The sequence below is a fragment of the Micromonospora nigra genome (assembly GCF_900091585.1).
GTDB classification, from domain to species: domain Bacteria; phylum Actinomycetota; class Actinomycetes; order Mycobacteriales; family Micromonosporaceae; genus Micromonospora; species Micromonospora nigra.
Genome location: NZ_FMHT01000003.1, coordinates 3569208 through 3626149 on the forward strand (window position 1 = coordinate 3569208; position 56942 = coordinate 3626149).

The 56942-nt window shown below is 68.4% G+C and carries 50 protein-coding genes and 8 pseudogenes (1 of these 58 only partly in view); 33 read left to right on the forward strand and 25 right to left on the reverse strand.

The genetic code is table 11. From position 1 onward, the window contains the following. Positions 1-153: 153 nt before the first annotated feature. A complete protein-coding gene (locus GA0070616_RS15360) occupies positions 154-1062 on the reverse strand; it encodes an alpha/beta fold hydrolase (RefSeq protein WP_091082499.1) in 909 nt (302 codons plus the stop codon). Positions 1063-1387: 325 nt separating this feature from the next. Beyond that, complete coding sequence (locus GA0070616_RS15365) at positions 1388-1756, reverse strand: hypothetical protein (RefSeq protein ID WP_091082502.1); 369 nt, start codon at positions 1754-1756, stop codon at positions 1388-1390. 326 nt (positions 1757-2082) lie between these two features. Here GA0070616_RS15365 and GA0070616_RS15370 point away from each other — a divergent pair, with 326 nt between their 5' ends. Continuing rightward, a complete protein-coding gene (locus GA0070616_RS15370; protein ID WP_091082504.1) occupies positions 2083-3150 on the forward strand; it encodes a lytic polysaccharide monooxygenase auxiliary activity family 9 protein in 1068 nt (355 codons plus the stop codon). A 220-nt stretch (positions 3151-3370) separates the two neighbouring features. Here GA0070616_RS15370 and GA0070616_RS15375 read toward each other — a convergent pair whose 3' ends face one another. Then, positions 3371-4828, reverse strand: a complete 1458-nt coding sequence (locus GA0070616_RS15375) for a PepSY-associated TM helix domain-containing protein (protein WP_091082507.1) — start codon at positions 4826-4828, stop codon at positions 3371-3373. Positions 4829-5324: 496 nt separating this feature from the next. Here GA0070616_RS15375 and GA0070616_RS15380 point away from each other — a divergent pair, with 496 nt between their 5' ends. Continuing rightward, a complete protein-coding gene (locus GA0070616_RS15380) occupies positions 5325-6788 on the forward strand; it encodes a multicopper oxidase family protein (protein ID WP_091082510.1) in 1464 nt (487 codons plus the stop codon). Positions 6789-6993: 205 nt separating this feature from the next. On the opposite strand, the gene GA0070616_RS15385 is transcribed toward GA0070616_RS15380, so the two are convergent. Then, positions 6994-7602, reverse strand: coding sequence for a DUF6518 family protein (locus GA0070616_RS15385; RefSeq protein ID WP_245712779.1), 609 nt, complete (start codon positions 7600-7602; stop codon positions 6994-6996). Between the two features lie 84 nt (positions 7603-7686). Between GA0070616_RS15385 and GA0070616_RS15390 the strand changes: the two genes are divergently transcribed. Then, entirely contained in the window at positions 7687-8253 is a 567-nt protein-coding gene (locus tag GA0070616_RS15390) for a DUF1963 domain-containing protein (RefSeq protein ID WP_217628204.1), read from the forward strand. Between the two features lie 77 nt (positions 8254-8330). Here the strand turns inward: GA0070616_RS15390 and GA0070616_RS15395 are convergent, their stop codons facing one another. Continuing rightward, positions 8331-9593, reverse strand: a complete 1263-nt coding sequence (locus tag GA0070616_RS15395) for a glycosyltransferase (protein ID WP_175440089.1) — start codon at positions 9591-9593, stop codon at positions 8331-8333. 241 nt (positions 9594-9834) lie between these two features. On the opposite strand from GA0070616_RS15395, the gene GA0070616_RS15400 reads away from it, so the two are divergent. The 5 genes and pseudogenes from GA0070616_RS15400 (at position 9835) to GA0070616_RS15420 (ending at position 13618) form a co-directional block, all read left to right on the forward strand. Next, positions 9835-10230 (forward strand): GntR family transcriptional regulator, encoded by a 396-nt coding sequence (locus GA0070616_RS15400; protein ID WP_091082521.1) that lies wholly within the window; start codon positions 9835-9837, stop codon positions 10228-10230. Next, on the forward strand, positions 10227-11126 hold the full coding sequence (locus GA0070616_RS15405) for an ABC transporter ATP-binding protein (protein WP_091082524.1): 900 nt from the start codon (positions 10227-10229) through the stop codon (positions 11124-11126). Before GA0070616_RS15400 ends, GA0070616_RS15405 begins: the two co-directional genes overlap by 4 nt. After that, complete coding sequence (locus GA0070616_RS15410; protein ID WP_091082526.1) at positions 11123-12100, forward strand: ABC transporter permease subunit; 978 nt, start codon at positions 11123-11125, stop codon at positions 12098-12100. Before GA0070616_RS15405 ends, GA0070616_RS15410 begins: the two co-directional genes overlap by 4 nt. A gap of 2 nt (positions 12101-12102) precedes the next feature. After that, a pseudogene (locus tag GA0070616_RS29165) lies at positions 12103-12433 on the forward strand (transposase); the annotation flags it as partial. Between the two features lie 168 nt (positions 12434-12601). Further along, positions 12602-13618, forward strand: a complete 1017-nt coding sequence (locus GA0070616_RS15420; protein ID WP_091090860.1) for a methyltransferase — start codon at positions 12602-12604, stop codon at positions 13616-13618. A 143-nt stretch (positions 13619-13761) separates the two neighbouring features. Here GA0070616_RS15420 and GA0070616_RS15425 read toward each other — a convergent pair. Beyond that, positions 13762-13997, reverse strand: a pseudogene (locus GA0070616_RS15425) (transposase); the annotation flags it as partial. Positions 13998-14648: 651 nt separating this feature from the next. After that, on the reverse strand, positions 14649-16154 hold the full coding sequence (locus tag GA0070616_RS15430) for a helix-turn-helix domain-containing protein (RefSeq protein WP_091082529.1): 1506 nt from the start codon (positions 16152-16154) through the stop codon (positions 14649-14651). A gap of 214 nt (positions 16155-16368) precedes the next feature. On the opposite strand from GA0070616_RS15430, the gene GA0070616_RS27630 reads away from it, so the two are divergent. Next, positions 16369-17022, forward strand: a complete 654-nt coding sequence (locus tag GA0070616_RS27630) for a hypothetical protein (protein WP_139128903.1) — start codon at positions 16369-16371, stop codon at positions 17020-17022. 371 nt (positions 17023-17393) lie between these two features. Next, positions 17394-18788 carry a hypothetical protein gene (locus tag GA0070616_RS15440; protein WP_091082534.1) on the forward strand — a complete coding sequence of 465 codons (1395 nt, stop codon included), beginning with the start codon at positions 17394-17396 and terminating at the stop codon, positions 18786-18788. 451 nt (positions 18789-19239) lie between these two features. Here GA0070616_RS15440 and GA0070616_RS29455 read toward each other — a convergent pair whose 3' ends face one another. After that, positions 19240-21252 carry a S8 family peptidase gene (locus tag GA0070616_RS29455; RefSeq protein WP_425412951.1) on the reverse strand — a complete coding sequence of 671 codons (2013 nt, stop codon included), beginning with the start codon at positions 21250-21252 and terminating at the stop codon, positions 19240-19242. 214 nt (positions 21253-21466) lie between these two features. Between GA0070616_RS29455 and GA0070616_RS15455 the strand changes: the two are divergent. From GA0070616_RS15455 to GA0070616_RS15465, 4 genes and pseudogenes are all read left to right on the forward strand, one after another. Further along, positions 21467-21762: pseudogene (locus GA0070616_RS15455) on the forward strand (ISL3 family transposase); the annotation flags it as partial. Beyond that, a pseudogene (locus tag GA0070616_RS28835) lies at positions 21717-21934 on the forward strand (SitI3 family protein); the annotation flags it as partial. The pseudogenes GA0070616_RS15455 and GA0070616_RS28835, both read left to right, overlap by 46 nt. 505 nt (positions 21935-22439) lie before the next feature. Beyond that, positions 22440-23054, forward strand: coding sequence for a superoxide dismutase (locus tag GA0070616_RS15460; RefSeq protein ID WP_091090868.1), 615 nt, complete (start codon positions 22440-22442; stop codon positions 23052-23054). 5 nt (positions 23055-23059) lie between these two features. Beyond that, a complete protein-coding gene (locus GA0070616_RS15465; RefSeq protein WP_091082539.1) occupies positions 23060-23320 on the forward strand; it encodes a hypothetical protein in 261 nt (86 codons plus the stop codon). 138 nt (positions 23321-23458) lie between these two features. On the opposite strand, the pseudogene GA0070616_RS29325 reads toward GA0070616_RS15465, so the two are convergent. Beyond that, a pseudogene (locus GA0070616_RS29325) lies at positions 23459-23871 on the reverse strand (nucleotidyl transferase AbiEii/AbiGii toxin family protein); the annotation flags it as partial. Positions 23872-23873: 2 nt separating this feature from the next. Then, positions 23874-24143: pseudogene (locus GA0070616_RS15470) on the reverse strand (hypothetical protein); the annotation flags it as partial. 171 nt (positions 24144-24314) lie between these two features. On the opposite strand from GA0070616_RS15470, the gene GA0070616_RS28840 reads away from it, so the two are divergent. The 7 genes from GA0070616_RS28840 (at position 24315) to GA0070616_RS15510 (ending at position 29351) form a co-directional block, all read left to right on the forward strand. After that, the gene (locus GA0070616_RS28840) at positions 24315-24662 is read left to right on the forward strand and encodes a hypothetical protein (protein WP_245712781.1); all 348 of its coding nucleotides are present in this window, start codon (positions 24315-24317) and stop codon (positions 24660-24662) included. A 132-nt stretch (positions 24663-24794) separates the two neighbouring features. Beyond that, the gene (locus tag GA0070616_RS15485) at positions 24795-25946 is read left to right on the forward strand and encodes a hypothetical protein (RefSeq protein ID WP_091082541.1); all 1152 of its coding nucleotides are present in this window, start codon (positions 24795-24797) and stop codon (positions 25944-25946) included. Positions 25947-26075: 129 nt separating this feature from the next. Next, complete coding sequence (locus GA0070616_RS15490; protein WP_091082544.1) at positions 26076-26657, forward strand: RNA polymerase sigma factor; 582 nt, start codon at positions 26076-26078, stop codon at positions 26655-26657. Between the two features lie 122 nt (positions 26658-26779). Then, on the forward strand, positions 26780-27499 hold the full coding sequence (locus tag GA0070616_RS15495) for a hypothetical protein (protein ID WP_245712782.1): 720 nt from the start codon (positions 26780-26782) through the stop codon (positions 27497-27499). Positions 27500-27757: 258 nt separating this feature from the next. After that, positions 27758-28285, forward strand: coding sequence for a DUF6244 family protein (locus GA0070616_RS15500; protein ID WP_091082549.1), 528 nt, complete (start codon positions 27758-27760; stop codon positions 28283-28285). A gap of 185 nt (positions 28286-28470) precedes the next feature. Beyond that, entirely contained in the window at positions 28471-28881 is a 411-nt protein-coding gene (locus tag GA0070616_RS15505) for a CdiA C-terminal domain-containing protein (protein WP_091082552.1), read from the forward strand. Between the two features lie 14 nt (positions 28882-28895). Next, positions 28896-29351, forward strand: a complete 456-nt coding sequence (locus GA0070616_RS15510) for a SitI3 family protein (protein ID WP_091082555.1) — start codon at positions 28896-28898, stop codon at positions 29349-29351. Between the two features lie 766 nt (positions 29352-30117). On the opposite strand, the gene GA0070616_RS15515 is transcribed toward GA0070616_RS15510, so the two are convergent. Together GA0070616_RS15515 and GA0070616_RS15520 are read right to left on the reverse strand one after the other, a co-directional pair. After that, positions 30118-30765 carry a nucleotidyl transferase AbiEii/AbiGii toxin family protein gene (locus tag GA0070616_RS15515; protein WP_091082558.1) on the reverse strand — a complete coding sequence of 216 codons (648 nt, stop codon included), beginning with the start codon at positions 30763-30765 and terminating at the stop codon, positions 30118-30120. Positions 30766-30767: 2 nt separating this feature from the next. Then, entirely contained in the window at positions 30768-31334 is a 567-nt protein-coding gene (locus GA0070616_RS15520; protein ID WP_091082561.1) for a hypothetical protein, read from the reverse strand. Positions 31335-31972: 638 nt separating this feature from the next. Here GA0070616_RS15520 and GA0070616_RS15525 point away from each other — a divergent pair. After that, positions 31973-32464 (forward strand): hypothetical protein, encoded by a 492-nt coding sequence (locus tag GA0070616_RS15525; protein ID WP_091082564.1) that lies wholly within the window; start codon positions 31973-31975, stop codon positions 32462-32464. A 45-nt stretch (positions 32465-32509) separates the two neighbouring features. Here GA0070616_RS15525 and GA0070616_RS15530 read toward each other — a convergent pair whose 3' ends face one another. The 3 genes from GA0070616_RS15530 to GA0070616_RS15540 form a co-directional block, all read right to left on the reverse strand. After that, on the reverse strand, positions 32510-32941 hold the full coding sequence (locus GA0070616_RS15530; RefSeq protein ID WP_091082566.1) for an ASCH domain-containing protein: 432 nt from the start codon (positions 32939-32941) through the stop codon (positions 32510-32512). Next, positions 32938-35010 (reverse strand): GNAT family N-acetyltransferase, encoded by a 2073-nt coding sequence (locus tag GA0070616_RS15535; protein WP_091082568.1) that lies wholly within the window; start codon positions 35008-35010, stop codon positions 32938-32940. The genes GA0070616_RS15530 and GA0070616_RS15535 overlap by 4 nt, the downstream gene beginning before the upstream one ends. Before the next feature lie 251 nt (positions 35011-35261). Next, positions 35262-36125, reverse strand: a complete 864-nt coding sequence (locus GA0070616_RS15540; protein WP_091082570.1) for a hypothetical protein — start codon at positions 36123-36125, stop codon at positions 35262-35264. A 461-nt stretch (positions 36126-36586) separates the two neighbouring features. On the opposite strand from GA0070616_RS15540, the gene GA0070616_RS15545 reads away from it, so the two are divergent. Together GA0070616_RS15545 and GA0070616_RS15550 are read left to right on the forward strand one after the other, a co-directional pair. Then, positions 36587-38314, forward strand: a complete 1728-nt coding sequence (locus tag GA0070616_RS15545) for a hypothetical protein (protein WP_091082572.1) — start codon at positions 36587-36589, stop codon at positions 38312-38314. A 308-nt stretch (positions 38315-38622) separates the two neighbouring features. Next, positions 38623-40182: a tyrosine-type recombinase/integrase gene (locus GA0070616_RS15550; RefSeq protein ID WP_245712783.1), complete on the forward strand. Its 1560-nt coding sequence runs from the start codon at positions 38623-38625 to the stop codon at positions 40180-40182. A 353-nt stretch (positions 40183-40535) separates the two neighbouring features. Here GA0070616_RS15550 and GA0070616_RS28160 read toward each other — a convergent pair whose 3' ends face one another. Next, a complete protein-coding gene (locus tag GA0070616_RS28160) occupies positions 40536-40703 on the reverse strand; it encodes a hypothetical protein (protein ID WP_175440090.1) in 168 nt (55 codons plus the stop codon). 160 nt (positions 40704-40863) lie between these two features. On the opposite strand from GA0070616_RS28160, the gene GA0070616_RS15560 reads away from it, so the two are divergent. From GA0070616_RS15560 to GA0070616_RS15575, 4 genes are all read left to right on the forward strand, one after another. Then, positions 40864-41103: a hypothetical protein gene (locus GA0070616_RS15560; RefSeq protein WP_091082578.1), complete on the forward strand. Its 240-nt coding sequence runs from the start codon at positions 40864-40866 to the stop codon at positions 41101-41103. After that, positions 41096-41716 carry a sigma-70 family RNA polymerase sigma factor gene (locus GA0070616_RS15565; protein WP_091082581.1) on the forward strand — a complete coding sequence of 207 codons (621 nt, stop codon included), beginning with the start codon at positions 41096-41098 and terminating at the stop codon, positions 41714-41716. Before GA0070616_RS15560 ends, GA0070616_RS15565 begins: the two co-directional genes overlap by 8 nt. A gap of 11 nt (positions 41717-41727) precedes the next feature. Beyond that, positions 41728-42474: a hypothetical protein gene (locus GA0070616_RS15570; RefSeq protein WP_139128904.1), complete on the forward strand. Its 747-nt coding sequence runs from the start codon at positions 41728-41730 to the stop codon at positions 42472-42474. A gap of 205 nt (positions 42475-42679) precedes the next feature. Next, a complete protein-coding gene (locus tag GA0070616_RS15575; protein ID WP_091082587.1) occupies positions 42680-42898 on the forward strand; it encodes a hypothetical protein in 219 nt (72 codons plus the stop codon). Here GA0070616_RS15575 and GA0070616_RS15580 read toward each other — a convergent pair. From GA0070616_RS15580 to GA0070616_RS15595, 4 genes and pseudogenes are all read right to left on the reverse strand, one after another. Further along, a pseudogene (locus GA0070616_RS15580) lies at positions 42885-44125 on the reverse strand (IS701 family transposase). The gene GA0070616_RS15575 and the pseudogene GA0070616_RS15580 sit on opposite strands and share 14 nt — an antisense overlap. 190 nt (positions 44126-44315) lie before the next feature. Next, positions 44316-45193 (reverse strand): annotated as a pseudogene (locus tag GA0070616_RS15585) (IS5 family transposase). A 420-nt stretch (positions 45194-45613) separates the two neighbouring features. After that, positions 45614-46393, reverse strand: a complete 780-nt coding sequence (locus GA0070616_RS15590) for a transposase family protein (protein ID WP_091090874.1) — start codon at positions 46391-46393, stop codon at positions 45614-45616. A 33-nt stretch (positions 46394-46426) separates the two neighbouring features. Then, a complete protein-coding gene (locus GA0070616_RS15595; RefSeq protein ID WP_139128905.1) occupies positions 46427-46750 on the reverse strand; it encodes a CYTH domain-containing protein in 324 nt (107 codons plus the stop codon). A 188-nt stretch (positions 46751-46938) separates the two neighbouring features. Between GA0070616_RS15595 and GA0070616_RS15600 the strand changes: the two genes are divergently transcribed. Next, complete coding sequence (locus GA0070616_RS15600; RefSeq protein ID WP_091082592.1) at positions 46939-48207, forward strand: helix-turn-helix domain-containing protein; 1269 nt, start codon at positions 46939-46941, stop codon at positions 48205-48207. Here the strand turns inward: GA0070616_RS15600 and GA0070616_RS15605 are convergent. Together GA0070616_RS15605 and GA0070616_RS15610 are read right to left on the reverse strand one after the other, a co-directional pair. Next, positions 48204-48938, reverse strand: a complete 735-nt coding sequence (locus GA0070616_RS15605) for an HAD family hydrolase (RefSeq protein WP_091082594.1) — start codon at positions 48936-48938, stop codon at positions 48204-48206. The two genes, GA0070616_RS15600 and GA0070616_RS15605, sit on opposite strands and share 4 nt — an antisense overlap. A 28-nt stretch (positions 48939-48966) precedes the next feature. Further along, a complete protein-coding gene (locus GA0070616_RS15610) occupies positions 48967-49938 on the reverse strand; it encodes a hypothetical protein (protein ID WP_245712784.1) in 972 nt (323 codons plus the stop codon). 244 nt (positions 49939-50182) lie between these two features. Here GA0070616_RS15610 and GA0070616_RS15615 point away from each other — a divergent pair, with 244 nt between their 5' ends. The 3 genes from GA0070616_RS15615 (at position 50183) to GA0070616_RS15625 (ending at position 51769) form a co-directional block, all read left to right on the forward strand. Beyond that, entirely contained in the window at positions 50183-50710 is a 528-nt protein-coding gene (locus GA0070616_RS15615; protein WP_091082596.1) for a DUF6244 family protein, read from the forward strand. 209 nt (positions 50711-50919) lie between these two features. After that, a complete protein-coding gene (locus GA0070616_RS15620; RefSeq protein WP_175440270.1) occupies positions 50920-51306 on the forward strand; it encodes a CdiA C-terminal domain-containing protein in 387 nt (128 codons plus the stop codon). A gap of 13 nt (positions 51307-51319) precedes the next feature. Further along, positions 51320-51769: a SitI3 family protein gene (locus GA0070616_RS15625; protein WP_091090878.1), complete on the forward strand. Its 450-nt coding sequence runs from the start codon at positions 51320-51322 to the stop codon at positions 51767-51769. 505 nt (positions 51770-52274) lie between these two features. Here the strand turns inward: GA0070616_RS15625 and GA0070616_RS15635 are convergent. Together GA0070616_RS15635 and GA0070616_RS15640 are read right to left on the reverse strand one after the other, a co-directional pair. Beyond that, complete coding sequence (locus GA0070616_RS15635; protein WP_139128906.1) at positions 52275-53150, reverse strand: hypothetical protein; 876 nt, start codon at positions 53148-53150, stop codon at positions 52275-52277. 660 nt (positions 53151-53810) lie between these two features. Further along, positions 53811-55019 carry a DUF6907 domain-containing protein gene (locus tag GA0070616_RS15640; protein ID WP_483819052.1) on the reverse strand — a complete coding sequence of 403 codons (1209 nt, stop codon included), beginning with the start codon at positions 55017-55019 and terminating at the stop codon, positions 53811-53813. A gap of 821 nt (positions 55020-55840) precedes the next feature. Here GA0070616_RS15640 and GA0070616_RS15645 point away from each other — a divergent pair. Next, positions 55841-56245 (forward strand): hypothetical protein, encoded by a 405-nt coding sequence (locus tag GA0070616_RS15645; RefSeq protein WP_091082608.1) that lies wholly within the window; start codon positions 55841-55843, stop codon positions 56243-56245. A 59-nt stretch (positions 56246-56304) separates the two neighbouring features. On the opposite strand, the gene GA0070616_RS15650 is transcribed toward GA0070616_RS15645, so the two are convergent. Further along, a protein-coding gene (locus tag GA0070616_RS15650) for an Ltp family lipoprotein (RefSeq protein ID WP_139128908.1) crosses the window boundary here: on the reverse strand, positions 56305-56942 show its 3' end. The gene runs 775 nt beyond the window's last position; the window shows 638 of its 1413 coding nt (coding positions 776-1413); its start codon lies off the right edge, out of view; the stop codon is at positions 56305-56307.

The following is a 56942-nucleotide window of genomic DNA, read 5'->3' on the forward strand; positions in this document are numbered from 1 at the left end:
CCTGCTGGTGCACGTCATCGCCGACCACACGAACCGGCCGGTGCGGGAGGCGTCGCCGGGTCGGCGGGTGCACCGATGTCGTTCTCAGGGACCGGCACGCCCGGCCGGTGTCCACCCGGACGGGTGATGGCCGAGGGACCGGGGTGATCAGGGTCATCGGTCGCCGGCCACGAACCGGGTTATGTGCTCGGCGACGAGGCAGCCGTCGGTCATGGGCAGCATGTGGCCCCTGCCGGGCAGGGTGACGAGGTGCCCGTCGGGCAGCCGGTCGAGCAGCTTCCGCGTGTCGGCGGTGTCGGCCTCCTTGTCCTGATCCCCCCTGAGTGCCAGGGCGGGTACCGGGACCCGCCGCGCGGGGCGGGAGTGGTCCGCCCGGACGCTGGCGAGGCTGGTCCGCGCGAGAACGTCCGGATCGGTGCCGAGGAAGCTGTGCCGGGCCCTGTCGACCGCGGAGTCGGGGTCGTCGGGGGCGAAGAGCAGCCGTCGCCCGACGGCGTTGGTCACGGGTGCGGCATGACGCATCGGCCGGGCCAGTGCGGCCGTGGTCCGCAGGACGGCCAGCCACAGCCGGATCACCGCGCGCCGTGCGGGATCGGGCAGCCCGCGCGCGGGTAGGCCGGGCACGGTGACCACCGCGGCGGCCGATCCGACGAAGACGACGCCGGCGATCCCGTCGAGGGAGTGCTTCGTCCGGGCGAGGATGACGGCGCCGCCCAGGCTGTGGCCGACGAGCACGGTGGGCCGACCGTTGGTCATTGTCCGCAGCACGGCGGCGAGATCCGCCGCGTGGGCTTCCAGGCTGTAGTCGCGAGTGGGGGAGTGGCCGCTGCGGCCGTGCCCGCGCAGGTCGTAGGCGATCACCCGGTACTGGCCGGCCAGTTCGTCGATGACCTGCTGCCACGAGTCCAGGCTGAGGCCGAGCCCGTGCACGAGCACGAGCGTGGGCGCTGCGGGCGGCCCGTACGCGGTCGCGAACAGGGTCGTGCCGTCGGCCGACCGCAGGCGGACCTGTTCGTCGGGACGGGAGTGGGGACGTGTGGCGGTGTCGGGTGGGGGAGCCATGCAGACTGCCCTACCCACACCGTCAGCCGTGGCAACGTGTGTCCGCGCGATTGATCCCGGAGTCCGGGGCCGCGGACTACGGGACGGGTGATGAATCAGCTGCGCTGTGCGAGCGTGACGTCGTGGCGGCGCGTCCCGGTTGGTCGACCTCCCCCGCCGTCACGCCCCGTACCGATCCGGTGACGGCCTGATCGCCCGGCTCGAGGCGGTGAGTGATCTCGTACGTCATGCAGCACGTGCCGCTCCTGATCGAAGTGGATCCCGCCCAGGGGGGAGGGGAGGTCGGTGGTGGCCGCGGACGGTCCGCGGCCACCACCCTGCGGGCTCAGGACTCCTTGACCAGCGAGTGGCGATAGCTGGTGAGCTGGACGGTGCTGCCGCGTACCTCGGCGATCTCGTCGGCCGGCGCGTAGACGTCGCCCGTAAGGAACCCGGAGCAGTCGATCTTGAGATAGCCGCTGCGCAGCAGCCGGGCGGCGAACTGCCCCGGCACGTCCGGTTCGGTCCCGCCGACCAGACCGGCGATGGCGTCCGACAGTTCTCCGCCGCCACCCTGGCCTTCGGTGGTGACGGCCTGCTGGTCGCCCATGCGTACCAGCTTGACGACGCCGACAACCTCGCCGGCGCCGTCGATCACCTCCATGCCCTCGCTGACCCGGGCGATGGGCGGGGTACGGCGCTCAGGTGTATGCATGCTGTTCCCTTTCCGGCTCGTCATCGGTGCTCTGGAGCGTCCCCTACCCACGATTCGTCCAGACTCATCAGCCGCGCTCCGTCTCTTTCCGGTGTCGGCGCGCGCGACGGGGCGGAACCTCGACGTGGCGGATGCAGGTGGGCGGGGCGTCGGTATCGCTGTACATCGACAGTGGTCTCTACTACCATCGTCGCTGGGAGCCGCCATGCGCTGCTGGGCAGCAGCGCCGTCCACCTCTCGGACGGCTTAATCGATCGGCGTCTACCTTCTCCGGGGTGGGCACCCAGCGAGGGACACTGGGCGCCGGCGCATCAACTGGAGCATCGATGAAACTCTCACGGACAGGACGCCGTCTGGGACTAGGCGCGGTCGCAGTTCTCCTCGCCTCGTTCACGATGGTCGTCGTCAACCAGGCTGAACCGGCCTCGGCCCACGGATCGGTCACCAACCCGCCGACGCGCAACTACGGATGCTGGGAGCGCTGGGGTTCCGACCACCTCAATCCCACCATGGCTCAGACCGACCCGATGTGCTGGCAGGCGTGGCAGGCCAACCCGAACACCATGTGGAACTGGAACGGCCTCTTCCGCGAGAACGTCGGCGGCAACCACCAGGCCGCCGTGCCGGACGGGCAACTGTGCAGCGGCGGTCGCACCCAGGGCGGCCTGTACGCCTCGCTCGACGCGGTCGGCGCGTGGACCGCGAAGCCGATGCCGAACAACTTCACGCTGACGCTGACCGACGGCGCCCGGCACGGCGCCGACTACATGCTGATCTACATCACCAAGCAGGGTTTCGACCCGACCACCCAGCCCCTCACCTGGAACAACCTCGACCTGGTACTCCGCACCGGCAGCTACCCGACCACCGGGCTCTACGAGGCCCAGGTGAACGCGGGCAACCGCACCGGGCGGCACGTCGTCTACACGATCTGGCAGGCGTCCCACCTCGACCAGCCGTACTACCTCTGTAGTGACGTGATCTTCGGCGGCGGCAACAACCCGCCGCCGACGACTCCGCCGCCCACCACGCCGCCGCCGACGACCCCGCCCCCCACCACGCCGCCGCCGACGACCCCGCCGCCCACCGGAGACGGTGCCTGCACCGCCACCTACCGCAAGACGAACGAGTGGTCCGGTGGCTTCGGCGCCGAGGTCACCGTCCGGGCCGGCGACGCCGCCATCTCCGGATGGACGGTGGCATGGACCTGGCCCAACGGCCAGAGCATCACCAACTCCTGGAACGCGACGATCACCTCAAGCGGTTCGTCGGTCACCGCGTCGAACGCCGGTTACAACGGTTCCCTGAGCGCCAACGGCACCACCAGCTTCGGCTTCAACGCCTCCTGGAACGGCACCAACTCCACCCCCACCCTTACCTGCACCGCCAGGTAGAACACCCGTGACGGGGTGGCGCGGTACCGTGCCACCCCGTCACGAACCGAGTCAGGCTGCCTCGTCCCCGCCTGTCCACGGAACGCCGACGCCGGTACGCCTCACGTTCGACGGCATCGTTCACGCCGTCGGGTGACCTACGGCGTGCCCGTGCAGTCCGCACCGGCGGCCCCGCCGTCCGGCTGCCGCACCTTTCGTGGGCGGCCGGACGGCGGGTCGGTCACCTGCCGGCCGGAGCCGGGGAAACGGGGACCACGCGCCGTCGGCGGGCGACCGCGCCGAGGGTGACGTCGACGACGAGGAAGGCGAGCAGGGTGCCGCCGAACCAGGGCAGCGCCCAGCCGACGGCCACGGTGACCGGTACGCCGGCCAGCAACGCCCACCACGGCAGTCCCCGGACTCCGCCCCGGGTGGGCGCGGTGCCGAGCGGGGCGCGGTGGTCGGTCCGGGTGGGGCGGCGTTGCCACCACATGCGGTAGCCCCAGACGACGACGCAGAGCAGGCCGAGGGCGAGCGCGGCGAGCAGGATCTGGTTGACCGGACCGAAGAGCAGTCCCATGTGGGCCTGGATGCCGAGGCTGCTGAGCTGGGCGAGCAGAGGCCAGTCGGCGAAGTCGCTGCGGGCGGTGACCGTGCCGGCGGCCGGGTCGACGGCGATCCGGTCCTTGGCGACGGGCCAGGTGTTGTCGACCTGGGTGACGGTCCACGCCGTGCCAGGTTCCGCGGCGGGGCTGATCTCCACCGGCCCGGCCAGTCCGGCGCCGCGCGCGGTGGCCAGCACCGTGTCGTAGGTGCCCGGGTCGTCTACCGTGCCCCCGGGCGTGTCGCCGTGCTGGTGTTCGCCGCCGCCGGTGGCGGGGGGCGTCCCGTCGAGGGCGGTGGAGATCGCAGGGGTGCCGGCGCGTAGGGCGTCCAGACCTGCGCCGAAGTTCGCGCCCGCGTAGCGGGACCAGGTCAGACCGGTGGCGGACAGGAACAGCAGGCCGACAGCGAGCCAGACGCCGGTGGTGGCGTGCCAGCCCCGCGTGCGGCGGACGCCCTCGCGAACGGTCAGGTCCGGCACGAGCAGGTGCTTCGCCGTGGGGCGGGAGGTGGTGCGGCGGCGCCACCAGAGGATCAGGCCGCCGAGGACGAGCACCCACAGCCAGCTCGCGGCGATCTCGGAGTAGTGCCGGCCGACCTCGCCCAGGTGCAGGTTGCGGTGCAGGTCGTCCAGCCAGGTCGTGACCGGGGTGGATCCGAACCAGGTGGTCAGCTGCCCCGTGACCTCGCCGGTGTACGGGTCGACGTAGACCGTGTGCTGTCTGTCGCCCAGGTCCGGTTGGGAGAACACCACCTCGGTGGTGCGCTCGCCGATGCCGGGCGTGACGGCGGCGATGCTGCCGTCGGGGTGGGCGACCCGGGCGGCAGTCACCTGGTCAGCGAGGGGCCGGGGCTGTCCCCCGACGTCGGCGACGGTGAGCTGGTCACCGTAGAGTGCCCGGTCCAGTTGTGGGGTGATCGTGTACGCCAGGCCGGTGAGAGCGGCGACCAGCAGGAACGGGGCGACCAGGACGCCGGCGTAGAAGTGCAAGCGGGTCAGCAGCGCCGTGAACGGCGTGGGCCGGCGGGCCGGCCGCACGGTTGTGACGGCCTCGGTCACCGGCGGTTGATCGCCGGGCAGCTCGGTTACTGGCATCGACTTCTCCGATCGAAATTGAAGGTTTTGGGTCGAGTGGCTCGTGCCCGTCGAGCCATCGGCTGCCCGGTCGCCGACTCCCGGTGAGGTAGTCGGCCAGCGGCCTGAGAAAGTTCCCGACTGGTCAGGTCTGTCGCCCGGTTCGTCCTCCGGGGTCACCCTGCTGCTCTGCCGGTCTGGGCGAGAGCGTTCGGGGTACCGACCACCGGCGGTCAGGAAGCCCGGGTGGCCCGGCGGCGGGTCAGGACGACCGCTCCGGCAGCGATGATCATGAGCAGGAGGATCCCACCGCCGATCAGGATCGACGCCTGGGGGCCGTCGTCGGAGTCGCGGGTCGCGGCAGCTGCACGTAACCCTTAATCACGAAGGACCGGGCTGAGTGTGCGGTCAATAGGGGTCTTCTCCCGATGGGATTCCCGGCATCATCGCGTGTGACGACCGCGCGGTCCACCGGCGGTTGCCGGACTCCCGCGAACCTTTCGGGGAAGGAGCTGCCTTGTTCACTCGTCGTCAACTGCTGCGCTTCGGCGCGGCGTCGGGCATCGCCGGGGCGACCGGTGGCCTGGCCGGCCTGGCCGGACAGTTCGGCGCGGCACCCGCAACGGCACGGGTCGCCGCACCGGCAGCCACGCCCGTGACCCCGTTCACCGTCCCGATGACCGTGCCGCAGACCCTGCGCCCGGTGCTGCGGACCGCCACCACCGACTACTACTCGGTCACCATGCACCGGAGGCGATTGGAGATCGTGCCGGGCAGCCGCACCGAGGTGTACACCTACAACGGTGACCTGCCCGGCCCGACGATCCGCGCCTTCTCGGGCCGGCGGGTGGTGGTACGCCAGCGCAACCGGCTGCACATGCCCACGGCGGTGCACCTGCACGGCGGTGCCACCGCCCCCGAGGACGACGGCTCAGGCCAGGCCGTGATTCCACCCGGCGGCGAGCGGGTCTACACCTATCCGAACCGGCAGCCGCACGCGACGCTCTGGATGCACGACCACACCCACCACATGGAGGCCGAGCACCTCTACCGGGGCCTGTCCAGCCTCTATCTGCTCACCGACCGCACCGAGAGGGCACTTTCACTGCCCCGAGGTCGATTCGATGTCCCGCTGGTGCTCCGCGACGCGCATCTGGACGCCGACGCCCAGTTGGTCTGGAACATGGACGACGCCGACAACCGGACCACCCTGCTGGTCAACGGGCGGCCGTGGCCGCGCTTCGAGGTGCAGGCCCGCCGCTACCGCTTCCGCCTGGTCAACTCCAGCAACCTGCGGTTCTTCCTGCTGCGGCTCGCCGACGGCGGAGACCTCACGGTGATCGGCTCCGACGGCGGCCTGCTGGAGGCGCCGGTGACCATGCCATACCTGATGATCTCACCCGGCGAACGACTCGACGTGGTGGTCGACTTCGCCCGCTACCAGCCGGGCACCTCCGTGGTGCTGCAGAACCTGATGGGACCCGGTCCGGCCGAGATGGTCGGCCAGGTGATGCGCTTCGACGTCGTACCGGCGAAGAGGCCGGACCGCACGTCGGTGCCGCAGCGGCTACGTAGCCTGCCGCCGCTGCCCACACCGACCGTGCGCCGCAGCATCGAGTTGCGGATGGACGAGCCGGGCTCCGGTGGACACCAGGCGTACATCGACGGGAAGGTCTTCGATCCGGCCCGGATCGACACCACCATCGCCTGGGGCAGCACCGAGGAGTGGACGGTGACCAACGCCAACGTCTTCATGCCGCACAACTTCCACATGCACCTGGTGCAGTTCCGGGTGCTCGACCGTAACGGCGCACCGCCCGATCCCACCGAGTCCGGCCTGAAGGACACCGTGATCGTCTGGCCCGGACAGAGCGTGCGGCTGCAGGCCACCTTCGACACCTGGCGCGGCGTCTACCCGTATCACTGCCACATGGTCGACCACAGCGCGATGGGCATGATGGCCAATCTCAGGATCGTCTGATCCCACGCGCAGTCGCATCCTGGGCAGGCCAGAGCAGCACCGCCTGACAGGTGCGGCTGCGTGGGACGCCCGGCCCGCGCTGATGACGCCCCTACACCCTCGTGCAGGCCGAAGCCCGACACCGCGCCCACGCGAACGGTGGTGCTGCCGACCGGCCGGGCAGAGCCGGCAACGGTTGCCGACGTGACCGGTTGCGGACTGCCGGTCAACCGCCGAGGGCGGCGAAGGCCACCGCACCGAGGCCGGCCAGCGGCACCGCCACGGCTGCGGTGAGCAGTCGCACCCGGGCAGGGCCGCCCGCCAGTACGATCAGCAGCGCGGCGAGCCCGAGGTCGATGGCCACGTTCCACCACGCACCCGGATAGCCGGACCGCGCCTTGCCAGCGAAGCGCAGTGCCTCCTCGGCGAACACGGCCGCCGGCAGCGCGGCACCCACGATCCGCCGCCACCCGGCGGTTCGGGCCCAGGTGCCGCCGACGCCGAACACCACGCCGGCGATCACACCCAGCGCCATCCAGAGCAGCGAGGCGGGCGCCCCGATCACGGCCGGATCGTCGCCCTGGATCAGCGTCGCCGTCAGGTAGTAGCTGGGCACCGCGACGACGAGCAGGACGCTGGCGGCCACGGCCGCCCGCAGCGCGCCCGACCGGATCCACCAGCCGAGCGCGAACGCGGCGACCGCCCAGGTGGCAGTGGAGTTGCCGAGTTCGGCGAACGGGAACGGCACCCATTTGATCCAGACGAAGTCGAGGAAGCCAAGCAGGAGACCAGCGCTGGGGACGACGAGTGTCAGAGTGCGAGGTGAGGGCGGCATGGCGGCGAGCATACTCAGTATGGTCGGCTCCCTGTCCAGCCGGTCAGCGCAGTGTGGCCTGGGCCATCACGCTGACAGGTCAGCGTGTTCGGCAGACGCAGGCGTCGCGGCAAGGGCGGCCCACCCGTGCACGACGACCTGGTCCCGTTCTTTGCCCTGCCGGAGCCGGATGACGACGACGAGTATCCGGCCAGGGTGGTGTGGACGCCGCCGGGTGTCGAGTTGGGCGAACTCGCCGCCCCTGACGATCTGGTGGCGTTCGCAGCGGAGTGGTCGGCGGACTACGGCCGGCCGGGGCTGTTCGACCCGGTGCGCGTGTGCTTCGAGACGGAGCTGGTCCTGCCGCACGCGTTCGACGTGGTCGAGGCGGGTACCGGGTATGACGATCCGACCATGGTGGTGCTGCTTGCCTTCGGTGAGATGACGGCGCTGAGGTCTGGTGAGGCGCGGATCCTGGGCTGGCCGGACTGGGGTCAGGACAGCGTCGCTTCACCGAACGAACGGTTGCTGCTGCAGATCAGGTGCGCGCATCCAGCTGAGGATCCGGTGGGTGTCTGCTTCGGCGACGGTGCCTTCACGTTCCTGGTCGACGAGAATGATCTTGCCGAGAGTGACTGGGACGCTGTCCGGGTCCACTACGAGTGCGGCTAGGACTGCCGGGCCGGCGCCTGCTTCGGCTCAGAACGCGCACGTCAACGATCGCCCCGGTCGTCGACGGGACCCCTCTCTCAGCCGGGCAGGTCCGTGCCCGCCCCGCGCACCGTCCGGCCGACGCGGTGCGCCTCGGCCAGGATGTGCCGTCCCCAACGTCGCCACAGCGGCGTCATCCGGGAGGTGATCAGCACGACGTCGACGGCGTCGTCGGGGAGGACGGTGCGGATGCCGAGGCTGTGGTGGATCTGGTGCCGCGAGTCGTGCGGCAGGTGCCGTAGCTGCTGCTCGTCGAAGTCGAGCAGTACCGCGGGCGGGAAGCCGGCCGGCAGCGCCGGGCCGCAGCCGAAGACGGCGATCCGGGCCCCCGGCGGCACGTCGTCGCACAGTCGGGTCAACTCCGCCGTCACGTCCCTGGTGCGGACCCTGTCGATCGCGCGCTGGATCGCCGGCAGTTCCTGCGGTACGAACCAGGTACGGGTGTCCGCCAACTGGGGCAGGTGCCGGGAGAACCATGCCCACATCAGTTCCGTCTCCGGTTCGGGGTGTTTGCGCAGGATGGTGAGCATATTGCTGCGATTGTCGCCGACGTCCTGCGTCACCGAGCGCGGGTGCGGCGTGTCCACCGCCCACGCCTCACGGCTGACCTCGAACGCGAGACCGCGCCTGTGTAGCCGGATCCCCAACTCCAGGTCCTCTCCGCCCCAGGACCGGAAATCCTCGTCGAAACCGCCGACGGCACGGAGATCCGCTGCCGGCACCGAACAGTTGAGCGTCCAGAACAACGACCAGGGCAGGGGCATGCGCGAGAGGTCGTACCGAATGGAGGCGAAAGTCGGTTGACGGGCGTCCTGGAAGGCGGGGGTGGCACCGAAGCGCCGGACGACCTCCTCCGGCCCGTAGGAGCGCAACGCGGCGTCCAGGCCGGGGGTGGGATCGTCGGGGCGGTAGCCGTAGGTGTAACCGATCACCGCGCGCGACGGGCCGGGACGTCGGTGCACGGCCAGGTGGGCGGCGAGGAAGTCCGGGCCGGGCAGTACGCCGGTGTCGACGAACACCAGCACGTCCCCGCTGGCCAGCCGGGCACCGGTGTTGCGGGCCGCCGCGGCCCGGAAGCCCAGGTCCTCCTGGTACGCGTAACGCACGCGCAGCCGGTCGGTGAAGGCGTGCACGCAGTCGCGGGTGTCGTCGGTCGAGCCGTCGTCCGCCACGACGACCTCGAACTGCGCGGCCGGCATCCGCTGCCCGGCCAACGCGGTCAACGTGCCGCGCAGCAGTTCGGCGCGGTTGTACGTCGGCACGACGACCGAGATCAGTGGTGCGGAATCGGGTGTGGACATGGCGACTCTCCAAAAGCGAGGAGTCTTCACCATAAGGGCAGGCGATCGAGCCATCCGGCCGTCGACCGCGGTTAGGGGTCGGCACTGGGGTTCAGGATCGGCAGCCAGCCCGTCACGGACGACGTGGCGGCGCGGTCGGGGCGGGCTGGCGCCCGGATCCGGGGTCGTCCGGGCGCATCGGCTCTCTTGACCGCCAACCTACTGCTTTACTATGCTACTAGTAAAGCAGTAAGGGGCTACCGTGTTCGTCTTCCGGCTCGACACCCACTCCGGCGTGCCGCCGTACCTGCAACTCGTCCAGCAGGTCCGCCAGGCGGTGCTGCTGGGCTTCCTCCAACCCGGTGACCGCCTCCCGCTCATCCGCGAGGTGGTCGAGAACCTGGCGATCAATCCGAACACCGTCGCCAAGGCGTACCGGCAGATGGAGCAGGAGAACCTGGTCACCGGCCGGCCCGGCCAGGGCACGTTCGTCAATGAACAGCAGTCGGCCGTGATGTCGGCATCGACGTACACGTCGCTGCGCCGCGGCCTGGCGACCTGGCTGCGCCGCGCCTACGCGGCCGGCCTCGACGAGCAGGCCGTCAACGCGCTCTTTACCACCGTCCACCAGCAGACCAGGAATGAGGAAGTGGCGTGACAGCGACCGAGTTCGCGCTGCGCACCGACGGTGTGGGCAAGCGGTACCGGAAGGGCTGGGCGCTGCGCGACTGCACCCTGACCCTGCCGGCGGGCGGCGTGATCGCCCTGGCCGGGCCGAACGGCGCGGGCAAGACCACGCTGCTGCGCCTGGTCGTCGGGTTGCTGGCACCGAGCACCGGCACGGTGGAGGTCCTCGGCCACGACGTCACCGCCAGCACCCCGCAAACTCTGTCCCGGGTCGGGTTCCTGGCCCAGGACCACCCGCTGTACAAGCGCTTCACCGTCGCCGAGATGCTCCGCTTCGGCCGGGCCTGCAACCTGCGGTTCGACCAAGGGCTGGCCGAGCGCCGGCTGGCGAAGCTGGGCATCCCGCTCGACCGCAGGGCCGGTACGCTCTCCGGCGGGCAGCAGGCCCAGGTCGCATTGGCTCTGGCCCTGGCGAAGCGGCCGGACCTGCTCGTCCTCGACGAGCCGGTGGCCAGCCTCGACCCGCTGGCCCGGCGCGAGTTCCTGCAGGTCCTCATGGGCGCGGTGGCCGAAGGCGGGGTGACCGTCCTGTTCTCCTCCCACGTCGTGCACGAGCTGGAGCGCGTCTGCGACCACCTGGTCGTGCTCAACCACGGCCGGGTCACGCTCACCGGTGACATCGACACCCTCCTCGCCGAGCACCGGCTGCTCGTCGGCCCGCGCACGGCCACCGACCTCGACCGGGCCGGCGCCGTCGTGGAGGCCGTCCACAGCGACCGGCACACGACCCTGCTGGTACGCGACGGCGCGATCCCGGCCGCGCCTGGGTGGCAGACCCAGCCGGTCGCGCTGGAGGACCTGGTGCTGGCGTACCTGCGCCGGCCGTCCGAGCCGAGCGCCGCGGTCACGTCGGGGGTGGCGGCATGACGTGGTTGATCTGGCGCCAGCACCGGACCGAGGTCTGCGTCCTGGGTGTGCTCGTCGGCATGTTCGGCATCGCCCTGCTCGTGCTCGGGATGCAGGCCCACGACCTGTTCCCCGCCGGTCCCGCCCGGTGTGCGGGACCGGCCGGAACCACCGAGGCCTGCGCGGCCTCCTTCCGCCGGCTCGACGAGGAGTACGGGTACGTCGAGAACCTCCTGGCGGCCTTCTACCTGGTCCCCGTCGTCATCGGTGCGTTCCTCGGTGCGCCGCTGCTCGCGCGCGAACTGGAGGACGGCACCTGGCAGCTCGCGTGGACGCAGGCAGTGCCGCGGATGCGCTGGCTGGCGGCCAAGCTCGCGGCACTGGCCGGCGTCACCGTCGCGCTCACCGGGATGTTCACCGCGGTGCTCACCTGGTTCCGTCAGCCATTCGACGCGTGGGAAGGGCGGTTCCAGTACGACGCCTTCGACCTGCAGGGGCTTGTCCCGGTGGCGTACGCGCTGTTCGCGTTCGGCGTCGCCACCGCCGCGGGAGCGATCCTGCGGCGCAGCCTGCCCGCGTTCGGCGTCGCATTCGGGGCGTTCCTCGCCGCCCGGATGTCGGTGGCGCTGTTGGCCCGTCCCGCGTACGCCACCCCGCTCACCACCGTGGAGCCGGTCCCCGTCGGCGGCTCGAAGGACCAGGCGGGGCACCGGCCCGTGCCCAGCAACGCTTCCTGGGTGATCGAACACGGCTACGCGGACGCCACCGGGCGCAGGCTGAGCTGGACCGAGTACTACGAGCTGGAGGACGCCGCCAACCGGGCCGGCACCAACCTCAACCAGTTCCTGCACGCTCGGGGCATCCAGCAGTTCGAGGTCTACCACCCGGCCGACCGGTTCTGGACGTTCCAGCTCATCGAGGCGGCCCTGTTCGTCGCCGTCGCGGCGGTCCTGATCGGTGTGGTGGTGTGGCGGGTACGGCGCCGTAAGATCTAGCTCAGCACGTGATGATCCCCGGCTGGCCGTACTCGTTGATCACCGCCCTGGAACCCGGCCGCAGCTCATGGACCGCGAAGCTGGACGCGGTGCGGCTGGCCCCAGGAAAGGACGCCGCTACCGTCATCGCCGGCCAACTTGATCAGCTCGTGCAGCGGCTGATCGCGGCCGGGCCACTGGCAACCCGGCGACCCCGACACTCTGGTCGTCGCCGACGCCGGCTACGACACACCCCGCCTCGCTCGGCTGCTGCGAGACCTGCCGGTGCAGGTGCTGGGCCTTCTGAACGGCGGGGCCGGTGCGCAGCGCCGCGAGCCGCGTCGCGCGGTGGGGTAGGTCGGTGGATGCGCGGCGGATGACGGGGTGTGGACCGACCAGGCCCTAGACCCGGTTGCATCGACACAAGACATCGCAGGCGCGGTGCCCAGACGCCCGACACCAGCCGTGGACGTTCGACAGTCACTGTCCATCTTAGACAATGGGTTATGCTCCGGTATGACCATGATTAGTCCCACCCCTCTTATGGGTCTGGTAGCCGGCGTGTGGGCATTCAAGACCCTCGCGGCCGGTGTCGAACTCGGTTTGTACAGCCGGCTGGCTGACGGGCGGACGCTCACGGTCGACGAGGCGGCCACCGAGTTCGCGCTCGCCGAACGCCCGGCCGACCTGCTGCTGGCCGCGAGCGCGTCCCTCGGGTTGCTGGAGAAGACCGGAAACCACTACCGCAACTCCGAACTCGCCGAGCAGTTCCTGGTCGAGGGCCGTCCGTACTATTTCGGCGCGCAGATCCGCTACTCCGACCTGCACACCTACCTGCCCTGGCACCGGGTTGGCGAGGCCCTGCGAACCGACCGGCCCCTGACCTGGGACCCGCAGGCCCAGCAGTCGATGTTCGACACCACCGACCCTGAGATGCTGGTCGAGTTCTGGGACGCCATGTACTCCACGTCCGCCTTCACCGCCCACGCGCTGGCCGACGCGTACGACTTCGGCGCGCACAGCCGGCTGCTCGACGTCGGTGGCGGGGCCGGCGCTTTCCCGATCGAGTTCTGCCGTCGGCTGCCCGACCTGCGGGCGACCATCCTCGACCTGCCGCAGGTGTGTGTCCGGGCTGAGGAGCGGATCGCGGCGGCGGGCCTGAGCGAGCGGATCGGCACGGTCGGCGGGGACTTCCTCACCGACCCTGAACTGCCGAACGGGCACGACGTCATCCTGCTGAGCATGATCCTGCACGACTGGGACGAGCGAACCAACCGGGCCCTGCTGGCCAAGTGTCACGCGGCCCTGCCGGCCGACGGTGCGATCATCATCTGCGAGCTACTGCTCAACGATGAGCGCACCGGCCCGCCGGAGGCCGCCCTGATGGGCATGAACATGCTGATCGAGACCGAGGGCGGCCGGAACTACTCAGGCGCCGAGTACGCCGCCTGGCTCGCCGACGCCGGCTTCGTCGACATCCGCACCGTGCGGTTCGGCTCCCCGGGCGCCAACGGGGCCGTGGTGGCGCGCCGGGCCTGACCGGCACGACCCACTGAGCCGCTTCCCGACGATGGAATGCCGACCGGCCCGACGTACGGATCGCGTACGCCGGGCCGGTCAGCCCTGCCGCCGAGTTCGGTGGCGATCGAGCTGCTGTCCAGAAGCGTCGCCGGGTCGACACCCCCGAGCAGATAGCTCGTGGCCATGACCGAGACCAGGGCCTGCTCGGCCCGCCGCCGGTGGGTCAGCAACCACTCCGGGAAGTAGCTACCGTGCCGCAGCTTCGGGATCGCCAGGTCGATCGTTCCGGCCCGGTGTTCCACTCGCGCTTCCGGTAGCCGTTGCGGGAGTTGACCCGCTCGTCGCTGCGCTGCCCGTAGCCGGCGCCGCAGATCGCGTCGGCCTCGGCGGACATCACCCTTCTCTGACTTGGTCGTCATGAAGGATCGACGCGATGGCCGTCTTTCATCCACGCAACACGCCCATCAGGGGCAAGTCGTACACCACTGCCGTGGACGCAACCGGTCGACCGGTCGAAGAGACCACCGCCGGCACCGACTTGCCGCCCGCCGCAGATCGCTTGGTGAATCCAGTCCTCGGATCGTTCGCCGGGGCCTGGCAAGTCCAGCCTGGTCAGGCGGCTACTGCGGGAACGTGGCAGACTCCCGCATCCCGGTGGTCGACACACGCGCGGGGTCACCTTTGGCGAACCCGATGACGGCGACCAGGCAATGCGTCAATCGAGCGGGATCGATCGGCCACACGTTCGCCTGGAGCCGCCGTAGCTCCTCGCTCGGGACAGCCTCGGTGGAGACGATGACCGTCGACCGCCGGCGGGCAGCCGCACGGTGAAGAAGGCCAAGGCGGTCCCGACCCCTGCCGACCGGTCGATGACACCCAGCTCCATCGCCAGGTCCACCTGCCGGGAGTACGGATTGTGTGCCTCCACCAGGCTTCCGATCCGGGGCCTGGCTCCGGTGCACCGCAGGTTGCGCACCGAGACCCCTGTCGGCCCCGAAGGCGGCTCAGAGGTCAGTGCCGAGTGCCACGGATCAAGCGTGCCTGATGCCTACTGATCAGTCGGCTTCGCGCCCGGTGGTTGCCTGAGCAGCCGCTCCCGCAGGAGAAATCCATGCGCCGCCGCGAGGTGTCGGCTCTGGGCGATCGCCGCGGCGGCCTGTGCCGGACGGCCCAGCGCGCGGGCAGCCACCGAGACGGCCCGCAGGGCTTCCAGCCGGTGTAGCACGCTGCCGGAGGTGTCAGCCCTGACCACCATCGACTCGGCGGTCGCCAGCGCCGAGTCGGCCCGCCCCTGGGCCACGAGAATGTCCACCACCATCTTTATGGTGTCCGGGATCTGAAAGGCTGGAGAGACGGTGAGCACATCTGCGTCCTCGAGCCGCCGAACGGCGCCGGAAAGGTTCCCGTCGAGCAGATCGGCGGTCGCGAGCAGCATCAGGGCCTCGCGACGTGAACTGGCGTCCAGGAGAGTCTGCGCAGGGTCGACGATCGGCTCGAGCCGGCCCCTGGCCGCCGCTGTAGCGCCAGCATCAAGATCGAGCAATGCGAGCACGATCTGGGCGTGCAGGTTCTGAACCAGGCTGACTCCCCGACAGGGCACCGCAGCCAGCGCAGCGAGCTGCCGGCTGCCGGCGGCATCGTCCTGCTCACGCGCGATCGACGCCGCGTACGTGCCGGCGGCGACCATCCGCAGCACGTCGCCGAGCTGCTCCGCGCCGGCCAGCGCCCGCTCGGCGCAGAGCCGTGCCGTGTCCAGCGGGCCCCGTTGCAGCGCGACGGTGGCCCGTCCGAGATCCGCCTGGACCGTCCGCACCAGGTCGCCCGACTGGCTGGCCAGCCGACCCGCCGCCTCGAAGTCGGTCGCCGCGTTGTCCAGCAGCCCGGCCTGAACGGCCAGTGAACCTCGCCGCACGTAGGCCGCAGCGAGCTGATGATCATCGTTGATGCTGTGCGCGAGAGCCACCGCCCGATCAGCGTGGGTCAGTCCGTCGAGAGGCTGACCATGCAGTTCGAGTGCCCGAGCCGCGACCATCGCCAGCAACATCTGGGTCCGGGGCGTGATCCGGCTGCCGGTGGGGGCCTCCAGCACTTCGGCCAGCGCGGGACCGAAACGACCGGTGTCTACCAGGACCTGGGCTATCCGCCCGTGCAGCCGCGCCAGCCCGTCGTGATTGCCGAGTTGGCGGTGCATCCGGCGAGCAAGTTCGAATTCGCGCAGCGCGTCGGTGGAGGCGCCCGTCTGGTGCAACGCCCTGCCCACCCGCTCGGCGGCCTGAGCGGCGAGCGCCGAAGTCACCTGCGACGCCGGGGGTGGGGCCGGCGTGGGGCCGGCACCGACCGAGATGAAATTCTGCCAGTCACTTCTCGGCAGGCCCAGAGCCTGCGCGAGGCGGCGCAGCGTGCTCCGGTGCGGGGCCGCGCGCTCGGAACGTTCCAGCGCCCCGATCGTACGAACGCCAAGGCCCGCCCGCTCGGCCAGTTCCTGCTGCGTCAACCCGGCATCGCCTCGGTAGCGGGCAAGCAAGAGCCCGAAACTCTTGCCCACGTCGTTCATCGGCCGATTCTAGAACCTCGAACTGTCCATAGCTACAGGTAGAGCCGCTGTTGGCGCCCAGTCCGCCCGGTAACTCCGGGCTCCGCGAGACAGGGTGGGGAACAGGTCGTTTCGGCCACTTCTGACCCTGGCTGATTGTGCCTGGTCCACCTGGCCGTCGATCGGTAGACATGCCGTCGAACGATCGTTCGGTTCGTCGGCGAAAGGATCAACTATGAAACTTCCCGCTCTGGTGCCCGTCAGGAGACGCAGGTCAGCACTGCTGGCGGCTCTCCTGACGGTGGTGGTCGGTTTCGGATCGGCGCTCGCGGTGGCAACTCCCGCAGTTGCCGGCGAGGGGGACGTGGTGCATCCGCCACAGTGTGAGGTGTGGAACGGTCACTACATCTGCAAGCGGTCGGGCGACGCGTGGAAGGGCAACGGCTCCGGGAACAATTTGGGCACACGCGGCAACCGCCACTATCTCACCGTGTCGTATTCGCCTAACGGGACTATGCCGGGCAACATGATCTATGTCTATACTTACAGCATACTTTGGGACAAGCGTTCGAACTCGAACTGGCAGAAGATGTGGTCGAGCGAGACGATCAAGGCGCTCGGACGCAACGGGGTGACCCTGTCGGTCGGCTGGGATGCCATCGAGTTGACCTGTTGCGAGTCCGCCGAGATCAGCGCGAGCAGGGTCTACCTGGCGATGGAGCGCGATGCGCCCCTGGTGGGCAACACCATGTCGCGGAACGCGGATCTCTCCTTCCCCCACCTTCGCAGCGTCGAAAAGGTGGAGAAGGTCACCAACAGCACCATCGAATACCCCGCAAGCAACACCACTTATCGGCTGTTGACGCAACTGCGACTGACTGACTACTGACCCGGTCCGGTTGCCGCCGGGCGGGCTCCCGGTATCCACGGCCGCAGGACCCGCCCGGACGGCCACACAGCTGACCAACGCTGCAAGGAAGGGTGGCTCACGTGCCAACGGCGTTCTCCATGCGTCGGATCACCGTCGTAGGGTGTGTTCTGGCCCTAGTGGCGGGATGCACGCCCACCCCGAAGGGTTCCGGCGGTTCCGAGCCGCCTCTGACCAGACCCGAGCTACCCGAAGCTTGGGTGGCGCAGGCCGTCGACCGGGCGAATGACCTCCTCTATCCGGGGCCGGCGTTTCCGGTGGTGGTGAGCCCGATCGAGCCAGACCCCACGCTCTACGCCCACGCAGTCCGGATCCTCGCCTCCGCTGGAGAAATGTCCTCGACCGAGCGCCAGCAGGCCACCGCGCGTCTCGTGAACTGGTGGCCGGATCGCGACGAGGAAGGTCTCCGCTGGCTGGCGATCAGCCGGGCGTTGCATTCGCTCGGCACGATGGACCGGATACCGGCACAGCGCCTCGATCGCATGGTCACCTGGGCTCGGTCGGTGCTCGCCAGGCCCGCCGACGGCGTGAGCGCGGAGCGCCGGGTGTCAGCTGCTGCTCAAATCGTCCGGCTGCTGTCACACTCGATCGTTGGGCGTCCGGCGGCAGACGATCACGCTACGCTGTTGACCAACGCGGCCGCCCGCTTCCCCTGTGAGGCAGCACGTACCGTGGAGGATCTGGTCAGGTCGGCGGTGGTGGCCGCAGCCGCCGAACGGCCCTGCGAGCCGCAAGCCTCCGTCAGGGCGGACGTGGACGAGCGCCTGCGACAGGGCCGGTCGAGCGACCTCACCGTCGTCACCGACACGCTCGCGATCCTGGCACCACTGGCCACGGTGGGGGTCCTGAACCCCGAGGAGCTGCGTGCCACCGGGCAGGCGACGCTCGACGCACTCGGACAACCCGGTTACGAGCGCGGCGGCGACCTGGGGCAGTCCGGTGTCGTCAACGTGCTCGACGCCATCACCACGGCCGGCGCGACCTCCGCGCTCCCGCCGGCCCAGGTGCAGACCCTGCGTCGGATCGTCCGGTCGGAGGCCCGACTGCCGGACGCGACCAGCGACGGGGACCCCGCGGACACGGCGGTGGCGCTGGCGGCTCTACGACTCCTCGGGCAATCGGTTCCGGCCACGGTCGACTGGGACGCCCCGCTCAGCGTGCAGGACCGGACAACGCTCGCACTGGCACTCGATCGTGACCAGCTCCCCCCGGCATCGCAGGTCAGGGCTGCCCTCAGTGCGCAGCCACCGTCGATCCTGGCGCAGGCATACCTGACGGTGGCCCACCCTGGATTGTGCACCGACCAGACCCGCGCTCTACGCCGCACCATCAACAGCATGCCTGACCTGCACGCCTGGTCGAGCGATCGACTGTTCCACGTCGTTCTCCTGATCGTCGCCACGGCCGATTGCGGCGGCGCCGACCAACAGCAGCTGATCAGGTTGGCCGGCTCGGCGCTCGACGTGGCGCAGCGGGACGTGACAGCCGAAAAGCCCGGCACCCACCGCGTCGTCGACACCTGGTACCTGGCTGAAGCCGGCTGCCTGCTCGGTAAGCCGACCCGCTACCTGCCGCAGGGCGAACTTCCCAGTGACTGGCTCACGGGAGCGGTCGACCCGCAGGCGAGCATCCACCACCTGTACGCCGTGGTGCGCCTGGCGGAGTTGATGCGGCGCCCGTCGTACACGTGCGGCAAGGGCTGGTGGGCAGCCCGACCAGCCAACTGAGCGATCGGGCCTTGTCGAGTAGGACACTCTGGGCTACGCCGCTGGCCGTTGCAGATTCTCCACGCGGTGCGACCAGCCATCGCCTGTCCGGCGTTGCGGGCCTCAACGACCAGGAACCGGTACTGAGTTCCCCCGCTCTGATGGAGCGGTGGTTACCTGCTGCCGGCTGGCGCAGGGGCGGCGACAGTTGGTTCGGCTGGTTGCGTCTGGCGGGTGTGCCAGGCGGCCTCGTACTCGTTCGGACTGAGGTAGCCCAGTTCCTTCTGGGTGCGGCGGGTGTCGTACCAGCCGTAATAGCGTAGATCGCGTTCTCGGCCTCGTCGCGGGTCCGCCAGGACGTGCGGTGCACAAGTTCGATCTTCAGCAACCACCTCACGGGCGGGCGGCGCCGGGCCCAGCGCGCCGCAGCGACCTGAACTTCGAAGCTCAGCCGGCGCGCCGGGCCCGACCGTCAGTTACTCAACCGGTAGCTGTAGGCGAAGCTGCTCGGGCTACAGACACTGAGCTGGTTCTGCGTCTGGCTGTAGCTCCAGCCGGGCGGGACGGAGCAGGCCCACAGCCCGTTGGCCGGGACCCGCATCCGGTAGCTGTAGGCGAAGCTGCTCGGGCTGCAGACACTCAGATCGTTGGTCACTCGGTCCCAGGTGTAGCCGGACGGCACCGAACAGACCGTGATGTTGTCGGCCGGGACCCGCATCCGGTAGCTGTAGGCGAAGCTGCTCGGGCTGCAGACACTCAGATCGTTGGTCACCCGGTCCCAGGTGTAACCGGACGGCACCGAACAGACCGTGATGTTGTTCGCGGGGGCGCGCAGGCGGTAGGTGTACGCCCAGCCGCCCGGGTTGCAGTTGTTCAGGTCGTTGGTCACCCGGTCCCAGGTGTAACCGGCCGGGACCGAACAGGCCCAGGTGTTGTCCAGGTTCTGGGTGATCGTCCAGCTGAACGAGGCGCTGCCGGTCTGATTGGCGGTGTCCCGGGCGGTCACGGTCACGCTGTAGGTGTTGACCGTGGTGGGGGTGCCGGAGATCAGGCCGGTCGAGGAGTTGATCGACAGACCGGCCGGCAGCCCGGTTGCCGACCAGGTGTACGGGGCGGTGCCTCCGGAGGCGGTCATCTGCAGGCTGTTGGCCACGTTGCGCATGGTGCTCCGGTTGCCCGGGTTGGTCACGTGCACGGTGCCCGGGCTCCCACCGGTGTTGACGAAGAGCAACCGGTTCGGCGAGCCGCTGCCCGGACTGGTGATCTTGTTGGGGGTCGAGTTGGTGAACATGGTGCTGGCCACCTGTGCCGGGGTCAGCCCGGGGCTGTCGCCGAGGAGCAGGGCCGCGGCACCGGCCACGTGCGGGGCGGCCATCGAGGTGCCGCTGATCGTGTTCGTGGCGGTGTTGCTGGTGCTCCACGCCGAGGTGATGCTCACCCCGGGAGCGAAGATGTCCGTGCACGTACCGTAGTTGGAGAAGGACGCCCGGGAATCGTTGCTCGCGGAGGCGTTCACCGTGATCGCTTCGGCGACCCGGGCCGGCGTGAAGTTGCAGGCGTTGGAGTTGCTGTTGCCGGAGGCGATCGCGTAGACGACACCGTCGGCGATGGAGTTGCGCACCGCCGCCTCCAGCGTGGCGTTGCTGCCCGAGCCGCCGAGGCTCATGTTCGCCACGGCCGGCCCGGAGGTGTGGTGACCGGTGACCCAGTCGACCCCGGCGGCAACCGCCGCGAAGGAGCCGGAGCCGGCGCAGTTGAGCACCTTCACCGCGATCAGCCGTACGCTCTTGGCCACGCCGTACGCGTTTCCGCCGACGGTGCCGGCGACGTGCGTACCGTGGCCGTTGCAGTCGGTGTTGTTGGTGTCGACGGTGTTGACGCCCCACACCGCCCGGCCGCCGAAATCGCTGTGCGTGGTACGGATCCCGGTGTCGATGATGTAGGCGGTGACGTTCGGCGCCGTGTTCGGATAGGTGTAGCTGTTGTCCAGCGGCAGGTTCCGCTGGTCGATGCGGTTGAGACCCCAGGATGGCGGGTTTGTCTGCGTGCCCGTGGTCGATACGGTGCCGTTCTGCTCCACGTAGGCGACGCCGGGCTCCGCGGCGAGGCGGCGGGCGGCCCGCTCGCTCAGCGTGGCGGCGAAGCCTCGCAGCGCGTACCGGTAGGTGTGATCCACTCTGGCCCGGTATTTCGTGGCCAACTGCCCCGCCAGCGCGTCCACTCCTTGACTGGCGACTTTCCCGTCGTCAGCGAAGACAACGATATAGCTGTCCTTGATGGCATTCGGGTTACCCGCGCCAAGAATTTCGCTTTCGGCCGGTGCGGCCGAGACCGTGGTGACAGAAACGGTCAGGACCGCCGCCATGATCCCCCGATCATGGCAAGACGCCGGCCCCAACCTGAACGAACCTCTCTCACAGGGCTTCTCCCTCACGCAGGATTGATCCGACCGCCGGAGTGACCGACAGCCGGACAACAGAGGCATGGAGCGTTCACGCGGCCGCCACTCCAAACTAAACGAGACAGCGATGAAGGGCAATACCTCACCTTTGTATCCCACCAATCATTCCAATGAGTGTGGCAAGATGAATTAGCCGAACAAACCGGACCAGGAATTCTCCGAAACGGAGCTGCCCACCCGGAGGATCGGAGCGGGTGCCGCACCTACCCGCGCCCGGCGGTGAGCTGACACGCCCGCTACCCGTCTGGAACGCTGGCACCAGATCCATGACCTGCTCGACCGGGGCGTGGGCCTGCTGGAGTGCACCCGGCGTCTGCAGCTGGCTCTGAACACCGTCAAGCGCTACGCGCGAGCCGACCGGCCCTCCGCGCCCCCAAGCACCTCTTCGAAGAAGTCGAGGCACTCGGCTTCACCGGCTGCCTCAACCTACTGCACAAGTGCATCAACCAAGGCCGCGCGGACGTCGACCGCAGCCACATCTACGGACGAGCAACATCGCCTTCGACCTGCGCAAACACGACCCACCCGAGGCCGTGGTCCCCACCATGGTGTCGGCCGTCGCCCGTGTCCTCGCCAGCCGACCCGTAGACGCCGCACTCGTGCTCACGGCAACTGGCTCCTGCTCACCCGAACCGCCGGGACGGTACGCCAACACCGGCAATCGTGGTGGGACACCTACGGCGTCCGGGAGATGACCGTGCGGTAGGCCGGTTTCGCGGCGCAGGAGGCTTCGCGCCACCGGTCAGAACGACGAGCGCGGGTACGTCGTTGACTGTCGTCCAGTGCCCGGTCCACGGCCGGCGAGCCCTGAGCCGGGGGAGCGCACATCATGATCTTCGTTGATGTGCGCGGTGTGTGCTCTAACCCGACGCTCCGCCGGTGTCCGCAGGCCGATGACCTGCGGCTTCTCTCTCTCAGGCGTCCTGCGCGGGTCGCACCCGCGCGCCGCTGTGATCGCCTGCGGAAGCCCAGCGAAGTGCGTAAGTGCTGCTCAGCATCAGTTTCCCATCGACCGCCGTAGCGGTCTCCTGCCGCGCGCTGCGCCCGGCCCGGCGTCGGGCCGTGCCTCACTCTGGACCGTACTTATTGCCAAAGTCTGGCAACTACGTAATGCTGGCAGCAGTGGGCGGGTGCTCCGGCAACGCGATGATCTGAACTACCGCCGGGGCGCCCGCCCAACTCTGCGACGACGATGGTGTGAGGAGTTGCTGGTGGCCGTCTACTCTCTGCCCGACATGCCGTACGACTACGGTGCGCTGGAGCCGGCGATGTCCGGCGAGATCCTCCAGCTGCACCACAGCAAGCACCATGCGGCGTACGTCAAGGGCAGCAACGACGCCCTGGAGCAGCTCGCCGAGGCCCGGGACAAGGGTGACTTCGCGGCGCTGGTGGGGTTGGAGAAGACGTTCGCGTTCAACCTGTCGGGGCACGTGCTGCACTCGATCTTCTGGAACAACCTGTCCCCGGACGGCGGTGACCGCCCCGACGGTGAGCTGGCCGCCGCGATCGATGAGCACTTCGGATCCTTCGACGGCTTCACCGGGCAGCTGTCGGCGGCTACGAAGAGCGTGCAGGGCTCCGGCTGGGGTGTGCTGGCGTGGGAGCCGCTGGGACAGCGCCTCATCGTGGAGCAGGTCTACGACCACCACGGCAACGTCGGTCAGGGCTCCACCCCGCTGTTGGTGTTCGACGCGTGGGAGCACGCCTACTACCTGCAGTACCGCAACGTGCGCCCGGACTACGTCGACCGGCTGTGGAACATCGTCGACTGGGCCGACGTCACCGCCCGCTTCGACGCCGCCCGCGCCGCCGCGCCGAAGCTCTGACCGGCATGACCGGCCCGGCCCCGGTCGCCGCCGACCTCGTGCAACGCGCCGCCGGGGTCATCGCCGCCCGCCACCGCGGTGACCTCGCCGGCGCGGAGGCGCTGCTGGCCTCCTTCGAGTCCGACCAGGCCCGCACGCTCGGCTTCTATGTCCTCGCCGACCTGGCGTTGGGCCTCGTCCGAGCGCAGAGCGGCCAGAGCTTGGACGACCTGGTCCGGGAACTCACCCTGCTCGTGGCGGCCACACCACCGCGCCCGCCTGCCTGACCGGCGACAGCCCGCGCGCCGCCGGTGTTCGCCGGCTGATGACCTGCGGGCTTCCGTTTTCTGCCTCGTGTGCGAGCGAAGGCTCGTCCGTAGAGGACGAGCCCGTCGCGGCCCCCGGCGGTGGGGTGGCCGACGGCGTGCGCTCATCTTGTTGGCGACCGCGTCGTCGGGGTGCAGTACCGGTCCGATCGCCATGAGGATCGGTTCGTTGGCGCGCCAGTCCACGCCGAGTTCGACCTTGGAGACCCGCACACCGCAGCCACCTGGGGTGGCGGTTGATCGCGCCGTCGGTGACGGCCAGCCGGGCGAAGGTGTCGTACTGCCGCTCGGTCTCGACGGTCAGGCCGTCGTTGCGACAGGCGTGCACGACGGCGGTGACCGCGGCGGTGAACTCGCTGCGGTGGTCCCAGGCGGTGAACAGGTCGACGTCCTCGCTGGGCCGCTGCAGAAGCCCGGCGGCCTGGACCGCGTAGCCGTCGGCCAGCGCGAAGCCGTTATCGGTCGGCCGCGGCGAGCCCGGTGTGGGCGAGGCGTTCGTGGAAGGGGTCCACCGCTATGCCGCGTTGCTGCGGGTGGCGGCGAGTTCGGGGAAGGTGTCCTCCCAGCGCTGGCGGAGCTGGGGTGGCAGCCAGAGGGTGGGCCAGAGCCGTCGGAGGAGGTCGGCGTCGAGCCAGGTGTTGAGATCTTCGGCTGTGCTGGCTTCGGTGAGCACCACCTTGTACATGCTGGCCAGGCGTGCGGTCCGGTTCAGGTCGTACTCACCGTGTCCGGACCAGTCGAGATGACGCGGAAGCGTCACCGTGCCCGCGGTCGGGCCATGCCGAGTGCTCGGTATCCGGGCATGCGGCGTGGGAGTGAGGCGGCGAGGATGGGTGTGGCCGGGTCGTGATAGTCGTGGACCTCGGCGAGGTCCTTGCCGGGCGCGGCGCGGATGACGCGGTCGGCGCATTGGACGAGTAGGCAGTCGTAGGAGATCGGGCCGGCGAGGAAGAGGGTGTCGAGGGCGGGGGGCGTCGAAGCCTTCGCCGATGAACGGTGTGGTGCCGATGACAAGGAGACCGTCGCCGGCCTTGGCGCCGTCGAGCCGGTCGACGATGGTCCGCCGTTCGCGGCTGCTCATCGCGCCTGGGAGCACGAGCGCCTGGTGCCCGCGTGCGGCGAGCAGAGCGGTGAGTGCCTCGACCTGGGCGACCCGGCGGGTCAGGACGAGACAGTTGCGACCGCGGGTCAGGGCCGCGGCGACATCGTCGGTGATCTATGTGTTGCGGGGCTCGTCGAGGGCCAGCCTTCGGTGTACCTCGCGAGCGCGCCGGGCGCATCCAGGTCGACGTCGCCGGGTTGAAAGTGGTCTCGTGGATGAACAGGGCTCGACAGGGTCCGGCGTCGGCGTGCATCGCTGCCGCGAGGGTGCCTTGTTGTTCCTCGTCGGTCAGGGATTGACGCCTACCGGCACTGGGCCGGAAGGTAGGCCACGATGAGCGAGTACCAGTACTACGAATTCACCGCCGTCGACCGACCCCTCACTGTTCGGGAGCGGGCCGAGCTGCGGTCGCTGTCGACCCGGGCCGACATCACCGCCACCAGCCTTGTCAACACCTACGAGTGGGGCAACTTCAAGGGCGACCCGCGCAAGCTGATGGAACGATACTTCGACGCACACCTGTACCTGGCGAACTGGGGCACCCACCAGCTCATGCTCCGGCTACCGAAACACGTGCTCGACCCCGCCACCGTCGCCCAGTACTGCCAGGGTGACAGCGCATCCGCGTGGACCGCCGGCAAGCACGTCATCATCGACCTGCACGACGAGGACGAGGACGGCGCCGACGAGTGGGATCTGGACGGCCACGGTCTGCTTACCTCGATCATTCCGGTCCGGGCCGGCCTCGCCGCCGGCGACCTGCGCCTGCTGTACCTGGCCTGGCTCCGCTGCGTACAGTCCGAGGAGATCGCCGACGACGAGCGCGAACCGCCTGTCCCCGCCGGACTGGGCGCCCTCGACGCGCCCCTCACCGCCGTCGCCGAGTTCCTGCGCATCGACACCGACCTGATCGCGGCCGCGGCGGCCGGGTTGGCGCAGGCCGCCTCGAGTGAACCGACCGCAGCGCAACTACGGACGTGGGTCGTCGGGCTGCCCGCCTGGGACAAGGACGCCATCCTGGCCGACCTGATCACCGGCGGCGACAGCTACCTGCGCAGCCGACTGCTGCGCCGCTACCGCGACGGGCATCCCGCCGACGCGTCCACGCCGACGGCTATCCGTACTGCCGGTCAACTGCTCGCAGCCGCTGCGGACCTGCGCGCCGTGGGGGAACGACGGGATGCCGAGCAGCGTGAACGCGACCGGGTCCGCCGGGAACGCTCCGCCGCAGCCGCCCGGCAACGGCACCTCGACACCCTCGCAGTCGACCAACCCGCCGCCTGGCAACGGGTCAACGCACTCATCGCCACGAAGAAACCCCGCGAGTACGACACCGCCGTACAACTCCTCGTCGACCTGCGCGACCTCGGCGAACGCGACGAAAACACCTCATCGTTCCGAAACCGGCTGGCCGAGCTACGGGCGGCGCACGCCCGCAAGCCCAGCCTGCTCGAACGCCTCAACCTCGCAGGCCTCGACACCTGACGCCTGGTCCGCCGCCCGGTGGGCTGGCCACCATCGCCTACCCGAGCTGCGGCTCTCGCGCCGGCGCCACGACCTCAGACGATGACCGTCGGCCTGCAACAGGGCCGGCGTTGACGGCCATAGTGTGGTGTGAGGCATCATGTTTGGCCGTCGGACGAGGACCTGTGGTCTTCGATCGTCGCCGGTGACGAGTCGGCGTTCGGCCGGCTTTTCGACCGGTACTCCCGCTCGGTTTACAACCACGCGTTCCGGCTGACCGGGTCGTGGTCGACGGCCGAGGACGTCACCCAGGCGACGTTCCTCGTCGCGTGGCGCCGCCGCCACGACGCCCGCTTGGTGGATGGCTCGGCGCTGCCGTGGTTGCTGGTCGTCGCCACCAACGCGGTCCGCTCCGAGTGGCGGTCGGCGCGCCGGTGGCTGGCGCTGCTGCGGCGTCTACCGGCGGAGCGGCACGCCGATGGTGACCTCGCAGACGAGGTTCCCGCGCGGCTCGATGACGAGCGGCAGATGACCGAGGTCCTCTCGGTGGTCCGCCAGTTGTCACCGGCCGAGCGGGAGGCGGTGGCCTTGTGCCTGTGGTCCGGCGTGTCGTACCCGGACGCGGCAGCCGTGTTGGGCATCAGCGAGGTGGCGGTGCGGTCCCGGGTCAGTCGGGCGCGCAGCCGTCTGGCGCGGCTGCTGCCCGAGGAGATTCAGGAGGGGAAGCGGTGAACGACATTCTCGACCTACCCGCGGAGCGGGACCTACCGCCGAAGTCGGCGCACGCGATGCGGGCCCGGATCCTCGGCTTCGCGAGCCCGCCTCCGGCGCGTACTCCCCGACTGAGGATCGCCGTGGCCGTGGCGGTGCTGCTAGCCGTGGCATCTGGTGCCGCGGCGGTGGTGTGGGACCGGCCGGAGCGCTCGACCGTGCAGGTGTTGGCCATGGGGGCCGGGGAGCTGTCGCCGACGCTGCGGGATGCGGCCGAGCGGTGCCTTCGGTGGAACTCCCCGCAACGGCAGACGCGGCAGGACCCGAGCGAGCAAGCCGTCCCGGTGTCCCTGGCCGACCTGGCGGTGGCCATCGAGCGGGGTGACCGCGCACTGGTGTTGTTCATGAACGACGTCGGCTACGCCACCTGTGACGTCGAGTCGCCGGGAACGGGCCGCGAGTCCGGCGGGGGCGCCACCGATCCCTGGCCGCACGGAGATTGGCTGCCCGGGCCGGTGCAGCGGCTGCTGCTGACCTCCACCGAGGCCGACGGTGGGGACGTCAGCGTCAGCGGCAGGGTCAGCAGCCGCGTCCACCGGCTCGTGCTCGACCACGGCGACGGCCACACCACCACAGCACGACTTTCCGAAGGCGCGTTCGGCCTGATGACCAGCGACGCAAGGCTCAAGGCCGGCAACGACCCTGAACTGGTCAGCTACGACGCCAAGGGGACGGAGATAGACAGGCGTCCGCTATTCCAAGCCGAAGATCAGCTCGAGTACTGCTATACGGGCCCGGACGGAAAGCGGATCTACGGAAAACCGACCAACGGCTGCCGTCCTGCCGAAAAGTGGGGGCGTTAGCCATGATCGGAGGGTGACTGCTGCCCCGGGACGTGGGTCGTCACTCGCGGACCAGCCCCGGTGGCAGCGCGTCCTCGTCGGGGTGGACCTGCGGGCATTGGCCACGGGGTCGCGCTCCAGGGCGTGGATCACGGGTGCCGGGGGTCTGCTGCACCGATCGGTGACATCTGAGATGGCTTGCCCTGATGGCCTAGCGGGGAGCCCAGTAGGTTCAGCTGTCGAGCACTTTCACTGTCATCGATTGGAGATGCCGGCCACGTGTCGCAGGTCGAGAAGATCGCCGGTGAGCTCCGCGCGTTGATGACTGGGGTGGAACGCGCGCAGGGGTTGGCAGCCGCTGCTGACGGTCAGGCGCAGGAGGTGGCGTTGCGGGCCGCGGGCGCGGGCTTCGTGGCAGTGGCGGCGGGTGTGGCGCGGGTGCGTAACGCGATTACGGGCATCCAGGTCGGCCTGGGAACTCTTGCCGGGTCGATCGGTGAGGCGACGAAGGCCATCGCGGCGGTGCCGAACGAGGCCAGCCCGCAGGAGACGATCGCTGGGCTGGTGCCGGTGCAGAGTGCCGTGGACGCCGCTCGTGACGCGGCGGCTGGGGCCATCACCGGAGTCGGTGAGGCGCAGCAACTCGTCGCCATGGTTCTGCAGGGTGGGCAGCCCGGGCCGCTGCTGCAGGTCCTGGACAGTATCAAGCAGGTTCTGGTGCTGGTCGTTGCGCGTACCGGCGGGGCCCGTCAGGCCGTTGAGGCGGCGATCGCGCAGGCCCGGCAGTTGGGGTCGTCGGGAAACTGACGCTGGCTGGCGGTCACCCACCGGCCAGCCCCACCCCTTCCGAGCGCGGTGACCCGCCGTCGACACCTCATGCCGCCGGCGACACCCCATCAGCTGACCACGGCCACGGTACGCCCTGGGCCAGGCAGCCAACCGGAGTCCCGGGCGGGACGCCGACCGGTCCGAGAACCAGAATCCCGCCCCGGTTGGACGACGAAGGGCGGCGTCCGTTGGAGCTCGAGAACGAATGCGCCGATATAGTCGCCAGCAGGAGCTACCGGGTCCACCAGAACCCCACCAGGCAGGAGATCGCCGACGCCCGGCTCCGGACCGGCGACTCCGGCAACCCGAACAAAGACCCGGACTACCTGATCGAAGATCACGTGTTCGACTGCTATTCGCCCACTCTCGGCAAGCCGGTACGGGGTGTCTGGAGCGAGGTCCGCGCCAAGGTCGACAAGGAGCAGACCCAACGTGTGGTGCTGAACCTGCACGACTGGCACGGAGACCTCGCGGCCCTGCGGACACAGTTCGACACCTGGCCGGTCGAGAAGCTGAAGGAACTCGTCGCGGTAACGCCCAGTGGCGCGATCGTGCAGATCGTCCGTCGAGACTGAGGAGAGGCGCAGAGATGGCTGTCGAGTTCAGGTTGACCCTGGCCGGTGACCTTCCCCTGGAACACGTCGCTGATCTCGTGGCGGCGGACACCGCCGAGAAGCCGAGGCCGAGCGGCACCAACCCGCGGCTGTTCAGTGCCCGCCTCTACGACACCCGCGGGTACGCGCTGACCGTCTCCTCAGGGAGCCAGGGCTATTTCGATGCCGAGGGCGACGACGGTGCCCGCTGGGAGTGGGAGCCTGAGACGTACGCCGACATCGACTTCTCCATGCGGGCAGACGACTTGGTCGACAAGGGGATCCCGAACATGATGAAGGCCGTGGCCCGGGTGTTGGCCGCCCGGCAGGAGGACGCGGCGCTGGTCCAGAACGGCAACTGGCTCCTGCTGACCCGCACCGCGGGCGAACTCCGTAGACACCGGCCTACATGGTGGAGCCACTACGGCATAGACGACCTCATCACCCCGTGAGCCAACCGCGTGGGTGACCCGCTGACGGACGACGCGGCTTCGACCCGCCGTCCGTGCGCGACGTCGACGTCGCCTCTCGACCCGGCGGACCTGACCCGCGACAACGACGACCGGGCCGCCGCGCGGCTGATCGCGACCTGGCCGGAATCCCCGTGGGAGGCGACGCCCAGCCGGGGGAGCGGGCAGCCCCACATGATCTTCGATGATGTGCGCGGTGTGTGCTCTCCAGCAGATGCCAACCCGGGTCAGCCGGTGCCAACGCGGGTCACCGCGGCCGACCGCCGGTCGCAAACCGGGGTACGTGTGCTCGAGCTGTGGTCCTGGGCTGGGCAAACGGGCATCCGGGTGACGCGGGTGAACGTGGGCCACTCCCTGCCACCCCAGGTGAACCCCCAAGTCGCTAGACTAGGCCCTCGCGCCCTCGTAGCTCAGGGGATAGAGCATCGGTTTCCTAAGACCGTTGTCTATCTGTACCCAGAGGCTCAGTACCTGCGGGTTCCTATTCTGCTTTCACTTTATTGGGTCGCACACCCGCGTCGCTGTGCTCGCTTGCCGAAGATCAGCAGAACGGGCGTAAGTCCTGCTCAGGCCATGCTTCTAACCCGACGCTCCGCCGGTGTCCGCAGGCCGATGACCTGCGGCTTTCCTATCGTCCCCGTTGTGTGCCGGTCGCTTCGCGGGATCGCTGCGATCGCTTGCCGAAGATCATCTGGAACGTTGTGGGCCCTATGGGTGCCGGCTTGACGTAGCCGCGAGTCGGGGCCGATCATCGTTCCTCGTCGTCGAGCAGTTCGCGGCGCCACTCCGCGAACCGGCTTCGGAGATCGTCCAGCGCTGGGCCGGTGACGCCGTATCGGGCGAAGTCGTCGGGGTCGAGCTGGGCGGCTTGTCCGAGGGCGTCGGCGAAGATGCGCCGGTCGAAGCCACGGTCGGCGCGTTGGGCGAGGGCGAGGAGGGCGTCGCGGGTGTAGCGGCCGGATCGGAGCGTGGCGTCGATGTCGATGAAGTCCCGGGCGAACGCTCGTCCGTAGAGGGCACTCATCTTGTTCGCGACCGCGTCGTCAGGGTGCAGTACCGGTCCGATCGCCATGAGGTTCGGTTCGTTGGCACGCCAGTCCACGCCGAGTTCGACCTTGGAAACCCGCACACTGTCGGTGACGGCCAGCCGGGCGAACGTGTCGTACTGCCGCTCGGTCTCGACGGTCAGGCCGTCTTCCCGGTAGGCCTGCACGACGGCGGCCACCGCGGCGGCGAACTCGTCGCGGCGGTCCCAGGCGGTGAACAGGTCGACGTCCTCGCTGGGCCGCTCGACGAGCCCGGCGGCCTGAACCGCGTAACCGCCGGCAAGCGCGAAACCGTATCGATCGGCCGCCCCGAGCCCGGTACGGGCGAGGCGTTCATGGAAGGGGTCCACCGCTACGCCGCGTCACTGCGGGTCGCGGCGAGTTCGGGGAAGGCTTCCTCCCAGCGCCGGCGGAGCTGGGGCGGCAGCCAGAGGGTGGGCCAGAGCCGCCGAAGGAGGTCGGCGTCGAGCCAGGTATCCAGATCCTCGACCGTGCTGGCTTCGGTGAGCACCACCTTGTACATGCTGCCCAGGCGTGCGGGCCGGTCAAGGTCGTATTCGGCGTGCCCGGACCAGTCGAGGTGACGCGGAAGCGTCACTGTGCCCTCGGTCGGGCCGTGCAGTGCGGCGAGGGTCTCGGCCACCACGTAGGGCCGCCGGTCACCGTAGGGCCGGTAGTCCGCTGGCGGCTGGGGTGATGTCCGGCGCCGGTTGATGTTGGTCGCCCGCCGGACTTCCGGTCGGAGCGCCTGGCGGATGGTCTCTCGGCTGTATCCGGTGACGCGCTGCAGATCCACCGGCCGCCAGCCGGCAGCGTGAAACGCCCGCAGTTGCTCGTCTCGCTCGGTCAACGCGGCGGCCCGCGTCGCCTCATACCGGGAGACAACCGCCTGCAACTCATCCTCAGAGAACCGGCCCATGACCGCTAGCCTACCAGGCTAGGCCCAGCGCGCTTGGCTTCTAAGGCGGTGGTCTATCTGTGTCCGAAGGCTGATGACCTGCGGATTTCCATTCATCTGCTCATGTATGCCGGTCGCGGCAGGGTGTTGCTGTGGTCGCTTGCTAAAGATCAGCCAGGCGGTGTTTCGTAATGGTCCAACCGTCAGGAGTCGGACCGCAGTGGACAGGGCCTCGTTGCTCCGTCCCATCCGATGCAACCCTGGCCCGAACCTTCTGATCCGTAGTCCGAACCCGTCAGATGCTCTCTACGCTGCGTAGGCGGAGCAGCATGTGTGCTGCTGCGCGCTTATAAATGCCAAAACAGACGACCGCGTGTCTGCTGGTCAGGGCGATGACGGGAGCGGGGTTCCAACCTTCCGCAGACGGCGATCGGCCGTGCAGGACGTGCTGTGCTGGTCCTGTTCCAAGCGTGCTGGTCAGGTTCCGAACATCCGAGCACCAACGGAGCACCACCACGGCTGGTAACCACCGGCGCGAAGGACCCTTACTGGTCGTCGCTGCGAGCGCGTACCGAGCGCCGGACGGCAGCGGTCGATGAGCCTCCGTGAGACGCTCACGTTCCGAGGCTGGTTGGTCGCCTGCTGTAGATTGCAGTGTCGTGCTTCTCGTGGCAGCGAATCCGGAGCCCGTCGCGCAGCCCACGTTCTGGGAGAACGTCGTCTGCATTCTGTTCTTCTCGTCGATAGGCGTGCTGTACGTCTGCTACTACTTCGGCTTCAGGATCGACGCCAAGTGTCTCGTCATCACCAAGACCACCCGCAGGCCCTGCATGAAAGACGGCAAGGTTCTCGTGGGCTGCCCAAAGCACAAGCGGCAGAAGACGGTGGCCTGGGTTCGCCATCTCGGCGCTGCAAGTTGGCTGGATCCTTGGCTTCACCGGTTGCACATCGTTCCGCCGTCGTTCGCGCCTGTGCCGTCACCTCCGACACCGCCAGCCGTCCAGGGTGTCGCGTCGCCAGTGGTGACCCAGACGCCTGGCAGGCGCATGGCGCTCGAAGCCCGTATCGCGTTGTGGGCTTTGGGCTTCGGCGTGCTCCAGGCGGTCACGGCCCTCGTCGCGCTCGCTGTCGATGTCGCCGCTGGCAAGTAGCGGCTGGCCTCCCGGGAGGGCGGACGCATGCGTCGGCCGGTGTGCTCAGGTGGTGACGAGGTCCCGTAGGCCGGCGGGATCGCCTGCGGCGATGTAGCGGAAGCTCTGTGGAGGGCGGAAGGGTGCCTGCTCGCGTAGGTGGTGCAGCGGTAGCGGCTCGTTGAGGCGGTTGACGGTGGTGAGGTGCAGAAGGTGTGCGTTCACAGCGCCATCGAGGTAGGTGTCGTATTCATCGCGGTTGAGGCCGAACTGCTGGTGGAAGCGTCGCCATCCGTCGTCGGGGGCGCAGACGGTGGTGGCGCCGAGTCGGGCGGTGCCGACGATGGCCATCTGTGGGGAACTGGCGTAGAGGATGATCGGTGTGCCTGGGGCGGCGTTCACCGGGCGTCGTCGGATCTCGATGTTTTTGGTGCCGTTCAGGATGGCGGTGGCGAAGCGGGGGCGAAGCGAGAGCAGCAGGGTGCGCTGATGGTTCATCGGGCTCGGCCTTCCTGGTAGAGGGCGGCGAACAGCGCGGCGGTGATCCGCGTTGGTTGTTGCGGCGCGGTGGCCGGGCCGCCGTGTGTGGCAGCGAGTCGGCGGAACGTTTGCCGGGAGATCGGCCGCGGGAAGATCTCGGTGTTGGTGAACCGTAGGGCTTGTGCGTGGCCGTTGCGGGCGACTCTGTGCACGGTGTTTCTGTCCCAGACGCCGAGGTGCTGGAAGCGGTCGTAGAGGTCGTCCGGTGGGGCGGTGACGACGGCGTCGAGTTGGGAGCAGGCGATGATGGCCGCTGGTTGTTGGGTGGTGGTGCCGCCCTTGCTCATGTACCAGAGCAGCCGTGCGGGAGCCTGCGGCCTGGTGCCGCCGGGGCTGCGGTAGTAGACGTGTTCCCGGCTGATGCCTAGGGCGTCGTGTCGCGGGAAGATGCTGGCGGGTACGCCGAGCAACTGGCTTGAGAAGGGCTGCTGTATGGGGATGAGGTAGGTCGGCAGCTCACTGTCGACGATCTTGATCGGCCACCAGATACGTTCGAGTTCGGCGGCGGCGACGGCGGGCATACCAGATCGTAGCGGTGCGGGTGCGGGCAGTCCGGCAATCTTCGCAGCGGAGATCGCGGCCCGCTCGACCTCCGCGGCGGGGCCCACTGTGGCGATTGCGTAGCCGTAGAGGGTGCCGTCGGTTTCCTGGAAACCGTCGTCGACCGCAGCGAGTCGCGCCTGGGGTGACATGTGGGGATCAGTAATCTGGATCATGGGGAGCGCGGCGTCTCGTGCTGACTGCCGTAGGCGGAACAGCAGCTGCCGGGCGAGGGTGTCGGCGAGTGGCTGGTTCGCCACGCGCAGCAGCGGCACTCGTAGGACGCCGGACGACTCGGTGGTGGCGTAGGCGGCGACGAGTTCGCCCGTGGATTGGTAGATGCCCAGCCGTTGGGCGCCGCTGACGGCGAGCTTGTTCAGGGCGCCCTGGAGTTGGCGTGGCCGTTCCCCAGAACGGTGGTTGCGCAGCGCTTCGATCGTCTGGTTCTCGCCGCTGCGCAGGCGTCGCTCGACGTAGCCGGTGTCGAGGAGGCTGGCCGGACGGTAGGCCTCGGCGTTCGCTAGCTCGTCGATGTGGATGACCACGTCGGCGGGTCGCATGATGCGCAGGCCGTGTCGCTCGGCAACCTCCCGGTAGATCCTGGTGAGGTTCTGGTCGTTGGTGACGAGGACGTTCAGGTTAGCGGCGATGGCATCACCGACGTGCTGCAGGTCCAGCAGGTCTTGGGTGTCTCTCGGGTTCGCGGGATCCAGCGGGCGCGTGTATCGCTGCAGTTCGTCGATGATGTGGGCACGCGCGGCGGGATCGGAACGCACCGAGGGGAACGTCTGCACCCGGTCGGTGCAATGGGCGCGAAGATCGCTGTCCAGCCGGTCGATCTCGGTGTTCAGCGCCGCGGTGCGGACGATCTCCAGGAGCCCCACCAGGTGCGGTGCGAGCAACGCGTGCGACTCGTCGGCGTTGGTGCGGCCGGCCTCGGTGAGGTCACGCACCACGTTCATGTCGATCGCCGCTCGGACCAGGACGGTGTCAGCGTCCGCGGAGAGCAGGTTGGGGTGGTCGTGGTCCCGCCACCAGTCGATCAACGGTTCTCCGCTGCTTCCACGGCCTGGGCGTTCACCGCGCTGCGCGAAGCCGAGATGGATCCACATCTTACCAAGGCGGTAGTCACGCCGACAGCGCGCAGCGATGCCGAGGTGATCTTGGTGGAGATCGCTGATTCGCTCGACAAGCAGCCGGGCGATCCCCTTGCCGCGCCAATCGGGGTCGACGCATAGGTGACTGAGCCGCACCCGTCGACGTGCCAGTGCGAAGAGTGCGTAACCCACGACCCGTTCGCCGGCGTGGGCCACCAGCAGGGTGCCCTTGACGGCGGCGTCATCGTAAGCGGAGAACGGCATGTGACCGAGAGTCGCGCGGGCAGCGTTTCCGAGCTGGATGGCCGCGTCGATAGCTTCCCGATCTTGCGGGCCCGGTGTCACCAAATCGATCGAGGTGGGACTGTCGGCACTCCCCATTGCCAGCATATACGCAGTGTCAACGATCCACTGTGAAGTGTGAAGGCCTCGGTGCTACGTCGCCAGGGCCTCGTGGCGCTGGCCCGGCCGGCGGGTGCACGTTGACGAACACGCCACCGCCATCGGCGAGCCGGGCGAAGTAGTCCGGTGCCTGCGATCGCACGCGGACGGCGTGCCACCACGACAGCCAGAACCATCGCCACTGCGACTGGGGAGGCGCCATGTCGCATGGTGGCTGAGGTCAGGGTCCGATCCACCGCTCAGGTCGGCGCGCTCGTCTCGGACTGAGCAGTGCCGCCCGGGGCCGCGCCGTCCGACCCTGGGCCGAACACCTGCTGGATCGGTAACCAGCCTTCGCCCAGATCCTGCCCAGGGGGCGGCACGACGACCGGGTCGTCGCCGATGTGCGGCTCGCCGAGGTAGATCCGGCCTTCGTGGCGGAAGGTGGTGTCGGAGACGACTACGGGCGTTTCGAAGACCTCATCCTCGACGGGCAGCCAGCCGTTGGCGTACAGGGTACGCGCGAAGTTGAGCGTGGCGATGGTCAGCACCATGATGTGGGCCACCAGCGGCGCGGCGGCCCGAAAGCGCTCGGCAACCCCAAACGACCGAGTCCGGGCGAGCCGGTCCGCGTCGCTGTGCACGACGTCGCCATAGAGCCAGGCGAACCCGAGCACGTTGTCGGTCACCCGCTGCGACTCGTTCGAACCGGCCTTCGACAGATGCACCTCGTACCCGCGCAGCACCTCGCTGCGGGGCTTGATCGCTACCCACTCCGCCTTCAGGCCCTTCAGGTGCTCCATCGCCGAGGGCGGCACCTGCCCAGCGTGCAGGAAGAACCCGACCGCCTTGAAGAACTTCCCCCAATGGGTCGGGTCCTCATCGAGGATCAGCGGCCGAAGCCGGGCAGCGGCTGACTCGACCACCTCTTCCGGCGGCAGCTCCTGGACCACGGTCTGCGTCTCCCGCGCGGGATCAATGACAACTTGCATCGTCATCTGCGCCAGCGCGACCAGGGCGGCACGGTCCTGGGCGAGGGAATGGGCCTCGACCCGGCGGGCCCGGGGCAGGAACGCGAGGAGCGCGGCTCGATGGCCACGTTCAACTTGATCTCTATCCGTCATGGTCAGTAGCCCCTTGTGTGGCAAGCAAATTGCGTCACAGGCCCTCATTGAGCAGCTACTGTACCGCCGCCGCTCGACACGGGACCCCTCCGTGATCGCCGGCCTCAATGGCCTGCGCCTGTTCACCGACGCCGCCTGGCGGCGTGCGACCCGCACTGCGGCCGCATGAGCCGCCGCCGCGACACCTCCAGGCGCGCCGATCTCGGCACCACATCCAGCAGCGCATCCGACGGGTACACCGTGGCGGTCTGCCGCCGCGCTGCTGAGGCACCCCGCAGGTTTCGGACTTCGACCGTACCGCCCAACTGGCACGCCTGCGCCAGAGCCTCGACGGCACCGCACGGTTTGCACCAGCGACTGCCTCAACGCCTGCGACTACGCCAACGTCATCGTCGTCCAACCATCCAGCAACGCCGTGAGAGGGGCGGCTGACGACCGTGCCGGTCCCCTATCGTCGTACCGTGTTCAACGCGTTCATGAAGAACGAACTGCTGCTGGCGATGCTTGAGACCGTGGCCGGGGATGATGTTGATCTGGAGCCGGCCAGGAAGGCGTTCGAGGAGACCAGAGGCGACTTCCGTGCGAAGTTCACCGCCGCAGTGCGGGCGCGGCTGGCACAGTCGGCAGTTCCTGAGGTGTTCATCGACCTACCGGAACACCCCGAGCTGCTCCGAAAGTCCGACCTTGAGGCGTTGGTCCGACCGGCCGCGGACGGATTTCTGCGTTCCCACCCCTCCAAAGAAGAGCTACTGAAGCAGGTCGTGACAATCCGGCGCCGTCAGGAGCGGCGGCCGACGTGGATTCCGCGTGTTGACCGCGACGGCAAACCCATGACGTCAGCAGCGGTCAGGCCGCCGGAGGACGAACGCGAGCCGGACCGACCGCTGCCGATCGCCGCCCTGTCCGAACTCGGCGCGGTGACCATCATGCTCCCCGCCGCCGAACAGGAACGCCCCGAACTGGCCATGGTGTCCGGCGGCATCGGCGCATGGGAATCCGCACTCTTCACGTTCCTCGGCCTCGCAGACGGCGCGCCAGCCACAACTATCACGATCGACGCGACGGCCAACGAGTCACTGATCCCCGACGACGTGCGCTGGTGGTCACCCGAACCGGTCCAGCCGGTGCCGGCCGCGCAGGACCCAGGCGTAGCCAGCGAGCTGCTCGCCACGAGCCCGACCCTGGGTGGGCTGCCGGTGATCGACAACTCGCCGGAGCGGTACGAGGTCGTCGTTGATGCCCTCGCGGCCGTGGGCGACTGGCGCCACAGCCCGCGCTGGACGCTAGAAACCTGGGACCCCGGCGACAACTCCGCCACCCTTGCGCTCGCACACGCCGCTATCGCCGGGTGGGCAGACGAACAGCGCAGCGGCGTCGTGGTGTTCGTATACGGCGGAGCAATGTACACGAGCGAAGGCCTGGTCGGCGTCCCGAGCCCGCTGCACAGCTACGTCCTCGTCGCGACCCGGTCCGCCGACGGCACCGACACCGTCGACACGGTCCACCGCGTCAACCTCACCTGCCCCGGCGAGAACTGGTGCCACCGGGGCGGATGTCCGGACCACGACGTCCCGGAGCTGGCAGCGCTACTCATGCCGGCCGTCACCATAGGACACGTCGCAGAGGCAGCCGGCGACAGCACCCACGGCCGCTGGGCCGATTCGTACCACCGGCTCTACGGCGATGGCGAAGGCCCCGACTACGCCGACCGCGTCCTCGAACACCTTACATCGACACTCGCGCGTCATGGCTGGGCTGAGCTGACCGACTCCACCTGGGAAGGCCGCCTGGAGCAGACACTGCTACGTCGTGGCGAGCACTGCCTGACCGCCGCCTACGACCCCGTCACACGGCAGATCCAACTCATCGACGGCAAGGCTGAACTCGAACTCACGCTGGACATGCTGGCCGATGACGGCGTGCTCACCAACTACGACGGACAAGACACCGTCGACACAAGCGAGGAGGCGACCGAACGCTGGGGCGCTGAACTGCTAACCGCCGCCACCGAGCTCCTCGCTGGCCGCATCAACGAGCTCCCCCAACTCGCCGCACCCATCCAGGTCACCGTTCTCGGCCTCCACCCACACGCCGATGGCATACTGCGCGGACCCGAAGCACCCGCCCTCGTCGAGCACCAACTCGAAGCCTTGCTGCTCACCACAGGGGTTCTCACCGCACCCGAGTAGACCAATGCGGGCAACGCCCAGCACCAACACGACCCGTTACACCAACTTCGAGGGCGTGGTGCAGTCAGCTGGACTCAAGATCGCCGGATCCTGTCTCTGGCGGTACCGCTGCCCCACGGCACGCCTTGCCTCCGGCCTTCGACGAGAGTCACCACCCAGCTCCCGAGTTGGCCGCCGCCCCGCCGGTGGGTGGACCGTCGGAAGGCACAGGTGGCGAGCGCCGGTCGATGGGCCCGTACCGGCAGGTGGGTCGGCGTCGGTGGAACGGGTGAGTCCATCGAAAGGGCACGGTCATGGTGACGTGAGGTGTGATCTTCAAACGGTGCGGGTGCCGGGACGACCAGCGGCGGCGATTGGAGCAGTCCTGCCCCCGATTGGGGGAACGTGGCCACGGCACCTGGTACTTCCACTGCTCCGCCAGGAACCTGCTCGGCCACTCCGAGCGGGTCCGCCGTGGCGGCTACCCCTCGCAGGCCGCCGCCCGCCACGCCCGCGACGAATGGCTGACCACGACCGAGGCGGATCGAACGGCACAGGGCTGGACGGTCGAGCGGTGGCTGCGGCACTGGCTCGACAACCGCACGAAGATCCGGCCCACCACGCGCTTTCACTACACCCGCGACGTCGACACCGTCCTCATCCCGCAGCTCGGCCGCTACCGCCTGGCGGACCTCGACGCCCCGCTCCTGCGCACCGTGTTCGCGCAGATAGCGGCCACCAGGAACAGCAAGGGCCGTCCGCAGTCCGCCTCGGCGATGCACCACCTGCGCACCACCCTGCGGGCCGCCTTCAACCTCGCGGTCAAGGAAGGAGTCCTGGACCGTAACCCGGCCCGGCACATCGAGATCGCCGGCTACCAGCAACCCCACGCCAGGGTCTGGACCGACGCTCGCGTCGAGTCCTGGGAACAGACTGGTGCCCGGCCGGCCGTGGCGGTCTGGACCGCCGACCATCTCGCCGAGTTCCTCGGCGCCGTCAACGACGACCCCCTGTTCGCCCTCTGGCGGCTCGCCGGGCTGCGCGGACTACGCCGCGGTGAGCTGTGCGGGTTGCGGTGGTCCGACATTGACCTCGACCGCGGCACCCTGACCATCGACCGTAACCGCACCACCGCCGGCTACCAGGTCGTCGAAGGCGAACCGAAGACCCCGGCCGGGCGGCGGTCGGTCGCCCTCGATAAGCGCAGCGTGCAGATCCTGCGCGTGCACCGCCGCTACGAGCAGGACCGAAAGGCGGAGGCGGCAGAGAACGGCACGCCGTGGACCGACACCGGATACGTGTTCACCCGCTCAGACGGCCAACCGATCAACCCGAACTACGCCACCACCCGCTTCCGGATCCTCGTCCGCCGAGCCGGCCTACCCCCCGTGCGGCTACACGACCTGCGCCACGGCGCCGCGTCCCTCGCCCACGAAGCCGGCGCCGACCTCAAAACCCTGCAGGACCTCCTCGGGCACTCCAGCATCGTGGTCACCGCCGACACCTACACCAGCGTCCTGCCGCAGATCCAGCGCCGCTGCGCCGACGCCACCGCCCAACTGGTGCTCAACGCCGCCCGCCGCACACCCGGAAGAAGATCAAAGCCAGGGCCCGTAAGAACCGGCCCGACCGCGGTCCCAAAGCCGGCACCCCGGCGCCGACGAAACCGAAAACAGGTGCTCCGACCCCTCCGAAGCGCAAGCAGGCCGCAAAGCCGCAGGTCACGTCCCGACGAACCCGCGAGAAGACCGTCTCCGGGGCTGCACCCACATCGCACCCACGTGACACCCACCGTCCACTCCGGCCGGACAGCAGAAAGGGCCCGAACCGCATTCCCGCAGCCCGGACCCCTCTTGATCTTGTGCGCCCGAAGGGACTCGAACCCCTAACCTTCTGATCCGTAGCCGAGTTCGGGTGCGTCCTCGCAGGTCCAAGCCCTGCAGGGGCAGGTCATTCTCGACTGTCGATGGATCGGCGGGCATCGCGCTTCCCCTCGAATCCGCGTGCGGTACGTCCGCGTCAGTTCCCCGACGTCCGAGCAGCCACCGAGCAGCCACGATCGCCGCGGGCCGCAACCTGGGTAGCCGAAACGGACCAGGTGGGGTGATCATCTGCGCAGTTGCCGGCGGGGGGAGACAGCGTCGATGAGAGTCCGACTCAGGATGCGGCACACCTCGGCAGCCCCCGGCCCAAGCGCCGCTGGGGTCATCAGCTCGTCATGTGGCACCTGGATGGGCTCGTTCTACAGGATCAGGCTGGCGGTCCGCTGACGGGGCTGCCTGCTGACCCGGCCGACCGACATCAACTGCGGGTTGTTGACGCCGACACCCATGGCCACCTGGTCGCCGTCCAGAATCCTCAGACCGCCGATGAGACGCAGCAGTCCGGCGATCTCGATCTGGTCAGGCAAGGCATCCGGGTCGAGGCTGGCGCCCAGTCGCCCCGAGCACTGCCCGCCGGCAGGCATCGTGGAAAGAATCTTGGAGATGGCGGTTCACGATCAGCCCCTTGACGCCCTCAACCCTCCAGAGTCGCGCAACCAACGCCGACCAGATCACGAGCGAGGTGTAGTGGAGAACATCAGCTGGGGGTGGGCGGCCGTCGCCGTAGTCGGCAGCCTCACCACCCTGGCAGGGCTGTGGATCCGCGTGCGGTGGCGCGCCCAGCAGGAAAAGGTCCGCGGGGAATCGCTCATCGCGATCGCCGAGGCCTTGCCCGGCGGCGGTCGGCTCCGGGACCAGCGGGCCGACGGATCGTGCATCACACTGAGCGTGCCCGCCACCGACCGTTCCGGAGGCCGCCGTGGATGACCGGACCGCCGACCAGGTCGAGCCGCCGCAGGGTGACCTGGAGATCCACGCGCACGCCTACAAGGTGCGCTGGGCCGGGGTCAGACCTCCACTCGTGACCACGGACGCGCCCCTCAAGGTGGACACCCAGCGGCGCGTCGAGGAGTTCAGCGCCTTCTACCGCGGGTTCGCCACCCGCCTCGCCGGCTGGTTGATCTGGCAGGGTGCCTCGGAAGCTGACGCCTACGACATCATGCAGGAGACGATGCAGACGGTGTTCCGGCGCTGGGAGAGCATCGAGTACCCGAAGGCGTTCGCGCGGGAGACTGCTTCAAGGGCGTACGTTGCGCGGCTGGCACGGGTCGACCCCGTTCCCGTCGAGGACATCGCCGACCGCATGCCACACAGTCACAGCGGGTCCGCCCTTGCTGACGTCAAGCACGACATCCGGAAGGCACTCGAGAAGATGCCGCCGCGGCAGGTGCAGCTGCTCGCCTGGTCCTTCGAGGAGCACACGCCCACTGAAATCGCTGCCCAGTTGCAGATGACCCCGGAAGCGGTTCGCAGCAGCCTTTACAAGGCCAGGAAGAAGCTCGGTGAGCTGCTGCAGGCTCAGGACGCGGACGACCAGTGAGCGAGGGGGCGATGTTGAAGGACCAGAGCATGCGGATGCCAGACCCGCTCGCCGCGGCAGCTCGCGCGGAGCTGGACGACATTCAGCGCCGTCTCGACGCGGCATGGGATGTCGAGGCGGGGCTGCGGGACGTCCTGCTGGAGGAGCGCTACCACCGATTCGTCGACGAGCAGGGGACCGGTTTCGACGTAGAGGCCGGCTTGGCCGATGTGCTCAACACGGGCCTTGGGCTCCTGGGCAAGGGATCGGCCAACCTTCTCCATCTGACCTACCGGTTCCACGCGGATGCCGACTGCGTGCCGGTGTTCGACGTGGAAGCAGAGAGCACCCTCAGCCGTGTGAGGCGGCTGGCGTGCGACATCGAGGAGAGGCTGCTCGAGATTGAACGTGAGGTCATCGATTTTGTACTGCCAGAAGACCTGTTCGGTCACATCACAGATGCGCTCGACGAGGCCACGCGCACCGCTGATGACCTGTCCGACCTAGCCGACGAGCTCGAGCAGGGTGCCGTGACCCTTGAGGAAGCCCTGGGCGTGGTCAGGGCGACATCGGGGGCATTGGTGGAGCTGAGCTCGGTGCTCCGCGAGGCGTTGGCGGGGCTGAAGGTGCTCCGCATGGTGTCGGAGGACCACTACACGGTCCACCAGCCGCCTCGACCGGAGCCGCTGCTAGACCTCGCCAACGAGGTGAATGAACTTCAGCAGCCGATCAGGCGCCTGTTCGACCAGGCGGACGAGGTCGTCGGATCGCTGCGATGACCGACCGAGGCGGGGGAACACTCCCCCGCCCCGGGCTGGCCCACACTACGTGGCGTCGACCACCTCGGTGACGTCCCGCTCGGCGGTTGAGCGGTAGGTGTCGCCGCCCTGCTGCTCGGGCGCCCCACTCGTCGAGGTTGCTGGTGCAGTCCTGCACCCTCTCCAGCCAGGACTGTCGTAGCCCGGTGCGACGATGCCGAGGGGCATGATCGATGCGACCGGTTGTCGTCCAGCAGGATTCGGCGAGGTCAGGGAGAGGGTGATCGTCGACTTGAACGAGAGCCGCAGGTCGAACGCGCCGCAGTTGGCGTTCAACTACCTACCGATCGCCTTCTCGGCCGACAAGTTCGCCGGGGGCCTGACCAAGTTCGAGTCGCCCGAGCAATTAGTACTCCAGCCGGGGATTGTGATCACGGCTCGATGAGGGCTTGCCGGGCGTAGTGGCTGGTCATGGCTCGTGCTTGGTGACGGCGTCGGCGTACGGACCAGAGCAGTGGGTCGCAGCGGCGGCGGCCGGGTTCGATGATCAGGATGTTGAACAGGTGGCGTAGTTCGTTGACGGTCAGCGCGATCAGCCCGGCCTCGTCGGAACGGCTGCGGTGTGTGGTCGCGCGGCGAGGAAGGCGTGGGCGAGGATCGCCAGGGTGGTCCAGCGGTGCCAGGACGTCCAGCGGCGGTGTTGGTGCTGGTCCAGGCCGAGTCCGGTCTTCGCGGCTTGGAACGATTCTTCGATCTTCCAGCGGCGGCCGGCCACCAGGACGAGGTTGTGTAGCGGGACGACCTCGGATGCCCAGCAGCGGTAGAAGGCCAGCTCACCGGTGCGGCGATTGCGGCGGATCAGCAGCCAGTGGTGCCCGCGGTGGGTGTCGGCGGCGTGGGGCAGCGCGGTGAAGGACCAGTCGTAGTAGCGATAGCCTTTCGCGCCTCGACCCGCCGACACCCGCTGCCAGGCGGTGGCAGGAAGGCCGGCGGCGAGGGCGTCAACGCGGTAGACGCCAAGGCCGGTGATCACCTGATGCGAACAGGCCACGGCCAAGACGTAGCCCAGTCGCAACTGACGAAGCCGTGTGCCCAGGCGCGGATCGTTGCCGTAGGCCTCGTCGCCGGCCACCCATCGGCATGGCAGCCCGGCGGTGACCGCTGCGGCGATCATCCGAGACGCCAGCTGCGGCTTGGTCGCGAACCGCACCTGCTCAGGGACACCGGCCTCGGCGCGGCGCTCGGCGTCGTCGCACCAGGACTTGGGCAGGTAGAGCGCCGTGTCGAGCATCGCGTGACGAGCGTCGGTGGCGTAGACGAGGTGTACGGCGACCTGACAGTTCTCGATCTTTCCGGCGGTGCCTGAGTACTGCCGCTGGACGCCGACGGTGTGCCGACCCTTCTTCAGATCGCCCGTCTCGTCGATGACCAGCACAGCCTCGGCATCACCAAGGTGGTGGCCGACGAACTCGCGGACATCGGCGCGGACCTCGGCATCGTCCCACTTCACCCGGGTCAGCAGGTCCTGCATCCCGTCCGGACCCGTGTCACCGGCATGCTCCGCGATCGTCCAGCAGTTCTTCTGCGGCAACGGCGCCAGCAAGCCCCGGACGAAGTCACGCACCCGCCGGCGAGGCTCCGGCCTGCGGAAACGTTGCCCGACCGTCAGCATCAGGTCGTCGAACAACACCCGCCACCGCTGGGCGTCTACCCTATATCCGGCAGCCACCGCTGCATCGTGGTCAGTCCACACAACCGCCCATGATCGACGGTGGCTGCCCTCGTTCCCGCGTCGCATCAAACCGCAGCTCAACCAAGGTCAACAACCCCGGCTGGAGTATTAGGGCCTGTGTCGAAGTCGGTCACAGCCACTCGTTGATGGCCGCGAGGTGGATGGTGGCTTCGTAGCGCACGGCGAGTTTGTCGAATCGGGTGGCCACGGCCCGGTTGCGTTTGAGGCGGTTGATGCCGCACTCCACGGCGTGACGTTGCTGGTAGAGGTGGGGGTCGAAGGCGGGCGGGCGGCCGCCCTTGGATCCCTTGGCCCGCCGGTGGGCGTCCTGGTCGGCCTTGCTCGGGATGGTCGCGGCGATGCCCCGCCGGCGCAGGTAGGCCCGGTTCGCCTTCGATGTGTACGCCCTGTCGGCCAGGACTCGGTCCGGGCGGGTCCTCGGGCGGCCGGTGCTCACGCGGGGAACACGGATGGAGGCGAGGACCGGGATGAACTGCGGGCTGTCGCCGCGCTGCCCGGCGGTCAGCACGATCGCCAGGGGTTTCTGCCCCTGCTCGCAGCCCAGGTGCAGCTTCGTGGTCAACCCACCCCGCGACCGGCCGAGCGCGTGGTCTGCCGGCTCGACGCTGACCCCGCCAGGCGGTTCGACCTGCAGATCCCCCTTTTCCGCGCTCCGGCCGCATGCTGATGGGCCCGAGCGCTGGTGGAGTCCACACTGACGTCCCAGGTGATCCGCCCGGCCGCGTCGGCGAGAGCCTGCAATGCGGTGAGCACCCGCTGCCAGGTCCCGTTGCGCTGCCACCGCCGGAACAGGGCATACACCGCCGACCAGGACCCGTACTGCGGTGGCACGTCTCGCCACGGGGCGCCCACCCGGATCCGCCACCGGATCCCGTCGATCAACTGCCGCCTGGTCCACAACGACGGTCGACCCGGCCGCTTCGGCGCCGGCAGCAACGGCTCCAGCACCGCCCACTGCACGTCGGTCAGGTCGAACCGCCTCGTCACCGCTAGGGTGTCCACGAGGTCTCCGGTTTCAGGTTCTGCTTGGTCGCTGAACCATCTACCGGAGACCTCACCCATTTTCGATCTTCGACACGCCGAGCGGTCACGCCACCTCAGACACCACCGCCGACTTCGACACAGGCCCTAGTACTCCAGCCGTAGATGCTCAATCTAAAATTTCGGCAGCTCATCGGCATGATCGCGGTCCGGTTTATGTTGGCCGTGCAGCTGCGGATGTCGATGCTATTCGGCGCATGGGTCGGGTGATCGCACCGTCTGTCTGTTGTGGTTGGTCGCAGGGCGGGCAGGCTCCCTTGCTTGTGTTGATCGATGAAATGGGTTGGCCGCCGCGTCTGCCGGCATCGCCTGGCTAAAGGATGTCTCGTAACTCGGTGAAGGCGTTGCTCGGCAACGGCGCTGGTGTCACCCCGCGAGGATGATGTTGTGGAGGTGGGCGATGCCGGAAGCGGTGTCGGTCAATGTGTGGGCGGCGCGGCGGTAGTCGCGCAGGATCTTGAAGGTCTTCATACGGGCCAAGGCGTGTTCGACCTGCGCTCGGATGGTGCGGTGTTGCTTGTTCAGGTCGGCCTTCCAGTCGGGTAGCTCGCTGCCGTCGGCGGGTTTGCGGTACGGGATGATCACCTCGGGGTTGCCGCGGTAGGCGCCGTCGGCCATGACCGGCCGCCCGTCGAGTTTCTGCTGGATGCCGCTGGTGCGGTAGACGATGGTGTCGTTGCGGTTGCCGGGCTGCGGGTCGCCGAGGGCGACGACGAGGCGGGTGTGGGCGTCGATGGCGACCTGCAGGTTCGTGCTGTAGCGGTAGTTCTTGCTCGGGGCGGCCAGGCGGTGATCCCGGGTCGGGATGAGGGTGCCGTCGACGATGGTGATCTGGTCGACGCGGCGCCGGCGTCCGGGCGCCAGAGCGAGCAGGGGGCCGACGGTGTCGATGACCCGATGCGCGGCGGAGTGCGACACCCCGAACAGCGGGCCGATCTGCCGCATCGTCAGGTTCGTGCGCCAGTACGCCGCGACCAGCAACACCCGATCGGCAAGGTTGAGAGACCACTGCCGCCCCGGCCGCCCGTCAGCGATCGCATCACCGCCACGCTCGGCGACCAGCCGGACCAGCCTGCGGAACTGAGCGGGCTGCAGCCCCGTGAACGGGAAGATCCACTCCGGGCGGGCCGCCGAGATCACCTGCACCCCGACATGATCCACCATGGACCGACCACCGAGTTACGAGACGTCCCTTAGGGCAGCGTGCATCGCGTCGCGGTCGAGGATCACGCATTCGTGCTCCAGGCACGCCATCTCGTTGTCAATCGGCTTCTTCACGGTGAACAGATGGCGCCCCTCCTGCGTGCGTAGACGCGCGAACGGAACACCGACCTTCGACATCCCGTACGACCAGCTGGCTGGTGCGTACGCCTGGTCGTCCTGCACCGAAGGCTCTGTCAACACCACATGCCGCTCGGCGAGTGCTGTGATCAGTTTTTGCAGGTCATTGACGCGGTACTTGGCTTCAACTTCATGATCATTCTTAGCCGGCTCGTGGGTCACAGGCAGGCAGCATACGAGAATCGCAGGTCACGCGAGTTCGCAACACCGCGAGTGCAATGTCGGAACTTTGTCGGAAGAATGTTGGAAGAAGTCGCTGAGTAGCCGACGCATCACAGCCTTGCACTACAGTGCTCCCACGCCACTGTGTCTCGCCCCGCGCGAGCGTTCGTACCCATCGGGAGTTGCTGATGTCGAGCGTGCCACCACAAGACGTGGCCAAGGCATGGATCGCTCTTGGCCAGATGCTGGCTCGCAGCCGCAAGGCCGCTGGTTACACGCAAGAGACGTATGCACCTCGGGTGAACTATGGACGGAGCACGATCGCGAACGTGGAGACCGGCCGGCAGCGCGTGGGGCGCGACTTCTGGACCCGAAGTGACGAACTGTTGGGGACCGGCGGCAGACTGTCCCGGGAATACGATCGCATCCGGCTCACCAGCACTCGGCACCTGCCCAACAGCGTGGCTGCCACTCAGGCGTTTCAAGTCGCTGCGGATCCGTCGTCCTCCACAGCTGTGGAGATGCTCGCTCGCACGTCCGGGAGCGATTACCTGATGGGCGAGTGGAACAGCTTCTCCAAGCTCACCAGCATGCTGGCCCAGCAGCGCCAGGCGGTGTCACCCGACGCGCTACTGGGTCTGGTCGAGGCCCACCGTGATTGCCTGTCGACGCTGTACCACAAAGCCGGCCGTGCACCCATCCGTGCTGATATCGGAGCGATGCTCGCCGAAGCCTCGATCGTTGCCAGCCGGCTGTGGAGCGCGCAGGGCAACCGTGCCCTCGCGCTCGCTCACTGCGCCTACGCTCGCCAGCTCGGCGACAGGCTGGGCAGCCGCAGGATCAGCGCGACGGCACGCATCTTCGAGAGCAACCTCCACTCGGAAGCCGCCACACTGATCGAAGCAGACGGTGACATCATGATGGGCCTGCGGCTACTCGATGAGGCCGCCCGCGCGTCCACCGATCTCAGTCCCGCCGCACGAGCTCGAGTAGCTGCCGAGCAGGCCCAAGCCTACGCTGCCCTGCGACTTCCACGCGAGGCCACGGCGGCCCTGAGGCGGGCGGAAGAAGCGGTCAACGACTTGTCACCCATTGACTGTGTCGGCCTCTACAGCGACTGGAACAGCGCCCGCCTCCACGTCTATGCGGGCACATGCCATCTTCTTCTCGGCCAGCCCCACCAGGCTGTGACCGTGCTCGAAAGTGCAGTACAGATGCTGGAACACGACCACGCCAACGTCAACGTCGCCCTGGCAGCAGCCGTAGACCTCGCCAGCGCCTACGCCGAGGCTGGCGAACTCGAACAATCCTGCACCCTGCTTGGCAACACCTACGACCAGCTGAAAGCAGGCGGGAACCATCGAGGCATCGCTCGAGCTCAACGAGCCCGACAGCGGTTGGCCCGATGGCGCGACGAGCCGGTTGTCCTCGAACTTGAGGAGCAGATGGCTGCCTAACGGGCAGCCGGCGACCCGCCCGCACTCAACAGCGAACTGACGGCGGCCACCACCGTCGTAGGGTCGAGACTTTCAAGTACCAGGTCAGGTTCGTAGGATGCCAGCTCTTGACGCCCAATCCGGTGAGCGACGACAGCGACACGAAAGTCGGCGTGACGTGCGCAAGCGATATCGTTGGGCGCATCCCCGATAACGATCACCCGAGCAGAATCGAGCGAATCACCGTAGATCGCGGAGTAGCGCCGAGCTACGACCGCCGGAAGCTGAAAGCGATCTCGCGCGTCCGATCCGAACCCGCCGATGCGAAGATCAAGAAACTCATCCAAGCCCGCCACGTGCAGCTTCACGTCGGCGGTCGAACGCAGATTGCCGGTCAGCACGGTCTGGATGAAACCACGGTCGTGCAACTCCGCGATGCTCGCCGCAGCACCTGGATACGGCGGCTGAACCTCAGCCAATTCCTGCCTGCCCTCTTGCATGACCGCGGCAATGGCCTGACGGAAGGCGGGTATGCCCGCTTCCGCAGCTGACGGGTCCACGCCCGAAGCGATCGCCGTGTCGACGGCGATCGACTCGTCCGTATACCCATGCACCTTCTTGTCAGGGAAGACAACCTCGGACTGGGCGATGCCGTACGCACGAGCAATCGCGCGCGTCAGCCAGCGCAAGTCTGCGGGGATGAGCGTCCCGTCAACGTCCCAGATGACCAAGCCGGCGCTGCTGTGGTTCATAGAAGCATCGTCGCATGGGCACGGGCAGCTAACCCTGTCGAGCATCGCCGGGTTCGCGGCCGGACCGAGACGGCCAGACGGCGGACGCGGTCGCGGCAGCTGGTGTCGGTGGATTGTCATAGTCCAAGGACCTGCCTGTCCGAAAACCGGACGTCGGCGACTGTAACGGTGCTGGCTCGACTGGCGACTCCGGTAGCTGGTGTTCACCTCGGAGCAGCGCCCCGAGCCGCGGGCACTGGACCAGCATCGCGCTGAGATCCCGCTCCTCTGCGACGGCCGCGATGAGGCGGAGCGCATCGGTGGCCAGACGGAGTGCGCCGAGTTCCACGACCGCGCCGGCCTCCCCTGCCAGAACCGGGTCCGTCAGCCGTGTCCACTCCGGCAGCATGGCCCAAGACGCGTACAGGTGATCGTCGAGCCAGGCGACGGGCTGAGCCGCGAAGAACTCCCTCCGGTCGGTGGGAACCTCGACGAACACTGGCGTCGAGTAGACCGGATTAACCTGGGCGGCGGCCAGCAGAAGCGGGTCCTGCACCAGGGTGGCGTCCACGAGTTGCGCGAACGACGGCGTCCAAACAACCATGTGGCCATTCGTCGTGCCATCGGCATGGACGACCGGCGGTCGTTTCCACACGCCGACCTCGGACACCTCGGTAAACGTGTCGGTCACCCGGTACAGCGTGGCGCACGCGGCGACCGCCTCGGCCTCGAAGCCAAGGTGCCGCAGCGCCCCACTGACCTGATGACTCGTCGGGACACAGGTACCCACCGGCATGCCGCTCTGCGCCTGGTGCAGAACGGCTAGGACCGCGAGCAGCGGCACCATCTCCACCGGCGCGTCGACGAGCCGTCCGAACATCGGACTGTACTCAAACAGCGGCATCAGCGCCGTCTCGTCCGGGCGGTGAGGACGCCGGCTGCCGGGCACGCGGGTGGGCAGGATCATCCGGCGGATCGGCTCCCGCCGCTGCCGACGGCCACTGCGCTTGCGATTACCCACCGAGCCTCCCGACGCGAACACCCGCACCGCCGTCCCGTCGATGCTGACATGTCGACAGCCGGACAAGACAGCGACAGACCCCACCAACAAGCTGGAATCTGGACCGAAGCCATTCATGCGGCTGCTCGCATCGCGGCGGCTGTCTGCGGTGTCGACCGCCTCGCGGTGTCTGGTGGCATCGCGAGGAGCCCGGTAGTTTCGGGTTTCGGGCACTTCCGCTTTCGTCGATAGGGGCGCCGGCCACGTGTCGCAGATCGAGAAGATCGCCGGTGAACTCCGCGCGTTGATGACCGGTGTCGAACGCGCGCAGGGGTTGGCAGGCGCCGCCGACAGCCAGGCGCAGGAGGTGGCGTTGCGGGCCGCAGGTGCGGGCTTCGTCGCTGTGGCGGCGGGTGTGGCGCGGGTACGCAACGCGATCACGGGCATCCAGGGCGGCCTGGGAAGTCTCGCCGGGTCGATCGGGGAGGCGACGAAGGCCACCGCGGCGGTGCCGAACGAAGCCACCCCCCAGGAGACGATCGCCGGGCTGGCGCCCGTGCAGAGCGCCGTCGACACCGCGCGTGATGCGGCGGCCGGGGCCATCACCGGAGTCGGGGAGGCGCAGCAACTTGTCGCCATGGTCCTGCAGGGCGGGCAGCCCGGGCCGCTGCTGCAGGCCCTGGACAGTATCAAGCAGGTCCTGGTGCTGGTCGTTGCGCGCACCGGCGGGGCCCGGCAGGCCGTTGAGGCGGCGATCGCGCAGGCCCGGCAGTTGGGGTCGTCGGGAAACTGACAGGGGCTGGCGGTCATCCACCGGCCAGCCCCGCTCCTGCTAGCACCGGCAGCCCACCCCCGACGACCTCCCCCCTGGGTGGCGCCGTCTACACGGACAATGACGTAGTAGCCCTGTGGACCAGGCGTCCCACCGGTGTCGCCGGCGGGTCACCTACCGGACGTCGAACCAGGATCTCTGCGAACGAGAAGCCACGGGAACGGCGTGCCCTGGAGTTGGAGAACGAGTGTGCTGACAGGGTCGCCGGCAAGGGGTACCGGGTTCACCAGAACCCCATGAGGCAGGAGGTCGCGGATGCTCGACGCGAGACCGGGGATTCTGGGAGGCCGGAGAAGGCACCCGACTTCCTCATCGAGGGGCATGTCTTCGACTGCTACGCGCCCACTGCTCCTGTTCCGGCCCGTGCCGTCTGGAGCGCGGTGTCCAGGAAGGTCGACACGGAGCAGACCCAACGCGTGATGTTGAACCTCCACGACTGGCGAGGAGATCTCACCGCCCTGCACAAGCAGTTCCACGACTGGCCCATCGCAGGACTGAAGGAACTGGCGGCGGTAACGCGCGGCGGTGCGATCATTCAGATCATCCGGCGAGACTGATGAAGGGGTGCAGATGGCTGTCGAGTACCGGCTGACGCTGGCGGGCGACATCCCACTCGAGCAGGTGGCGGAACTGGCCGCTCTCGGAGCGGTCGAGATGTCAACGGCGTCCGGCGGTCGGAGGCTCAGCGCCGACCTGAACGACGAGCACGGGTACGTCGTGGACATCACCGGCGGCAGGCACGGCTACTACAGCGCCGAGGACGACGGGGGCTCCCTGTGGCAGTGGGAGCCGGAGACCTACGTCGACGTCAGCTTCTACATGCGCAAGGACACCCTGGCCGACAAGGGCAAACCCCACATGCTGGCGACCGTGGCCAGGATCCTCGCCGGCAGGGCCGAGGACGCGGCCCTGACCCTCAATGGCGACGTGCTGATGCTGACGCGCGTCGCCGGAGCCATCCAGAAACACAACACCGACGGCTGGTACGACGAAGACTACGACAGGTTTCTTCACCCCTGACGGGCATGCGTCCTCGGCTGGACCCACCACAGCCACTCGCCCCCGACCAACCCGACCGGAAGTGCCTCAGTATCCGCAGTCATGACCTCACGCCCGGACGGATGGTCAGCCTCACCTTCGCCCGAGGCGAGGACTTCCTCACCGCCCTCGCCGACGCCTGCCGCGCCGCGGCATCCGGCACGGCTAGATCCCCGTCTTCATCGCCGGGTTTAGCACCGGAGAGATCGCTGGCGCCTGCCAGCATCCTGACGACCCCAAGCCCCAGTGCATGTCGCGCTGGCTCGCAGGGCGCCATTACTCCTGGTGAATCGGCACATGTGATCTTGGGTCTCACCGTCCCGTGCAACACGACAGCCTGCCGCTACGGCGCACGCATATCGGCCATGAGCGGACACCTGCCGGGGACGGTCGCCGTGGCATCCAGGTGGGCCATCTCCACGGCCGGGGCAGCAAGCCCGTAGACCAGGCGTCCCGCTGGCTTGCCCGGCGGGCCTCGCCGCTGAACTCAGCAGCGGTCTAGTGGTTCTGATGAGGTCGATCCCCAGTCTTCGGCGTGGGTGAGACCGAGGGCTGACAGCGCGTCGGCCACAGCCGCCCGGTGTACGGCCTCCACGTCGGCGGTCAGCGTCGGCGCCCTGTGGGTGATGGTGACTGGGTATGACGTCAGTGGGGCGGTGCCGGAGTGGGCGACGGTCAGCTCACCTTCGCCTTGCCCCGTGGTGTGGTCGAGGTGGGTCAGGTGCAGGGCGTAGGAGGGCACCTGACCGGTGGCGTAGCCGTCGAACGGGGAGCGGGCGGCGATCGTGCCGTCGAGGCACCACCATGGTGCCGGTGGTCGCCCCTGCCAGTGGTGGTCGGCGAACAACTCGTGTCGCACCGACCGGTACTGCCAGGCCAGCACGATTGCGCGCCGCACGCGGGCGTCCAGACTGCCCAGCCCTTCCGCCCGTCCGGTGGTGGCCAGTAGCCCGGCGAGCCGCTGGCGCACCCAGGGCGCCAGGACCTGCCCCAGCCGGTGTGGCCAGGCCTGCTCGGCGGCCTCGGCGGCGAAGCGCAGCGCCGAGGCCAGCCGGGCCAGGCGGTCATCGACGTCGGGCCAGTGTTCAGCGGCGCGACCGGTGTGGTCGGGCAGCGCTGTGGCGTGACGACGAGCGACGTACTCGACGGTCGCGCGCAGCGCCCCGCCGGCGGCCAGGTCGACATCCTGCCGGTTGTCGCACCACGACCAGTCGCTCTGATGTCGCAACAGCTTCTGCGCGTAGGGATCGCGCAGCACTTCCTCACCGTGGTCACCGTGTGGAGGACGGGTGGCCGCATCGACCACCTCGGCGGCAAACAGCAACGCTTCGGCGTACCTTGCCGGTGCCGACGACACATCCACCCGCGTCACCTCCCACTTGCAGTGACACGATGCCACAACCATGTGACCCGCCATGCCCGCTCCGGGTGGCGTTCCCGCCCAGCGGGGGGAGGACAGCCCCACTGTCCATACGTGATGGAACTACCCCTGGACTCCGCGTACCCCACAGACGCATCACCGCCACCGGCTCATCAGCCCGCCCGGACCCCTCGCACACCAGCAGACCGTTACCGACAGTTGCGGCACAGAACAGATAACATCCCCGCCGAAACAGAGGAGCACCAACGGAGCACCATCCGCCCGCAACGTGAAAGACCACGGCACATGCCGGGACACAAACAAGGCCGCGACCCGAATTTCAGCTGGTCACGGCCTTGATCGTGAAGTGCGCCCGAAGGGACTCGAACCCCAAACCTTCTGATCCGTAGCGACATGTTCAATACAAAAAGAACCTGGTCCAGCCCAAATCCAGCCCGTCCACCCCGATCCGAACACCTTACTGCAGGTGCGGGATTTGGGCGAAGTTCATCAATATGCAATCCACTCAAAAGTAGAGTCGAAAATCCGGCTCAGTCCAGTCCGTCCGGGCCAGTTTCCCGACGTCCGAGCACCCACGGAGCACCCCCGATCACCCCAGACCTCGTTGCGCAGGGTCCGGACCGCTCCGCATCCTCGCTGTGGTCAGGTTTTGACTGCGGTGTTGTTGTGGGCAGCGCGGGATGCGGCGATCAGTGACGCGCCGAGGTTCGCCGCTTTCTGAGGGGTGAGCCGGATCGTCGTGCGGTCCCAGCAGCCAGACAGCAACGATGCGGCCAGGTTCCGGACCGTGTTGTGGTTCATCCCGTCGAGCTTGGTCATGTCGGTGGGGCGCTGTTCCGGATTGTCGATGGCCAGCGTCACTGATGGCGGCTCGTCGTACCCGTCGGGGGAGTTGAACGCCTGAAGGTCGACCGTCGCCATCTTGATGTCGTTGGCACATTCGTTGTGCTGGCCGTACACGGCGGCCACGTGCCGGTCGTGCAGCCGGACGCCGTCTTCGGTAAGGCACTCCCCACCGCACCACACCGGGCACTGCGGCTCGGCCGGCTTGGCGGGTGGAAGCAGGTAGCCGGCGTGCGACCACATCGCGAAGTCCACCACCGCGTCCAGCGCCTGCTCCTCGGTGCAGTTCAACCGCACAGCCTGCTCAGCGACACTCAGGCCCTGCTGGGCAAGTCGCTCGGCGACCACGCCGCGGAACACACTGATCTTCTGTTCAGCCGTCAGGCCCTCGTCGTGTACCACCAGGTCGGCCACGGTCTGGTGGAGGCTCGGCCGGTCTGGCGTCGATGCTGGACCAGCCGTTCCGGCCTTGGTCAACCGGCTGTCTGTATCGTGCGCCATGGCCACAACCCGTCCGACCGCCATCCGCACCTGCTCAGCCTCGTCCAGCGTGAGACGTAACGCCGCTGTCGCGCCCTCGATCACGAACTTCACCACCGGCTCGACCGCGTCGGCGTGCTGCTCCAGGTCGACCTCCAGCCCCGGCGGCCGGTACGTCCCATCGCTGCACGACTCGCCGGCAGTACTCACCGAGCTGTGCAACGACAACAGCACAGGCGGCGAGTCGTCTGGCCAGTGGATGCGATCCTCGAGGTGGTCGCCGTCCTGGTGCATCGCCACGCACCAGGACGGACACGCCCGCTTCAACCAGTACGGCCGGTGCGTCTGACCGGCTACCGTGACCGCCTTCCTGATGGATGTGGCGAGGTAGCCGGCGTCGCCCAGGCTGAGCGGATCCCGGGCGGACACGAAAACCTCCGCCGGTGTGCTCTCCTTCGGCTGGTCAAGGTGCTCCAGTGAGGAGATCTCCACCGCCATCCCGCCGACCTCACCCTTGTGGGTCTCCATCACCGTCCGGGAGTGCCCCCGGGCCCGGTCACCCGGACTACCCAACTCCTCCTCGGCGTGGACCTTGACGCACCACGACGGGCAACCGCCGAGGTGCGCCGTGATGCTCGAGCTCACGATCTGGTTCAACAGAACAACCATATCGAAAGGTTCACACATGGCTATTGTGGAAGGACGGACACCGTGTCCACCAAGCTGGCAGCGCGGTAACCGGAACCGGGGGGTGGGGTGCCGGCCCTGGGTTCGGGGTATGCCCTGAGCCGGCGCTCGAAGGCCGACAAGGCCGCTGCCGAAGCCACCTCCTGCCGGGGCGGTGACGCCCAGCCGGGGGAGCGGGCGGCAAAACATGATCTTGCGTGATGTGCGCGGGGTGTGCTCTCCAGCAGATGCCAACCCGGGTCAACCGGTGCCAACGCGGGTCACCGCGGCCGACCGCCGGTCGCAAACCGGGGTACGTGTGCTCGAGCTGTGGTCCTGGGCTGGGCAAACAGGGCTCCGGCGAACACGGGTGAACGTGGGCCACTCCCTGCCACCCCAGGTGAACCCCCAGGTCGCTAGACTAGGCCCTCGCGCCCTCGTAGCTCAGGGGATAGAGCATCGGTTTCCTAAGACGACGCTCTATCTTTACCCGGAGGCTGACTACCTGCGGGTTCCTATTCTGTTTTCAGAATAGTGGGTCGCACGCGCCTGTTGCTGTGCTCGCTTGCCGAAGATCAGCAGAACGGGCGTAAGTCCTGCTCAGGCTATGCTTCGGGTCCGACGTGCCTTGCCTCGATCCGGCGAAGTTGCCGCGCCGCGTCAGTCTACGGTGCCGCGAGAGCGTGGGCCAGCAGCGTGGCGAGTTTGGCTGCGCGTCCCGGATGGTGATGACCGCCCCAGAGAACTCGTACGATGGGGTATTGAGCGAAGTCGGGGTGGCCGGTCCGGTTCTGCGCGGCGAGGCCGGTGCGGGCGGCGTTGTGGAGGATGGCGCGGAGCTGGTCGTATTCGTCGCGTGGTGTGGCGGGGTGGTGGTTGACGACGAGTCCGGCGAGGAGTTGCCGGTCGGCTCGGCGCGGACGCGGGTCTTGGTTGGGTGGACTTGGAAGCCCTCGTCGCGGGCGATGTCGGTGACGGGGGCGATCAGGTCGTGGGTGCGGCGGGTGGTGAGGTCGCCGGAGAGAGCAGACCCGAACACGCAACACCGCACCATCCGAGCCCATGCTTTGGCTCGCATGGAGTCCTGAGCGACTACCGCCGCACCCGAAAAATTGACTGACGCTGCCTCTGGCATCGCATTTAGAGATTAGAGTCCAGCCTCGCTGGCTCCGTAGGCGGCCTGAGAACGGGTGTAGCCGTCGCCGGCATCCGAGGATAACTGTTCGATCAGTCCCTTGCGGGAGAACGCGCCGTTCCTGAGGTAACTCTGGGCCGACTTGACTGCCTGCTCGTTGTAGTCGATGTTGAGGGAGTCCACCGCGTATGTTGATGCCTCCAGCGAGTATCCGTCGCCGGCATCCGAGGATAACTGTTCGATCAGTCCCTTGCGGGAGAACGCGCCGTTCCTGAGGTAACTCTGGGCCGACTTGACTGCCTGCTCGTTGTAGTCGATGTTGAGGGAGTCCACCGCGTATGTTGATGCCTCCAGCGAGTATCCGTCGCCGGCATCCGAGGATAACTGCTCGATTAGTCCCTTGCGGGAGAACGCGCCGTTCCTGAGGTAACTCTGGGCCGACCGAACAGCATTCCGCTGCTCCGCCGACACCGGCTTGGCGGTGGGGACTTCGGCAGCGGGCTTGACTACCGAGGGCGCAGTTGCCCGGTCCGCTGAGTGTTCTCTTATCGGCTTTGTAGTGGCATCGGTGACGGACCCGAGGGTCGATTCACCAGTCCTCGCGAGGGCTTCGGGCATGGTGGGTGCGGCCTTCGAGCGCACGTTGGGCG

Excerpts from the sequence above, each read along its gene's own strand:
- GA0070616_RS15465 (WP_091082539.1), top strand. The coding sequence starts at position 23,060 with ATGACCGGCCCGGCCCCGGTCGCCGCCGACCTCGTGCAACGCGCCGCC.
- GA0070616_RS15605 (WP_091082594.1), bottom strand. The coding sequence starts at position 48,938 with ATGAACCACAGCAGCGCCGGCTTGGTCATCTGGGACGTTGACGGGACG.
- GA0070616_RS15530 (WP_091082566.1), bottom strand. The coding sequence starts at position 32,941 with ATGAACCATCAGCGCACCCTGCTGCTCTCGCTTCGCCCCCGCTTCGCC.
- GA0070616_RS15420 (WP_091090860.1), top strand. The coding sequence starts at position 12,602 with ATGATTAGTCCCACCCCTCTTATGGGTCTGGTAGCCGGCGTGTGGGCA.
- GA0070616_RS15510 (WP_091082555.1), top strand. The coding sequence starts at position 28,896 with ATGGCTGTCGAGTTCAGGTTGACCCTGGCCGGTGACCTTCCCCTGGAA.
- GA0070616_RS15410 (WP_091082526.1), top strand. The coding sequence starts at position 11,123 with ATGACGTGGTTGATCTGGCGCCAGCACCGGACCGAGGTCTGCGTCCTG.
- GA0070616_RS15440 (WP_091082534.1), top strand. The coding sequence starts at position 17,394 with ATGTCCTCGACCGAGCGCCAGCAGGCCACCGCGCGTCTCGTGAACTGG.
- GA0070616_RS15575 (WP_091082587.1), top strand. The coding sequence starts at position 42,680 with ATGATCGATGCGACCGGTTGTCGTCCAGCAGGATTCGGCGAGGTCAGG.
- GA0070616_RS15375 (WP_091082507.1), bottom strand. The coding sequence starts at position 4,828 with ATGCCAGTAACCGAGCTGCCCGGCGATCAACCGCCGGTGACCGAGGCC.
- GA0070616_RS15520 (WP_091082561.1), bottom strand. The coding sequence starts at position 31,334 with ATGGGCCGGTTCTCTGAGGATGAGTTGCAGGCGGTTGTCTCCCGGTAT.
- GA0070616_RS15365 (WP_091082502.1), bottom strand. The coding sequence starts at position 1,756 with ATGCATACACCTGAGCGCCGTACCCCGCCCATCGCCCGGGTCAGCGAG.
- GA0070616_RS15360 (WP_091082499.1), bottom strand. The coding sequence starts at position 1,062 with ATGGCTCCCCCACCCGACACCGCCACACGTCCCCACTCCCGTCCCGAC.
- GA0070616_RS15625 (WP_091090878.1), top strand. The coding sequence starts at position 51,320 with ATGGCTGTCGAGTACCGGCTGACGCTGGCGGGCGACATCCCACTCGAG.
- GA0070616_RS15485 (WP_091082541.1), top strand. The coding sequence starts at position 24,795 with ATGAGCGAGTACCAGTACTACGAATTCACCGCCGTCGACCGACCCCTC.
- GA0070616_RS27630 (WP_139128903.1), top strand. The coding sequence starts at position 16,369 with ATGAAACTTCCCGCTCTGGTGCCCGTCAGGAGACGCAGGTCAGCACTG.
- GA0070616_RS15600 (WP_091082592.1), top strand. The coding sequence starts at position 46,939 with ATGTCGAGCGTGCCACCACAAGACGTGGCCAAGGCATGGATCGCTCTT.
- GA0070616_RS15570 (WP_139128904.1), top strand. The coding sequence starts at position 41,728 with ATGTTGAAGGACCAGAGCATGCGGATGCCAGACCCGCTCGCCGCGGCA.
- GA0070616_RS29455 (WP_425412951.1), bottom strand. The coding sequence starts at position 21,252 with ATGCCTCTGTTGTCCGGCTGTCGGTCACTCCGGCGGTCGGATCAATCC.
- GA0070616_RS15540 (WP_091082570.1), bottom strand. The coding sequence starts at position 36,125 with ATGACGGATAGAGATCAAGTTGAACGTGGCCATCGAGCCGCGCTCCTC.
- GA0070616_RS15430 (WP_091082529.1), bottom strand. The coding sequence starts at position 16,154 with ATGAACGACGTGGGCAAGAGTTTCGGGCTCTTGCTTGCCCGCTACCGA.
- GA0070616_RS15385 (WP_245712779.1), bottom strand. The coding sequence starts at position 7,602 with ATGCCGCCCTCACCTCGCACTCTGACACTCGTCGTCCCCAGCGCTGGT.
- GA0070616_RS15640 (WP_483819052.1), bottom strand. The coding sequence starts at position 55,019 with ATGGAGACCCACAAGGGTGAGGTCGGCGGGATGGCGGTGGAGATCTCC.
- GA0070616_RS15535 (WP_091082568.1), bottom strand. The coding sequence starts at position 35,010 with ATGCTGGCAATGGGGAGTGCCGACAGTCCCACCTCGATCGATTTGGTG.
- GA0070616_RS15370 (WP_091082504.1), top strand. The coding sequence starts at position 2,083 with ATGAAACTCTCACGGACAGGACGCCGTCTGGGACTAGGCGCGGTCGCA.
- GA0070616_RS15395 (WP_175440089.1), bottom strand. The coding sequence starts at position 9,593 with ATGTCCACACCCGATTCCGCACCACTGATCTCGGTCGTCGTGCCGACG.